The following is a 57,671-nucleotide window of genomic DNA, read 5'->3' on the forward strand; positions in this document are numbered from 1 at the left end:
ATCCGGTAAAATAGGTCCTGCTAATACTGGTTTAATACTGTGTTGGGAAGGTAAATCTGGTAAAATGGGTCCTGCAATTACAGGCTTTACACTATGTTGCGAAGGTAGATCTGGTAAGATGGGTCCCGCAATTTCTAGTTTTATACTATGCTGGGAAGGTAAATCTGGTAAAATGGGTCCTGCCAATAACGATCCCACTGAACTTGTCACTCCAACCAAACCAAGTGTGAGGGCAGAAATTATTAATAGTTTTTTCATAAAATAATTCTCCTCTTACAAAATATTTTATCCAAATTATATCACTTAATTGCTAAATTTTCCATTACGCTTTCTACATGTTTACTAAAACTATCATTTTCTTGCAATTTAAAGATGTTGAGAGCATTATTAAGATGGTTTATTCCCTCAGTTCTATTGTCAATCGCGATATAATTTAACGCTGTTTGGTATAAAAACTCTCCTAGTAGATACAAAACTTCATCATTAATACACTGCTTAATTCCTTTTTCACTATAAATCAGTGATTCTTCAAACTTATTCAATCTAGATAGGGATTGTGATAATCCAAACAGTGCCCTTAAACGGATTTGAGGTTCAGCTAAAGCCGGTAGTATATCTATGTCCTCCAATATTTCCTTTAAAATAGAAATAGCTTTTTCAAAATTCATATGATCTTTTTCAATTATTGCAATTGACATTTTAATTTCAATTTCTCGTTCAGAGAGACCTTTACGTGTAGGGTTTGTCATATCCAGAGCTTCATTCAACATACTAATAGAAGTTTCATTATCTCTTGAATCTTTTTCAGCTAAATAATACAGGCAAATTGCTTCATTCCAAAGTAAAAATTGTTGACTAGATGGGAAGTTAAAAAGAGGGTTATTTTTTTCTCTTTGTACGATTTCGTTGATGGCTTTATAATTACGCTCTCTCTTATATTTATTAATCAACCCGCTTACTGCCGAAACATAACTGGCAGAGTCCGCTGATGTAAAATCAAAGAAGTCACTCAACTTAACATTCAGTTTATTGGCCAATCTAAAAAGTTGATCGATTGTGGGAACTTGTTTGTTTTTTTCCATTAAATCGAGTTCCTCAACTGAACAAATATCTTCCGCCAATTCTTCAATGGCCAATCCTTTATTGATTCTTAACGATTGTAGGATTTCACCAATATTTACGAAATTCTCGCTCATATACTTTACTCCTTTGTCAAAATAGCTTTAACATTGAGTTCTCATCAACATTATAGCAGTGTTTTCAATACTTTCCTACTATATATAGTGCATCTTTCATTTCTCATGTAATATTTTTTTGCTATTCTTTCAAGGTTATGAAGGAAACCTTCGCTTTTTAACAAATATATTTCATTTGTAAAAAATTCAAGTCATGATACTTCATTTTAATATACCTAGGTCTTTATAACCAATTCTCAGCTTATTTAAACAAAAATTTTTTTCGGGAAATTTCTCTTCAATAAAAAAAGATGAATACACACATTACATTGTATTCATCCATTATCATCATTATTTACTTACCGTAATTCTACCATTATGAGTAACAAGTTTAATCAAGTTTTCGCCTTTTCCAAATACAACATTTCGATTGGTTTGACCAAAGACATCTACTTTTCCATTGTGAACAGTCACATCTATGGTTGCGTTTGTTGGCTCATTGTCTGTTTTAACTTTGATTTCTCCGTTATCCGATTGAATGTCTATGGAGCGATCTAAATGATTAGTAATAAGCGAAACCATTCCATTGTTAACCTTCGCAGTGATTTTCCCATCGACATCATCAAGTAGAACTTTCCCGTTGTCAGCTTTAAGATTAACAGTTGTGGCAGCGATCTTTTTCAAATCAATCATTCCATTATTAGCTCTCATTGTGACCGTTGAACTCTCAATGTTAGTTAATAGGATGCGACCATTATCCGTCCCAATTGATAAATCGCCGGCATTTAATTTTTCTGCCTTTATATACCCGTTATTGCTTATTGCTTGTATGGTGTCATATTGTTTTTCAGGGACATAAACTTTTAACGTTAAGGATGTTGCAAAAAAGTCAAAATTAAAGAGCTTTCTTAACTTTTCCTTTAATTCTATGTTCAAAGTATCTCCTTTTACATCAGTTGAAAATGTATATTTTAGATTTTTAGCTGCCTTTCCTGAAAGTTCCACCGTGGCTGTAGAATCATCTGTAGGTAAAATTTCTACTTTTGAATTGTTAGAAGCTATAGAGATATTCGAAAAATCCTTTTCTATCAGTCTTTCATCTGAAATTTGCTCTGACTCCGATAATGATTTAAATGTTAATATACTTCCAACAAGCCCAACCAACAAAAGAAAAAGTGCAGCAGTCGATATTATTTTTATATTATTCATTTTTCAATCCACCTTTAACGAGTCTTGCATTAAATTTTAAATAACGAATGAAGACATTTGTAATTGACCGAGTGGCAAAGAACATTCCAATCGCGATAAATAATCCAATTCCACAAAGAGCCATTGAAATAAACAAGTCAAAGTATTCAAATGTCCCTGGGAAGATAGCGACATTTACTAAAACCAACAATGGAGAGACAATAAAAGATACCCCTGTCACCCAACCTGCGATAATAATTGCAGCTATGGCAATAAAAGGACCGAGTACAATCACTAAATTAAAGAAGCCTAATCCAATGACTGCCCATACTGCACGAAATACGTTACCAGTAGACGCTTTTGTTTGCACTTTTTCAAGATGATGCGTCGCCAAAATTTCTTTAGCAATTTGATGTGGAGATCCAAGCGATTCTACAATTTGTTCTTCTGTTTTTCCTTCTTCCAACCCAATCGTAAAATGCTCTTCAAAATCTTGTAAAATCTCTAATCGTTCATTTTCTCGAAGCTTTTGTAATGACGAATCCAATACTCTCATAAATTGATATTTATTCATGATTTACCCCTTCTTTAATGAGTTGATTGACTCCGGAAGTGAATTCTTGCCATTCCTGAATCAATGCGTATAAATACTTTCTCCCTTTTTCAGTTAGTTTGTAATATTTGCGTGATGGTCCCTCTGTTGATTCTTGTAAATACGTTGTAAAATACTCCTCTTTTGTTAACCTTCTCAAAAGCGGATATACAGTACCTTCTGAAATCGCAATCTGATCCGAAATTTTTTGGACCAATTCATATCCATATCGATCTTGCTTATCAAGCAAAGCGAGAACACAAAGCTCTAAGACGCCTTTTTTAAATTGAACGTTCAATGATGAACTGCACCTCATTTCTGCTTTCACTACTATATAATATTCAATACTATACATAAAAAAATACCTTGCAAAAACAATATATCACATAGTACTGTACATCGCAATGTACTGAACAAAATAATTTAGTGCTTTTCTCATAAAAAAACCCGTTATTTAGACAATATAACGGGTTTTTAATGATATTAGGAAGTTGCCTGATTTTCTGTATCTTCAGCTTTAACAATATCCAATATTTTATAATTAATTTCTTCTTTTATTTTTAAATACTCTCCCCATTCAGTTGCATTCGTAAAGAAATAAAGGAAAATTTCATATCCATCCACCATATACTTGTCAAATGTGACGTGAATAGTATCCGGATGAATACCGGGATAGCCTTTTAATAGCTTTTCTATCTGTTGTACCGTTCTTTCTAAATTTTCTTTTGAAGTATCAAGGGCAAGCTTTAACGAAAATGATATTTGTCTTTTCCCCATTTTGCTCCAGTTCGTAATCGGCTGATCGGCAAGTGTAGCGTTTGGTACGGTAACGAGCGCCTGAGTAAAAGTACGTACCTTCGTACTGCGAAAACTTATATCCTCCACTACCCCCTCAACACTTGGAGTCGATATCCAATCACCGATTCTAAAAGGTTTTTCGGAAATAATAATAATGCCGCCAAATAAATTAGCAAGGGCATCTTTTGCAGCGAGCGCAAAGGCAAGGCCGCCCAATCCCAATCCTGCTACAAATCCACTCACGCTGTAATTAAATTCTTCCGCAATCATACTTATTGCTAAAGCTACAATAATAATTCTAATGGTTCTGGATAGAAATGGTATTAATATATTATCGATTTCGATATTATATCTTTTATTAATTCTTGTAAAAAGTAGGGAGGAAGAATCCGATAGATTAAACAGTCCCCAAGCTGCAAGCAAGATGATTGCAGATTTAATCAAACTAATAAAAAGCCGATCGTTTTGTCCAAAGTAAGGAAAGTAATAGGCTGCTATATAAATTCCTAATATGATAAAAAACCACTGCATCGGTTTTTCAAAGGCTTTCCAAATGTTAGTGAATAACTGACTTGGAACTTTACTAGTCAATTTTAAAAATAGAGTAAACACATATTTTGCAAAAATCTTCCTTAAAAATAGGAAGAAAAATAAAATACCAATTGAAATCAAGGTGTTTTTAAAGTTTTCATATGTATTTATATATTCCCAAAACATTGCCCATACCTCCTAGAAAACTTAATTGAAAAAATTTTACCACAAAAAAGCCACCCTATGAATATAGAGCAGCCGCGTCATCAAATAAAAACCTAATCAAACTCCCTCTGTTTGAGGCTGAACCTTCATGTTAAAAATCGGCATAATGACTAAAATTCCGAGCACGAAAAGAATGGCCGAAATTTCAAATATGAGGACAATAGACGATACTTCTTTAAGAACACCGGAAAGGCTCATTGTTAAAACCATGGATCCCGTAAATAACGGACTTAATGTTCCATTCACCCTGCCAATAAACTCTGCTTGTGTACTTTGTAGAATCATCGTATTAATACCGATTTGAATACAAGGGAAAAATAACCCTGTAAAGAATTCTGCTCCCATTGTAAGCGGGAGTGAAGTTGAAAAGCCGACTACACTCATGCCAATGGCATTGGCAAGCATCCCAATAACAAGTAATCTTTGAGGAGCAACTTTCCTCGTGAACATAACTGATAAAGCCCCTCCAAGAATCATACCGATCCCATTTGCCATTAATAGCCATTGTAAATTTTCTTTTGCCAATTCTAATCTTTCTGTTACAAGAAAAATAGTGAGTGGTTGAATCAGACCGATTGCAAGCCCAGCAGCCATAAAACTAAGCCCAAGAAGTTTCAATTCTTTTTTTGCTAGAACATACTTAACTCCGGCTTTCATTTCCTCAAGAACACTTGTCGTCCTTTTTTCTTTTTCCATACTATGGTCAGCTGGAATGAATAATAGCATGACAGCTGAGAGCAAGAATGCCACTCCAGTTATAGCTATTGACACATCAATGCCATACTGTTGGAATACAAATGTACCAACGACCGGACCTAACACCATGAAAATAGCAAAAATGGTTTGGTAAATTGACATTGCTGACTGAATCAGTTCGGGTTTCAAATGCATTTTAAATAACTTCATTCCGGATGGCTGGGAAAATTGTGATAAAATCGCCGAAACTAACGTAGCGAAAAAAATAATTTGCCATGACCCAATTACTAATGTAATTAACACGACGAACACGGAGATGGCACTTAAAATATCACACCAAATCATAGTGAGTTTCGGCTTCCAACGATCCGCGAAAGTTCCTCCGATAAACGAAAAAATAAAGATTGGGGCAAATTCAGCTACAGAAATCATCGAGACTGCAAACGCATTTCCGTTTGTTTTTTCCATTACGAATAAAAGCACCGCAAAATTCCGCACCCAAATACCGACTTGAAGAAATAAAGCTGATAGAAAGATTGCCTTAACAAAACGATTTTTCAATAACTCTGACATATATAACCTCTTTCCAATTTCTACTCGAAACTTAAATTTATCTATTATTTGACGGTCTTTCCATGAAAAATGTTACAGATCTTGTTATAAAAAAACAAGATGTTTTTTTTCGCAGGAGGATTGTAAATCTTATCGAATATAATCTATAGATTACTTTTCCAAAAAGGAATGAATGTATTGGATAGTATAACGAAAACAAAACTGTCGAATGATGAAATACGCAATGTAACAATGTCCGCTTTCGAACAGAGCACGAGATTTATTGAAGAGCTTAAAGGCGGCTTCTTTAATGCAGCTTACTTAATCACGCTTGAGAACAACGATGCAAAAGCTGTTTTAAAGGTCGCACATTCAAGTGATATCAAAGTATTGCGAACAGAAAAAAACATCATAAAGTCAGAAGTACAGGTCCTTAATCACGTTCGAAATAATACTAATATCCCCACTCCTTCTGTGCTCCATACTAATTTTAACAAAGATGTAATCGACCATAATTATTTTTTTATGAATTATATTCCCGGCAAGCCCTTAGATCAACAATATGGCCAACTTTCTAAGGAAGAGTTTTATAAAATAAGCCATCAAGTTGGGGCATACACTAAACAATTTCACAAAATGAAAGGAAAGGCGTTTGGTTACACTTTTTCTGGTCATAAGGGATATAAAAAATGGTCTGATGCGATGATTTCATTTATTGATGACTTAATTCTTGATGCAATCGATGGAGCTATTAAGCTCCCCTTAAGTTTTGAAGAGCTGAGACAAGTGTTCTTAGATAAGTGTTTTATCTTAGATACCGTTGAAACACCTAGCTTTGTGCATCGTGATTTATGGTGGGGTAATATTTTTATTGATCCTACTACTCTACAAATCACTGGAATTACTGATTATGAAAGATCACTATATGGGGACCCTCTTCTAGATTTTGTTTTCGGGTTTGCCGAAGAAAACGAAGGATTTAAGAATGGATACGGAAGAGAAAGTTCTTTTTCCAAGCGCGAGCAATGTTTATTAAGTCTGTACCAAATATACAACCTCCTTTTGATTATTATCGAAGCGCATTATCGAAAATACCCAAACAACGAAGAAAATGAGCAGAAAGCTAGAATTGTGTTAATGGAAGAGATTGAGAAAGCAAAGACATGGCAATTGTAAAAAACAATTTGGAGATGATGACATGGTATCTGCATTGTATTTTGTAGCTGGTCATTCTATTTTTCAAGCTACAAAAGATGATTCTGTTTGGAGTCTCAATGAAATGAAGGCACCGCATGATTTCTATTGTTTGGCAGTAGATCCCATTCGACCTGAAAGGATGTATGGAGGAACTTTTAATCACGGTCTTTGGATAAGCGATAATAATGGCATGAAGTGGGAGCCAGCAGGCAAAGGGATTTATCACAATCGTGTTTTAAGCGTTGCGGTTAGCCCAACTGAAGTAATGAATGATTATAGCGTCGTTTGGGCAGGAACAGAGCCGAGTGAACTATTTCGTTCGGAAGATGGCGGGAAAACATGGACTCATTTTCCAAAGCTCCTTGATTTACCGTCAAAGCCTACCTGGCGCTTCCCTCCTCGCCCACACACCCATCATGTCCGCTGGATTCAACCAGATCTTCATGACGAGAAAAGGATTTACGTTGGAATTGAACTTGGTGGCGTGATGAAAAGTGTTGATAAAGGGGTTCATTGGGAGGACCGTAAACCTGAGTCTCAATATGATTGCCATACTTTAACGATGAATTCACTTGCTAAAAATCGTATTTATGAAGCAGCAGGTGGTGGATTTGCAGAATCACTGGATGGCGGCGCAACCTGGACAACGTTTAATGAAGGACTTGATTCAGATACGTACCTTGTTGATATAGCTGTCGACCCTGCTAATCCCGATATTATGATTGCTTCCGCAGCAAAAGGTGCACATTCTGCCTATGATCCTGAAAGGGCAAATACCGTAATTGTGCGGCGGGAAGGCGGGAAAACATGGGAAGTTATTAATAATGGATTGCCGAAAAGAGATGGCTCTTCTATCTTTTCGCTTATTTCTCACGAATCGGAGCCTGGGGTATTTTATGCTGTAAATAATATCGGAATTTTTCAATCGACCGATACAGGGAAGAGCTGGATACCGTTGCCCTTAGACTGGCCCAAAGCATTAGTAAAAGAGCGAGTTCGTTGGTTTGTTGCAGTTTAAGTTTACTTAATAGGAGATTGTTATGTATCGATATGAAGATAGAACAAAATTATTAAATGAGATTACTAGATACTCAAAAACAATTTGTGGTATTCAAAGTCTATTATTAGTAGGTTCGGGCTCTAGCGGTTTTAGAGATGAACTTTCTGATCTTGACCTGCTAATTGTTGTGAAAAATAGCGAGGATGCCGGCCTCATTCACGATCGTCTTAAGGAATATATACATCAACATTTTCATGTACTTAAAAAAAAGGTTTATCGTCATGAAGAGGATATTTTCGTGACTTGTTTCTTTTTTGATGATTTCTTGGAACTGGATTTAGGCGTATGGTCGAAGTCTAAGCTTAGAGCTACAAAGCCACATTGGAAGGTTCTTTTTGACCGTGAGAACGACGAGATTGACAGGCTGCTTGAAGAATCATTATCATCGCTAAATGCTTCAGAAATAAATGCTGCTGTAAAAGATTCCTTAAGTTTTATTTGGCAATTTTTCCGAAGTGCAGCTGTGGCGTTGAAACGACAGCAATATATTAAAGCATTAAAAGACATTGATTTTATCCGCGACCAAATTATCCGTCTCCTCTGTATTCAAAATGGCATCAACTACGATTTTGATAAATCGATAGATCATCTGGATAGTCCATTTACACCCAAACTAAAAAGAACCTATGAAGTAAAAATGAATGATAAAAGTATCAAAACGGTTCTTTTTGAGATAATGGATCTATATTTTGATGTTGTTGGTGATATGGGTAATGAAGATAAAAAGATCATTCAACCATTTTTATATGAAATGCTAACTAGATAAAAGCTTTTCCCGAGCATAATCTCTTAAGGTGAGCAGTTTGAGTGCGTCCCACTCGTTGCCGCCTGTTTTTCTTTTTTCTTTACTTACTAATTTCGGAGAGCGGTAAACATCAAGAGCACGTTGAATAAGTTGGTGGAATGTTTCAGGCAAATGTAACAGCCCCCACTCACCGCCTTCATCTTTACTATGCACCTTTTGGATATTTTCGTGAACCAGTTGAAATACGCGGCAAATATTTAAAATACTATAATAAGGAGATTCTAAAATATTTTCATTTTCAAGAATCCACTCTAAATCGGAAATGACGGCTTCCATAAATAAATGCCATGGATATTGACCAAAAATATCTTGAATCGGCTGCCCATACAAACAAATCCCTCTTTGGAAAACATACGTCAGATGTGAAGGAAGATCAGAGTCGGTAACCTCTTTACTATAATCCACCTCATTATTTAGTATCATATCAGCCCATTCAGAGCTATAATGCAGTTCAAATGGAGTTGGCACTGGTACTTGTTTTGCGACATCTTTAGTTATGATGCTTAATTCGTTATCACCTAATGTAGGCCTTTTTATAGATTCTAATGCGATAGCACGACCAACGCCACGAGCCATTTTATTTTCTAGCTTATGATCAACGACAATAATTAAGTCAATATCACTTTTAGGGCGGTAATAGCTGCCCATCGCTAACGAACCATGAAGGTAAATACCTACCAAATTACTGTCCAGCTCATCTTTCATTTTTTCTATTAGCTTTATAACAAACGATTTAATATCTTCGTCACAGTTAGACCAAGATTGTGGACGGTTCATTTGTGCTTCTCCTTTTTAATAAAGCTTATAGTAGAATAATCAAATGTTTGATTAATAAAAAGCGCCCGCTATATCGGCTATCTACGTCTTCATTCGTTTAATCAAACGTTTGATTGGATGTTTATTCGGTTAATAATCACTTACTTTTATAATATTTTGGTTAAATATAATGCTACATCATCATCAACAGTCATTTGATCACCATAAGTCAAGAATTTCCCATTTTGAGAAATCCCTAATCCGTCTGGTATATAACCCCTTTTCACATATAATCTTTGGGCGGCTCCGTAATCACTCATAAGTCCGAAACCAATCCCTATACAATTGTATTTTTCGCTAACGATTGTTTCTGCTTCATCCATAAGAGCAGTAGCAATTCCATTTTTTCTATATTTCATTAATACGTTCAAATCTACTATTTCTGGAATACGTGCAGAAAAAAACGGCTCATAGTCAGATTTCCATCTAATGGTTAAATAGCCGGCAAAAAGATTGTTGTACTCGGCAATAAGAACTTTTCTAGTCCCTTCTGTTTGTTCTAAAAAGTAGCTCTCATATTGAGATGCCGGTTTGTTCCAGCCTTGCTCCTTAAATGCTGTTGAAATTGTCTTACAATCTTCTTTCATTAAATCCCTAATTTCTAACATTTACGCATACCCCATTTCGCTATCATTGATAAGCCTTTATATTTAACAACGTTTCCAAGTCCACGACTTCAAAATTCATTTCTTCCAATGCTTCAATTAGCAATGGCAGTGCCTTCTTTGTTTCGATTTTATCGTAGTCTGAGTGCATTAAAATAATATCGCCATTGCGAACATTTTCCACTACATTATGAACAATGTTATTTGCCTCTCTTTGTGACCAGTCTAACGTGTCTATAGACCAAAGAACGATGGAATACCCGTTTTCTTCAGAAATAGAGACTACTTGATCACTTGTATCCCCATAAGGTGTTCGCAAGATAGCTGGCTTCTTTCCAATGATAGATTGGATAGCCTTACCAGCATCCACTATTTCTTTTTCAACTTCTAATTTTCCTAACTTTGTTAGCTCTACATGGTTGTAACTATGGCTTAAAACTAAATGACCGCCATCATACGCTTTCTTTACCACCTCTGGATATCGCTTTACATTACTTCCTAAGAAGAAAAAACTCCCTTTTACATTATAATCATTCAATATATCAATAATTGCAGGAGTAATCGCATCGTCAGGTCCATCATCGAAAGTTAAAGCGACACTTTTTCTATTTGGCCCATTTAAAAATACACTTTGATACTCTGTTGAAAAGCTTTTAATTTGGGCTCGCCAATCTTGCATACTTTTCCAAGCATTGTCCGTTAATTGATTCGAATTGCCCTTTATATCGAGAACGTATTTTTCAACCTCAGCAAGCCTAGGATTATAAATCGAAATATGATCGACATTTTTAGTTTTATTAGGAAAAATGAATTTTAGCTCAATCTGCTCCTTCAATTCATAAACGTAAATACTTTCTTGATCATTGAATCTAATATCTTTCGGTTGTCCCAGTTCAGATTCAACTATTTCTATCGTTAATTCATGTAAATCAGGACCATAGCTACGTACATCATAAATTTCACCATCCTGATTAAATCCAAAAACGGTCTGTTTTTCACTATAAGTCGCGTATGAACCAACGGCGACACGGTCAAGATGAGTAGGTTCTCCCCACTTAGACTTCACTTGCTGAATCGTACTATCAAACACATTAAATGGCGAACCTGCCACCATTCCTTTTTCAGCCCTTTTCATGACTTGATCTAACCCCATGAAAGAAGAGGAATCTTCCTTTGGATGTAAATCAATGCTGCTCTGTGGCAAATCCTTCGTTGGCACTGTTTTATTTGCATCACAGCCTGATAAGATTGTGAAAAAAGATAAAATTAAAATCAGTATTGTTCTAAGCATGGTCTGCTCCTCACTGAAAAATGTTCATATCTAATTATAACAATTAAAATCCTGATAAAAAATACACTAATGACTCTCCAATAACATTCAGGTAAAATAATGATAAATCATATAATAAGGAGTTGACCCATCATGATAATCGTCACAACAGAAAGTATTTCTCATTATAAAATCAAAGAAGTTAAAGGTCCTGTGTTTGGCTTAACTGTTAGAGCACGCGGTCTGGGCAAAGATATCGTTGCTGCTTTAAAAGGGTTAGTCGGCGGAGAGATTAATCAATACACGGAAATGTTGGAAGATGCACGGAAGCAAGCAATGGATCGGATGGTTGAAAATGCGAAAGTAATGGGTGCAAATGCGATTATTATGATGCGCTTTGATTCAGGAGAGATCGGCCAAAACATGAGTGAAATCGTTGCGTACGGAACCGCTGTCGTAGCTGAAGAGGAATAGAGATAATGAAATGGTTCCTTGGATTTTATGGTTTGCAAATCGTCATAGCGATTATCTTAATTTTCGGTTCTTGGTTTATTTGGGACCGTCGTTTTAAAACAAAACACGGTCAAAAAGTTCCTGACGGTTTTGTCCGCACTAAGGAAGTGTCAATTGATCCAACAACGCAAAAAAGACTGGTCGTCTATTTTAATCCTGATACAGGAGAGAGATTTTATAAGGAAGAATAATTTCATTCATTGCAAAGCACATTTTAAACGCACCTTAAAAAATGTGCTTTTTAATATTAATTCTGACTTGCTGACTCCAAAAATTCATCAATACTTCCGGGCAATGCTGGGCCTTCTACTATATCGAAATATTTCCCGTTTATTTCTAATGGATTATTAAAAGTAATACTTGTCAGCCTGTTGCTTCCACTATAAAAGTCAACTATATGAATCCATCCCTTAGCATCTACATTCTGTTTTTCTTTCTTAATTATGTAACGATCCAAAAGCTTTTCGAATTCATTTATGTTTTGTTTATCTTTAACAGTGTAAGATGGGTTTTTCCCTCTACCATCATAAAATACTATTTTTGTAACCTCACTATACTTCAGATTCGCAGCCTCGCTTATTTTCTTTTCTTTATATTGCAACACTATATATCCATTTAAAAAAGCTCCAAAAAAGCTAATTGTAATTGCGATAAATGTAATTTTTTTTGCCACTCTAACATCCTCCCCCAATAATAAAGACGAAAATATTGGAGGCTTTGTTACATTTAAATTCATTCGTATATAAATAACCTTGCCACTAAGACAAGGTGATTATTTGACTCCAAAGAGATCTTAATGAACCTTCTGCATCCACTGGTCCATATAGATGACTTTACTTTGCCTATGGAAAAGAACTTTTTGCGCCTGTAACTGTCCTAATTCAATGACCTTTGATAAAGATTTTGTTTCAAAGCGGCCAATGTCTTGTAAATCGATGTCAATTAATATGTCGGCATGTTCTTCAAGACAGCGATCCGTATTTAGGTCACTTGCAATATCTATATATCTATTCAACACTGAAAATAGATTTGTCGGCTGATGAACATGTGAGCTTTGAACCCTTACGGATGTAACCTTTTCAGCCCCCATTCTTCTGACAATATCAGCAGGATTGTTATTCAAAATATATCCGTCCACTAAGATTTTATTCCCTACCTCAACGGGCGAAAATACTCCTGGAATGGCAATGCTGGCACGGATAGCGATCGCCACTTCTCCAGAATCAATGACCATCATTTCTCCTGATACTAAGTCCACACAAATGACGGCAAAGGGAATATTTAAATCTGAAAAATGTTTTCCTTCTGTCAGTTTTAATAAAGTTTGGTAAATTCGATCCCCTTTAATCCAGCCTTTACGATTAAAACCAATGTCAATATGGCGGCGTATTGACAAATCATGGAGGACACTCATCATCTCACCAGGGTGCATTCCACTCGCAAATAAACCTCCAACTACTGCACCAGCACTAGTTCCTGCAATATGAGTGACTTCTATCCCTTGTTCCATCAATTCCTTCAAAACTCCAATATGGGCAACACCCCTAAGAGAACCACCCCCTAGTGAAAGTCCTGTTCTTTTCAATTGCCCCTACCTCCCTCTCTTAATTCTGTTAAATCCCTTTTTCTCTGTTTTATTTTATATAGTGTAAAGAACGTTATTATGGCAATAATGGCAATTCCATAACCATATATTCCAAATGAACTGGTATAACTTTTAAATGCATCATAATTTCCTTTTAAATAATCTCCAAGAAGAATCATGACATATGACCAAGGATAAATACCGACAAACGTTAAAGTTAAATATTTTAATATGTTTACTTTACTCATTCCCGCAACATATGAGATATAATTTCCAATTCCAAATGGACGCGATAGCGCGATGCTCCAGATTCCGTATCGTTTAAAGAAGGCAGTTCCTTTCTTTAGCCCTTTTTTAAATCGCATCGGAAAATGCTTTTCAAGCTTCTGCCCTATAAAATACGGAATAAGGCTAGAAATACTATACGAGATGGCCATTCCACCCGCTAAAAATATCGTCTGTATATATCCGGGCGACAACACATAGCCGTACGAAAGAACAACAATTAAACCCGGAAAAGGCAAAGAAGAACCTTCTAGAAACATGACGATAAATAAACCAGGAATTCCTATTGTATTCAGCCACTCCAAAAATTGTTGAATCATTGGACAGCAATCCTTCTTTCTTCATTGGCTCCCATAAAAGAATGAATCATATTGGAAATATCATCAGGATTCCCCGTTTTCAATTCCATTAAATAAGATTTTAAAGAATGTTGGAATTCATCAAATGAATGGCTGAAAAAGCCTGTGATTTGTTCAGACAATGATTGGTTTTGTTCTAACTCATGCACGAGATTTAGCTCTTTTAATTTCGTTAAATTGATTTCCTCTTGTCCCGGTAGTGCTGAATGAATAAAGATTGGCAGCCTCTTTTTCAGTGCCTCACTAATTGTTACGCCGCCTGGCTTCGTCACGATGGCATCTACATCGTCGTATAAATGATTCATTTCCTCTCGCGAACTGATATATGGAAGTGGATGGATATTAGCACGATTTAGCTTCTCTAATTTCCGAAATAAATGTTCATTTTTCCCACATAAAACTAAATATTCAATTTTCGAATCATTCTTTTGCTGCTTCATGAGGTCCGTAATATTTCCTAAACCTACACTGCCGCCTGAAACAAGGATTCGATAATTTTCATTCATTTTCTTTGTTCTTATACTCTCTTCTATTTGTTCAGCTATAGGAATTCCAGTTATAAATATTTGTTCCTCAGAAATGTTATTCTGTTGTATTAAATCCTTCCTTACCTTTTGATTTGGAACAAAGTGATAATCGATCCCTTTTTTCCCCCATACATCATTAATGAAAAAATCAGTATAAACATTAATGACTGGTGCGATATTTTCACTCTTCATTTTAAGTTTACTAAGAATATAGGATGGAAAGCCGTGTGTACAGATGATAAGATCTGGTTTTTCTTCTCTTAATATTTGCTTCATCTTTTTCATAAATAGAATTTCATAATATTTATAGGAACGCTGGGATTTAGTAGAATGCGCCATGTGACGATAAGCTTTAGCATATGATTTGGGAAAATGATGAATCCATTCAAGATACGTTCGCGTTACAACACTTTCCACAATTGGGTTCCAAGTACTCAGTAAATCTATTTTTTTACAAGTAATGGTGGGGTTTCGCTTTTGTATATAGTTTGCAATGGTATCAGCCACTTGATGATGTCCCGACGGCATCCTTAACAGTGGGAAAAATAATATTTTTTTCATACCGTTCAATCCTTTCATTGATTCACTATTAGCATACGAAATATTGAAGACGGATGAACCCCGCCACAGACTAATCATTTACTCAGACCTAAGACTGATTTTTTGTTCTTTCTTTATATTCCCTAAGCTTATGTACATGACACTTCTATAGACGAAAGCTAAAAGTAAAACCCTACACAAAGAAAAGCGCAAGGCGCCCGTTCAGCGACGTACAAACTTTTTAAGCTTCTGACGAGATAAAGGAAACACGGCGAGGAACGAGCCGATGTTGACTTATCGTAGGAAGAAGCTGAAAGTTTGCTAGTCGCTGGGCGCCTGAAGCTAGACAATGAAAGACTTGTTTTAAATAAGGATCGTATAAAATTTTATACTTTCTTTACTTTGTAAAAAAACACATACGAAAAATGAGTCTTTTCGTATGTGTTAGTATAGGAAAATAGTTATGATATTATGATGTCCTGTTCCTGTACATCAAGCCTTTTTAATTCATGGTCTACTTCGTCTTTTTTTCTTGCCAAACCATCAAGCACACGTCTTACATCTTGAAGGACTTGATTAAGTTTACTTTTTGCATCTGTTATTCGCGAATGCACCATCCAATCGGAAAAAATATTATCAAAAAAGAGATCAGTAAACGTAAAAATATCCTTTTTATTTATAGTGAACGATTCTGCTGCAATATTTTGAACATCCATCAACTCTGTTTCAAAATGCCTCAAGGCACGCTGAGCACGATGGATCAAATCTTCCGAACTATTAATTTCCGAATATTTAATCGCAGAGACGATTAATCCCCCACCTAGAAAAGTATCCCACATGGACATACCTTCAGCAGAGCCTAATTTATTGAGAGCAGCATCCAATGCACGGATAGCTTTACGGCCCGCTTCCTCTGCTTCGCCAAGTTCACGCATCATTGACCGCAAGGATACTCGCACATCTGCAATCTTTTGCAGAGTGCTATTTGCAACGGAATCATTTTGTCTAATCCATATTTCTTTTTCCTTTAAAAAATCGGTCCAGTCCTCATCAATATAAGTAAAATCAGGATTTTGCATTTCTTTTCGTAATTTTTCCGTTTCCATTTTAAGGTCCATCACCGTTTTTTCAGCTTCATTATATTTTAGCTCCGCCTCAGCAGCCTCGGCCAATTCCTTCTCCATCTGTTCATCCCATTTTCCCGTCCAAGCTTTAAGTTTATTAGTAAACGAAAACTTGCCCAGTTTTGCTATATCTTGTTGTTCCTTCGTTAATCTTCTATATAATCTGTCGCGCGAATCGATTGCTTCATCTAATCTTTTTTCCGCCCCGTTTAAACGACGCTTTATACGATCCCGCTCAGTTCGTTTCATTGTCAGTTCCATTTGCCGATCATATATATCCTGCCTCATAGAGACACCCCCTTATATAGATTACGGTTAAATACGGGAGGAAGTTTCGTGAGTTTTCATAAACCTTTCATTGACTTTTTATAAAAGTCAACTATTTCGGGATACGATTGCATTTCTATTTTCCCTTTTTCATTAATAATGTAAGTTCCTCTTTTTATCCTTTCAAACCATCCATAATAGTTTTTATGAAGGATAGAGAGGGTTTTATCTCCTGTTCCGAATTCACGCAAAAGCTTTGGAGAAAGTGGTCCAAACCGTTCAAGGCAGCAAGCGATATGAATGCAGTTTTCTTTATAAGCAGTCATGATTTTTGTCTGATTACTGCCACCTATATTATAATCGCCATGCCTGCCTTCTATTTCTTTCATGATATTGTCCCTTTTTTTCCTGCTTACCTGCATGCTTTTATTTCGGTCAAAAAGACTTGGATGGATTTTAACCTCCACATACGCACCTGATTTTTGAAAAGACACAATCATGAGCCCTAATTCCAATCTTCTCATTAAATAGCAAATATCTTTCCATTTTTTCGTTCTTAGGCTGAATTTTGGTTTTGGTATTGCAATATAAACCATGTCTGTAAGACGCTGTCTTTTCGTAGCTTGAATTAAGAGATCGATATTTAAGGATAACTTTAATTCCACGATAACTAGATGTTCCTCCTTCAACGCCGCTACATCACAATGGTGTACCTCCCCATGAACCTTATATCCTAATCTCTTAAAATATTGTTGAACTGGCTCATATAAATCAACTTCATATATTTTCATCATCTCGCCCACTTATTGAATATTTTCTTAATTAAATAATTATGAACAATCAAGCAGAATTATTGCAATATAATTTCAAACGAGTTATTATATCAAAAGTGCCTAATCCAATTATAAATGACTAACATTTATATGTGGAAAAATCTTATGAATAGAACGGAGAAGACAACATGAAAAAACTATTATTTTTAATAATGGGTACTTTATTATTAACTGCAGCATGCGGAAATGGTGAAAAGCCAGCAGAAAAAGAAGATGCCGTTGTAGAAAATAACGCATCCGAAACGAGTGAAGTAGCAAAATTCCCTGAATACTCCATCGTTAAAGAATACATTCCAAATGCTACATATAAAGAAAGTCTTGAAGAAGACAATGATGATCAACGTGTAATTTTATACGAAAATGAAGATGGAACAAGCTTCAAAAGTTTCTATTTAAAAACAAGGAATATTTTACAAATCAGAGATCTTAAAGAAGATCGTTTGACTTATAATAAAATGTTCAATCCAGATAAACAATAAATGTAAAAGCTCCAATCTTTTATTAGATTGGAGCTTTTCTATTTCCAGGAAGGAAAAAGAGATGTTTTAATTGAATCTATTTGTATCAACCATAAAGGGGTTTTTATAGATGGAGCAGCGACATATCATTTTATTTAAGCAAATGGAAACGTATCGAAGTTATGTTTTAAGTGTACTGGAAGATGTCTCCATAGAAAAAGCAGAAATAATCCCTGAAGGATTCAGTAATAATATACGCTGGAATTTAGGACATCTTTATCTTGATCAATATTTATGGATTCAGGCTGTAACAAAAGAAGATACTGCGGTTCCAGAAGAATTTAATAAATGGTTTGGATTTGGAACATCGCCAAAGAATTTCACAAGCGAAACTCCTACATACGAAGAACTTAAAGTTCTACTAACGAAGCAGCCTAATGAAATAAAAAGAGAATATGGCAATAGATTGGAAGAAAAATTTTCTCCAACTGAGATGGGGATGCATACGATTGAACAAGTATTGGTTCGCACAATTTTTCACGAAGGAATGCATTTGCAAACAATTTTAGATATAAAGAAATTAATATAAGTTTGGTTGGCGGAGAAGGTGGGATTCGAACCCACGCGGCAGTTGCCCGCCCTAACGCATTTCGAGTGCGTCCCCTTCAGCCGGACTTGGGTACTTCTCCAAATATGAGGAATGCTTGTAATAGGTATTGAACCAATGTCATAGTCTTTGCGAGTGACCGCACAAAAAATTATATAACAGTTTCCTTTAAGAGTCTAATGATAAAATAAGCTATATTTATCAAGGGTATAATAAGAAATAGAAATTGGAGTTTGATTGGAGGAGGACTTTTGAAGATTGTCGGTATTTCTGGTGCACTTTCAGGTCAAAAAACATCACAAATGGTTAACGATTGTTTATTTGCAGTGAAGAAAGCCAATTCAGATATAGAACTTGAGTTAATTGATCTAAAGGATTTTGATATAGAGTTTATGAAAGGCTTGCCGTTATCTTTTTATAATGATGACACCCAAGCAGTCGTGAAAAAGATTTTAAAAGCAGATTGTATAGTGATTGGTACGCCGATTTATCAAGCGTCGATATCTGGAAGCTTAAAAAACTTGTTGGATTTAATGCCGGAGCGAGCTTTTAAAGGTAAAGTTGTCGGTTATATTTCCAATGCCGGCTCGGATAAACATTTCATGGTAGCCCAATTCCATCTGGAGCCAATCATTCGTTTTCTCGGAGGGATAATTCCTCCAAAGAATATATTTGTTAACTTTGACCACTTTGATCCTGAAGATAATATCATCATCGATAAACGAGTGAAAGAAAGAATCACGGATTTTGGAACGATTCTTGTTAAGATGACAGAACAGTTAGGCAGTGATTATTAAGGATTTTGACTCTCTTCTAGTGTGAAGAGAGTTTTTTTATGAATATTTTTGGCTTTTTTGTTTTAAATGTGTTCTTACATGCAATCTATGAATGCAAGACATGACTTTTTTCGCTTAATACAGTTCATTCGTCCAAACCATACCGTAAATGGATTTATGGATACATACATTTGGGAAGATGATGTAGATATAATGTATGAAGATCTTAAGACAAAAGGCGCCATTTTGGAGGCGAAACTTATAAATCTGCTATATGGTATGAGAGGAGTTCTTGTCTATGATGTAGATGGGTATCGTTTTTGTATTGGGGGACCTTCGAAATAATACCTAATTTCGCCATTTAAGAACATTGGCATAACAGCTTTAGCAATACATCCAGAAACAAGTACATTCGTTTTTTACTCCTAAACCCTGATGATAGAAAATATCGATATAGGTGACGTGTACTGCTGGCTGTGCTCCACAAGCGTGGAACTTTACTGAAAAAACTATACTCTTTTAGATTCGTTTATTAATAATTTTACGTATAAATAATTTGTTAATAATGCATAGAATTTGTTGTATTAACACAGTCATTCTATCGGCATTTTCCCTAAAATCACCGTTTTTCACCCATTTCCAGCGCTACTGGTTTCATCTTCTTCCTGTGGACATAAACTGGATAGAGAACATGAACAAACGAGGTGATTAAATGGAAAGACAGTTTTATGGAAATCCCGGAATGCCTATGAATTATCCTATGGGTTACCAAGGCTACCCAATGCATCATTCTGGTTATCATCATGGTCACCACCATGGCCATCATCACGGGCATCACGGACATCATGGACACCATCACCATGGGCATCATCACTATGGACTTGACCAAACCCAAATCCAGCTACAAAACCAAGCATACTCACCACATCATATGATGCACTATGGCCACCATCAACAACACCACAAGCCTCATCATAAGAAGAAATACTATAAGTAAAAGCCGAAGAAGATACGGGATATGCCGTATCTTCTTTTATGCGGAATAGTATTAAATTCGATGCTAATTACTAGTTACGTTTTAAGAAGCACTATTATCGACATTTTTTCCTTTGAAGATCAAGTTCGACAATTTGAACATTGCTGACCTTAACAGTCTCTTTCCAACAAGTATGGGCACCAATAACAAAATTGATTACCTTCACCATCTCTTTTTCCAACACTAAGGGAACCAATAACACGATTGATTACCTTTACCATTTCTTTTTCAACGACTAAGGGAACCAATCATGCGATTGATTACCTTTGCCATCACTTTTTCAACGACTAAGGGAACCAATCATGCGATTGATTACCTTTGCCATCACTTTTTCAACGACTAAGGGAACCAATCATGCGGTTGATTACCTTTACCATTTCTTTTTCAATGACTAAGGGAACCAATACGCTAGAAAAGCACAAGCATAAAAATTCTGTTTGTATTTCCCATCAAATAGATGCCATTCTATTGCCTGCTTTCAAGTTTTGCTGATCTATCAGCTTTTTTATTTTCTCAACCGCTTCATCCACATTCCTAGCATTTAAGATCACTTTCTGACTCTCTGGATACTGGTCTGCCGTAAATTTGTATCGTGGATCGTAGTAGTATTCCAATAATAATCTTACAGCAATAGAAAATTCCTCAATTTGTAAGCTTCTCTCTATCTCTGCGGCTATCGGAGTATGGATGCGCGGCTTTATTTTTTGAAATGCTTCCATACATTCAGCTTTATATTCCCAAGGTCGGTAATCGTCTAAAATATGCTGGACTCTTTCCTCAATTGGCACCTCGATAAAAATTTGGATGCCTTTTTCTTTGAGGTTATTCAATGAATTTGGCAGTACCGCTCTACCAATTCGTTTGCTCTCTCCTTCAAATATAACGTAAGGGGCACTGTGTAATTCAACTAAACGGTCGATTAAGAGGGAGTCGAACGTTTTCTGGTTATGAGGCTGCAATCCGATTTGTCCGAATATAGATCCTCGATGATTCGCCATGTGTTCTAAATCTATTACAGGGTACCCTTCATCTTGTAGTTTTCTTAAAATAAGAGTCTTGCCTGTACCGGTATTCCCATTAAGAATGAATGCTTTCTGAGTACATTGCATCTTTTCTAATTGATCGACAACCCATTTTCGATATGCCCGAACGCCTCCTTGAAGACGATTCGCTTTCACGTTCATTAAATCTAAAACCGTTGCGGATGTTTTGCTTCGCATCCCACCGCGCCAACAGAAAACGGTTATCTCCCCACCTATTTGTTTAAAAGCTTTAATAAAATCGGGGAGCTTGGCTGAAACAATTTCAAGACCACGATCTTGCGCTGCTTCCGGATTGACCTGTTTGTATAATGTCCCAATTTCCGCCCTTTCCTTATCATTAAACAGCGGAATATTTATGCTGCCTGGAATAGTCGAATGGTAAAATTCAGATGGAGACCTTACATCAATAAGTGAAATTTCCCCTTTTTCCCTCAATGCCATCACTTGTTCAATAGCTATGTCGCGGAACATGGTATCTCTCCTCTTAACCTTTTAAATTACAACAATTTTACCTGAATGGTCGTCCATTACCTCACCAATAATAGCAGCTTCGACTCCAGCCTCAAGGAGTTCGGCTAAAAGTCCATCAGCTTCATCACCCGCAATGGAAATTAATAGTCCTCCTGATGTAACGGCATCACATAAAATCCATTGGTCAATTGTATCCATATTTTCTGGAAAAGATACTGAATCCTGTATATGAGAGTGGTTATTTTTTGTTCCACCAGGAATAATACCTTGCTCCGCCAATTCCCTTACTCTATCTAAAACAGGAACCTGATCCTTTATAATTCGAATCCCCACTCCGCTTCCTTTCGCCATTTCTAACGAGTGGCCAAGCAGCCCGAATCCAGTAACATCTGTACAAGCATGAACATTAAAAGATTCCATCGTTTCGGCTGCTTTCTTATTTAAAGTTGCCATGACCCCTGTTACACGATTAATTTCCGATTCGTTCAATAATCCTTTTTTAAGAGAAGAGGTTAAAATTCCTACACCAATCGGCTTTGTTAAAATTAATTTATCACCTGGTTCGGAACCTGCATTCGTTCTCACCTTTTCTGGATGAACCAAACCAGTTACAGCTAAGCCGAATTTCGGCTCCTTGTCATCTATGGAATGACCGCCGACAAGCGCTGCTCCCGCTTCCTGCAACTTATCTGCAGCCCCTCGTAAAATTTCTGCTAATATGCTTTTATCTAATGTTGCAATTGGAAATGCCACAATATTGAGTGCAGTCAATGGCTTTCCTCCCATTGCGTATATATCACTAATAGCATTTGCAGCCGCAACTTGTCCAAATGAATAAGGATCATCTACAATTGGCGTGAAAAAATCAAGGGTTTGTACAATGGCTAAATCATCGGCTAGTCGATAAACCCCTGCATCATCGCTAGTATCAAGACCAACTAAAAGATTTGGGTTTGGACTGGCAGGTGGAAGCATTCGAATCACTTCAGATAAATCTGCGGGGCCAATCTTGCATCCACAACCACCTTTTGAGGATAAAGAAGTAAGTTTAATTGCATCCATTTGGGGCATACTTAATCAACCTTTCTGTTTGGTTTCAATATTATGTTTATTATAGATGATATTCAGGCAACTTTTCTAATTAGAAACACTCCTTATATAATGGTTTTCCATTAATATTCATATCGCATTAGTGATACAATAACAGGGGCACATTTGCATAAGAGGAGTTTACATATATGAAGATCGAAAAAAAGCAGCTTTTTCAAGTGCTGAAAATATCATTTCCGCTCCTATTGTTAATATTAGCGGTCATGGAAATACAAAAATCTGTTAAAGGGGTCGATTTGAATCTACTCCAACAAGAAGTAAGCCAATTACAAATATGGGAATTGGCCTTATTTTTCATTATTGCGCTTTGTGCCGTCTCACCGATGTTTTTATACGATGTGATGATTGTAAGATTGCTAGGAATTAAAATATCTCGCAGAAGGTTAGTGAAACAGTCTTTTATCGTAAATACCTTTTCTAATATTATCGGCTTCGGTGGTCTCGTCGGCTTACTGTTAAGAAGTTATTTTTATACGAAATACGATATAGAAAAACAAGGGTTACTAAAAACAATTGCTTCTGTCACACTATTTTATCTTACTGGAATATCATTAATAGCCTGGATCATTCCGATTGGATATCGCAATTTCCCTTTATTTCAGGAAACTAAGTGGCTTATGCTTGCAGTATTGGCGGTCATTTTATATTTACCATTATTTATTGGTGTTTATATTTTTCAAAATAAACGAAAAAGTGGTTCACCTTTAAAACTTCAAGTAGCTGGCAAGCTCGTAATTGCTTCAGCGCTTGAATGGGCGGCCGTCTTCTTTGTTATTTGGTACTTAACTCATTTATTACATATTCCCGTTCCTTTATCTAGCTTAATCCCTATTTTCGTCATTGCCTCTTGCGCAGGGATTGTCAGTATGATTCCTGGAGGAATTGGATCATTTGACCTCGTTTTCCTTTGGGGAATGCAAATCTTTGGAATTCTTGATGAGAAGGTACTTTTTCTGCTCATATTGTATCGGCTTGGCTATTTTATTTTACCTTTCCTATTCGCTGTCATCCTATTCATTAAGGAATATTGGGATAAATGGAATCGTTCATGGAATGACTTGCCAAATATTTTCTTTCAACGGGTTAGTCACATTTCTTTAACCGTTCTTATTTTTATTTCAGGACTAATTCTTTTGCTTTCAGCTGCTGTACCAGGCGTGTTGTACAGGCTGAAAATCGCGGAAGGATTTTTATCACAGCCCATTATGCAAATTTCACATCAAATGACGGTTGCAGCTGGTTTTATTTTATTGGGTCTGTGTAGAGGAATTGAGTATAAAGTAAAAAGAGCATATTATTTGTCCATATTAGTACTTTCTTTTGCAGCTATCTTTTCTGTGTTAAAAGGGATCGATTATGAAGAAACAATCTTTTTATTAATCGTGGCTGCCCTTTTATTTATGTCAAAAAAACGATTTTACCGAGAAAGTTATGTGATAACTTGGGGGAAGGGCCTTTTCGACATTACTGTTGTCTTGATCATCACGGCCATGTATATATTTATTGGATATATGAATTTACCAACATCAAAGTTCAATATTCCTGCTAGACTTCGTCCTCTTGTCATTACTGATTATTACGATTTATTTTACAGCGGGATCATTGGTATTGTCATTGCAGCTTTCATTTTAGTTTTAGGTTATTTTATTCGGAAACCGAAGCTTATTGTGAATGAGCCCTCTACTCATCAGGAAGAAAAAATAATGGAACATATTAAAAAGCATACAGGGACTGTGCTTTCCCATCTTATCTTTTTACATGATAAATTTGTTTTTTGGAATAAAAAAGAAACCGTTCTATTCAGCTATCAAACATATGCAGATAAAATTATAATTCTAGGTGACCCCGTAGGAATTAGAGAAGATTTTCCTTCTGCCATTGAAGAATTTCTAGAATCGGCAGACCGTTTTGGGTATCGGCTCGTTTTCTATGAGGCAAGCAATAAAGTCATTCCTCATTTACATGAGTATGGGTTTGATTTTTTCAAATTAGGTGAGGAGGCATTTGTCGATTTAGACGAATTTGCACTTACCGGGAAGAAAATGAAAGGGAAAAGAGCGATAAAAAATAAATTTGAAAAGGGAGGCTATTGGACAGAGCTGATTGATCCACCTTTTCAAACAGAGCTTTTACAACAATTAAAAGAGGTTTCAGATAAATGGCTTCATGGTAGAAGTGAGAAGGGCTTCTCACTCGGTTATTACGATGAACATTACTTAAGTATGTCAAAGGTCATTGTAGTAAGAGGAGAAGAAGGAATCATTGGTTTCGCCAGTATCATGCCTATGTATGATGATGAAAAGACAATCTCTATCGATCTGATGCGCTTTATTCCAGATGCTCCATCTGGAACAATGGATTATATTTTTATTTGTCTTTTTGAATGGGCAAAGGAATCCGGCTATCGTACATTTAATTTAGGGATGGCTCCCCTTTCCAATGTCGGACAATCGAAGTTTTCGTTTTTAAGCGAAAGAATGGCTGCTCAATTATTTTTACATGGTCACTTTCTTTACCACTTCAAAGGATTGAGAAATTTCAAGGAAAAATATGCAGATAAATGGGAGCCTAAATATTTGGCTTACCGAAAAAAATCGTCCCTAACTTTTACGATGGCCCAAGTTACATTATTAATTAGTAAAAAAAGGGATTAGAAAATTAAAGTCCGATTACCATCGCGGTAATCGGACTTGATTCAATTTTGCAAAGTTCTTAATCGATACGCATTCATGGCCGTTTCGCCTAAATGATCAAGGAGATTGTAATTAGCATACGCTCCTACAACTGCACCTAACCCAGGTATTAATTGCAGCATTTTAACGAAATCAATATAATCACGGTATTCCTGTTGGAATTTTTGCCAATCCATATCCACTAAAAACTGCTTTTCTCCCTCCCAGTTTTCAATAATATGAAAGGTTTCTCTTCGTTTTTCATCGCTTGAAAAAGCAAGCTGGAAAACGTGAAGTATGAACAAGCGCTCTTCATACTCATTTGTATCAAAACCATAAATAGACGCCGCTTCAAATAAAAATTTAATTTCAATGGACAACAGCAACGGAAAATCAGCTAAACCGAGTAAAATGCCTCCAGCACCTGTACCAGCACCCTCAATCACTGCTGTTTTTCGATAATTAGAGAGCTTTTCTTTAAGCATTTCGTCCTTCTCATAAAGATTCATACCAATGGTTTGATGCTTCTTCGTCGTTACATTTGATCCTACTAATGTTGCTTTTACCATGTTTTTAATGCTTTCCGTCATAACAGTATGCACTTTTTCAGGAATCAACTTGTTGACTTTCGTTTGCGCTTTTTTCGATATTCGATTAATGAGGCTTGACTGCTTAAGCATCTTTTCCTTCCAAATCCGCAGCTCATCCTGTACCTTTATACTATACTCAGTCATGTTCGATCATCCTCTTAAAGTTTGCTAGTACAAAAGTATACGTAAAACGCGCTGAAAAGATTCATTCCACTTGGTGTCTTCGATCATACCGCATCAGCAAAACATCAATTTTCGTTTCGATTCTTTGCATAGTTAACAGAAAGTCCTCTAATGTTTTTTCATTATAATGAACAGCTTGTTCTGATGATTCCTCATTTCTCACTAGTGTTTCTTGATAACGCCGCACTGATTTTAAATCCATTTCGTTCCTCCTGATTCATTATTTCGTTCTTAATAAAGAATATACTTTAATGATATAACGAATCAGGATAGATTACAACACTATCAATGAAAAAGCCCGGATTCTTTTGATTTTTTTAATATCGCTTGCGTCTTTTTGCTAAGAGGTTCTTTTAAGAATGTACCCAGTAATAATGCGATTAATCCAAATATGGAAAGAAATAATACATCATGCAGCACCCTTTCCAAAACAATTCCCCCTACTGCTTCTCTCATTAAATCAACAGCATAAGTGAATGGTAAAAAGGGACTGATGATTCGAAAGAATTTCGGAAGGAGCACGACGGGATAAGTCCCTCCTGAACCTGCTATTTGTAAAACAAGCATAATGATCGCCATCGCCTTCCCGACATTTCCGAAAACGGAAACGAGAGAATAGACAATTAACATGAACACGATACAAATGAAAAGCCCAAATATGACAAACCAAAAGGGAGCGCTGACTGATACATGGAGGATAAATAAATCTCCTAAGGTAACGATGAGTGTTTGTAGAAATCCAATCGTTAAAAAGGTCAGAAATCGTCCAAAGTATATTTGTTTTCCTGTATAGAGATCATGTTGATGTACATCAACAGCTAGAAGAGAAATGAGCAAAAGCGCACCTACCCAAATAGAAAGCACAGTATAGAATGGCGTCATGCCTGTACCATAATTTTTAATCGGGAAAAGTTTATGCTCGTCTAGCTTCACAGGCTCTTCAAAGAAATTACGTTCTGCATTCGGATCGTGTCGGAGTAAATTTATGATTTCATTAATATCTGCTTCACTTTTTACTTTTCGAATTTTGTCCGCAAGTGCTTTTACCTTTGAATTCACATACGGAAACTGACCATGTGCATAATCTAACGCTTTTTTTCCGTCCTTTAAATTCCCTTGTGTACTTTTTAAAATTCTTTCAACTTCTGGCAAGGTGGATTGAGCCTCTGTTAACATCGCTTTCGCATTTGACAAAGTTTTTTTCGCATTCGCTACTTCAACTAAAATCGTAGGCTCAATCGAATCATTGTATTCTTTAATAAAAGCATCCAATTTTGCAGGAACGGTAGATGCCTTGTCTTTAATTGATTCGAGTGTATCTTTAAACTCCTGCTTTTTCTGGCTCAAAAATTGATTAATATCCGTTATTTGGCTTCCGCCAGTTTGTAAAGCTGCTTTTAACTCACCCGTTTTTGCTATTGCCTCATCCAGTTGTTCACTGCCAGAACCTCCTCCCTGTTCGGTATTAATCTGTTTAAGCTTTATTAAAGATGATTCAATCGTATCAATCGTTTGCAACGCATTATTAAATTGATCTTGCAGGTTTTTTTGCAACTGATCTCCCTTGCTTAAATCTATATTTACGTTTTGGGCATCGTTTAAAAAGTTATTAATATCAGTAGAGACCTTCTGAACCTTCTCCACATCAGCTTTAATTGTTGGAGCGATCGCATTCAGTCGGTCTTCTGCTGTCGTAATAAAATCTGTTGTTTTATTAATGGTATCAAGTCCATTACTTGTAAGCTTTCTTACCTCTGGAATTTTCCCTTCCGCTTTGTTCAAAATATTCTCTGCTGAAGTTGCATCAGCCAGTGATTCATCTAAAACGCGATTGATTTCCGGCAAATTGTTTTCAAGCGTGAATATATATTGTTCGAATCTTTCAATATCAGGAAGATCGTGTTCCAATTCAATGCCAATCTCATTAAACAAATCAAAAATAACTCCATTTACTGTGGAAATGAACCTGCTGCTCACTTGCTCAACAATGAGAGAAGCTCCTTTTTGAGTAATTTTGGGTGAAACGGAATTGATTTTTTCATTGACATAATACTCCATTTTAGCCTTTTCTGGTTTAGCAGAAATGACGGTTGCCAATTTCTCTGAAAAGTCTTTAGGAATAATAATCACAGCAAAGTAATTTCCATAATCGACTTCATCCATCGCTTTCTTACGATTCGTAAAATGCCAATCCATGCTTTTATTTGTTTTTAACGTCTTCACTAGCTCTTTTCCTACATCGATATCTTTATTACGAATTTTAGCTCCTTGATCTTCATTTACAATGGCAACAGGAAGATTGCCTGTCTCTGAATACGGATCCCACATAGCCGCGATATTTAGCCATGCATATAAAGAAGGAAGTACAATAAGGCCGCCGATCATAATAGCGGCAGCCCAGTTTGTAATGATGTTTTTTATGTCATTTGTATATATCTTTCGAATGTTGTTCATGATTTTTTGCCCTTTTTAATGAGATATATGTTTTAATTTACCCATTAAAAAGCTATATAACCAAACCATTTAGAAAATCCGAAAGTCTTTCCACTCGTCAGGCATCATTTTTTTATATTTAGGCTGAAGATAGCGATCATCGAAAAGCATAATAATACCTGTATCCGTTTCTGTTCTAATAAGACGTCCTCCAGCTTGAAGGATTTTATTCATCCCGGGAAACACATACGCGATATCATAGCCATTTTGTCCATTTCTAGAAAAATAGTCTTTAATCAATTCTCTTTCAATACCTATTTGCGGAAGCCCAACTCCAACTAAAAAGACACCATTTAACCGATCACCTTTTAAATCGACTCCTTCTGAAAAAATTCCTCCAAGCACTGCAAAAGCTAAAAGAGATTCCTTTTGATCAGACTGAAATTTTATTAAAAAATTTTCCCGCTCATATTCCGTCATTCCAGGACCTTGAATAATCGTCGGAATTCCCGTGTTGCATGATGTCCATTCTTCAAAAACGCGATTCATATATTGATAAGAAGGGAAGAAAATAATATAGTTCCCTGGACTGTTTTTGATGACAGCTTCCAGTGATTGAACAATTGGCAATACGGATCCTTCCCTATCACGAAATCTTGTTGATAATGGATGAACCCTTACGTCCGTCTGTTCTTTCGAGAACGGCGATGGGATTGATACAGTGTAATCATCTTCTTTTCCTCCGAGCATTAGCAAGAAGTACTGTAATGGGGATAAAGTAGCTGAAAAATAGACACGCGATTTAAATGACTTCCCTGCTTGATAAACTACAGTAGAAGGATCTAAACAAAACATTTTTATCATCACTTCATTGCGATTTACTTCAACATATGCGACATATTGTTCATCATATAGCTTAACGATGCGCGACCAGCTCAAAGCTGCAAAAAATGCATCGAGCAAAGCTTGGCCACCCTCTCTTTCATTTCCGTTAAATAATTCTTGCTCCGCATCTTCAATGAATTTTTCAATAAGCTCATTAAACTCTTCATCTACTTCTTGTAAAACTTGATATTGTTCACCTTCCGTCTGTTTCCTAAGACGAATGAAAAAGTCATTTATTAGCTTAGCAGATTCAAAAACCTGACTATGTTTGTACAAACGCTTTAATTCTAAGAACATCCTTTTATCCAAGCTCGCAGAGTACATATCCCTTGCTCGATCAACTAAGTTATGGGCTTCATCAACAAGAAGGACTGTCTGTTTTTTTGTCTCATCAAAAATACGTTTCAATGATACACGCGGATCAAAAATATAATTATAATCGCAAATAACAGCATCCGACGCGTATGCTAACTCCAATGAATATTCAAATGGGCACACCATATGCTTTCTTGCGTATCTCTCAATAACTTCTCTAGACATCTCTTTCTCATTTGAAAGAATATCAAGCACAGCTTCATTTATCCGGTCGTAAAAGCCATCCGCAAACGGACAGTGTTCTTTTGTACATAATTTTTCTTCGGTAAAACAGATTTTATCCTTCGCCGTAATGGTGACTGATTTCACGTTTAATCCTTTATTCTCCATTAAACGAAATGCTTCCTCTGCTGTTTGACGAGTTGTCGTTCTCGCTGTTAAGTAGAATATTTTCTTGAGGTCCCCTTCCCCGATCGCCTTTACAGCAGGAAATAAGGTAGAAATTGTTTTTCCAATCCCTGTAGGAGCCGTTGCAAATAATGTTTTTTTCTCTACAATTGTTTTATAAACTGCCCCCGCTAATTGTCGTTGGCCTTTTCGATATGATTCATACGGGAATTGAAGATCACGGGCGCTATTTTTCAACTCTCGTTCATGTTCCTTTAGCCACTTTGCATAAGGGGCATAGCTTTCTAAAAGTGTAAAAATAAAATCTTCTAATTCTTGAAAGCTATAACTTTTTATAAATTTCTTCGTTTCTTCCGATTCTTTTTGAAAATAAGTGAGCTGGACATTCATTTCTTTTAGGGTCTGCTGTCTTGTGTACATATAGGCATAACATTTCGCCTGAGCCCAGTGAACCGGATATGTATCTTCTGTAATGTTCTGAAGACTTCCAGATGTCGATTTGATTTCATCAATAGTAAAGCCTTCTTTTGTACGAAGTAATCCATCACATCTTCCCTCAATAACAAAAAGGAGATGATCATAAACCATCTCAGTTTGAAGAAATACTTCACTTTCATCGTCTTCATCATAATCCTTTTGAAGTTTGCGATGTGCTTTCGTTCCCTCAGTTAATGTAGTAACACTTCTAAAGCCTGATTCAATGCTTCCGCTTCGGTAAACATATTCTACAAGGGGACGCACGGCTACTTTTATTTGATCATCCATTTTCTCACCTATTTTAAAGGGTTATACAAATATTGTAGCACAGGCGTTCGCAATGACCAAAGAGAATTAATTTAGATTCTCGATTTACCTTAAGAATCAAAATTACTCTTATCCAATTTCTTGATATTCATGCCATCCTCAGTTAAGCGATACAATCCGAAAACAGTGGGATTAGCTTGCACCAACCCTGCACTTACTAAGCCTATAAGCGTCTCGTTTACGTCCGATAGATTCCCTTCCGCTTGAGGAAGACGTTCTGCAATCTGTATTGGCGTTTTCCAGTCAACGGTCAATTCGCCTAAAACGGATTGTTGTTTTGAGGTCAAATCCATATCTTCTATCCTCCGCTAAAGTGCTAAATTTATAATTCCAAAGTTATTTATAAAAGTCTATTTTCCGTTTAAGAGTAAAGAATACATACAAATATAGAATAAAAACGATTCCGACCAGGCTGGCGGCGATTATTTGAAAGACATACCCTTTCCAAGTTGCGATTAAACCAGCTTGACAGGCTATCAAAGCAACAAACATTGTTAAGTAAAATTGAATCATACGCTGAAATGTTTCTTTCACTGATTCACGGTCGGAATAAATTTTTTGAATATTTTTCTGATTAGCAGGCATTCGGAAATAATGAAACTTTTCAATAAATGACGCCACCTGTTCCCATCCGGCGTCTTTATATAATTGAAAATAATCGGCATCCGCGTCACGAAAATCAATTTGATAGACGTATGATTGGTTAGGATCTTCTTCAAAGTAATACATACCTAGACGATATTTGATAAAATGAAGTCCTTTTCGTGACATTTCGGTTAGCCACCGTTCTTCTTTCTGTACATCCGAGGGTGTAAATAATTTAAATTTCTTGACCGTCATCTTGATCACCTTCCATTTCTTTTATGATGCTGCTCGCATTTTTCACTAGAGATTCAAGACGCTTATATTCCAATTGAACAATTTCTTTTCCAAAAGTAGTTAGTCGATAATACTTACGTCTGTCCTCTTCATCTACATCCGCTTTCGCAATAATCTTTTGTTTTTCAAGCTTTCCAAGCGCCCCGTACAACGTCCCTGGTCCCATCGTAACTTCACCATGGCTGATTTCCTCAACATCCTGCATAATCGCATATCCATGGCGAACTTCTCTTAATGACAATAAAATATAATACGTCGCTTGTGATAACGGTAAATAATCTTCTATTCGTTTCATCCATATTCACCTACTTTTATATATCGTCTATCGTTGTATCGCATACTGATATATCGTTTAACGATATAGTAACAAATTTACTTTATTATATCAATAGGTTTTTTAAAAATAGGCATAAAAAAAGACTGAAGCGAATCATTCAGTCTTCTTTTATTTCATTTATAGCTTTAACATATCTCGGAAACCATTTCTCCCATTCAGCTTTACGGTTTTCTATTATTTTTCCATCCAATAATGCACTAATCACATCAAGACACACATGCCACCCTGCCAGATCTCTCGGTGTGTGGTCAGTCATCTTATTAATCTATTCTATTAAAGTTAACTGACATCCTTCTGAATTAGGATAAAGCTCAAATCGAACAACATCGTCTGCCCATGTAAATTGTAGTACAGAGTGCGTTTTCACCTCGGTGATTTTCATTTCTTCAAAGCTTCCATCACCCATGTCAAAAGTTAAATTCCCCCTTCATGAAGATCCTTCACTCGAAGTTCAGAAAACCATTGCGATAATTTATCGTTATCTGTCAGCATGGACCATACATTTTCAACTCGGTGATTTAAGAAGTGATCGAACTGAGCCAGATAACCGTGTTCTGTTTTTTGTAGTTTAGCAAGCATTGTCTTTCCTCCATTCTTTATAATGAACTTTATTCCCTTCTACCACAATCCCGGGCATGACTTAATCTTTAATATCATGCATTTGTCCTTCACGCTCACATTGTTGGAAAGTATGGTTCTATTTTAAGGCACTTGTCCATCATACGCATTTTGATGGACAAAATCATTCTACTCTCCAAGTATTTGTCCATCAAAGAATTACTGCATAATTAAACATTTAGCATCGCTTAAAAAATACGATTAAGCGCATAAATAAAACGGCGAGACAATCCCCCACCGCTCCACAAGAATATTATTTTAACAACCTCAAACTATTCAATATAACCAAGATGGTACTGCCTTCGTGACCAATGACTCCGTATGGCAAATCCAACACTTGCAAGAAGTTGGATAAAATCAATAAAATAATTACACCAATGGAAAAGACGATATTTTGTTTAATGATTCGATTCATTCTTTTCGATAGATTGACAGCATCCGAGATACGAGAAAGATCGTTTTTCATTAAAATCATATCTGCCGTTTCGAGTGCGACATCGGTTCCGTCTCCAACGGAAATCCCAACGTTCGCTGTTGCTAGTGCAGGTGCGTCGTTGATTCCATCGCCGACCATTGCAACATTTCCGTATTTCTCCTTTAACTGCTTAATATGATTAACTTTATTTTCAGGCAAACACTCCGCGATATACTCTTGGACATGACTCTCGGAAGCGATGGCTTGCGCCGTTTGAGAATTGTCGCCTGTCAGCATAATTGTGTACAGACCTTGATTTTTTAATTGGTCGATTGCCTTCATTGATTCTGCTCGAACAAGGTCTTTTAAGGCAATCATGCCAACAAGTTCTTCTCCCTTTTGAATAAATACGACTGTTTTTCCCTCTTTCGCCAATTCTTTAGCCTTCCATTGTCCTGCCGCTTCTCCGCCAACAAAACCACTTTTCCCAATTTTCCATTCTGTTTGATTAATGCTTGCTTTTACTCCCCAGCCCGGAACATCTTCAATGCTATCTAGTTCAATGAACTTTCCCGACATTGTTTCTTGCGCGTATTTCACGATTGCGTTTGCCAACGGGTGGTTTGAATGCCGTTCTATAGACGCGGCAATAAGTAAGATCTCCTCAGATGAAAATCCGTCTTGGGCGATGACATCTGTTATTTCAGGTTTTCCAGTTGTCAACGTACCTGTTTTATCAAAAGCAATTGCTTGTAGATCACTTAATTGTTCCAGGTGAACGCCACCTTTAAAAAGAATGCCGTGCCGCGCCCCATTTGAAATGGCGGACAAGGTTGCGGGCATAATAGATGCAACGAGAGCACACGGTGATGCAACTACTAATAAAATCATCGCCCTATAAAAAGTTTCCGTCCAACTCCATCCAAGTAAAAAGTGAGGCAAGAACATCATTAACGCAACTACAGCAAGCACGATCTTTACATATTTACCTTCAAACCGCTCAATAAACAATTGAGAAGGCGACTTTTCACTTTGTGCTGACTGAACCAATTCGATGATTTTCTGGAATAGCGTTTCATGACTTGGTTTTGTAATTCGAACTGTTATCGAACCGTTTAAATTCACAGTACCCGCAAAAACTTCGTCCTTAAGTCCTTTTGATACAGGAATTGACTCACCCGTAATCGCCGCTTCATCCAATGTGGAAATTCCCTTTACAATTTCGCCATCTGAAGGAACCCTTTCCCCAGGTTTAATTAAAATGAAATCTCCAATAGCGAGTTTCGATACGTGAACACGTTCTTCTCGTTCTCCAATTATGCGCAACGCTTCTTCAGGCTGCAACTCCATTAATGAAGATATTTCCTTCTGGCTTTTATTCATTGTATACGTTTCAAGCGCACCACTTACTGCGAAAATAAAAATTAAGATCGCACCTTCTGTCCAATATCCAATAATGGCAGACCCGATAGCAGCTATTATCATCAGCATCTCAACGTTGAGTTCCTTATTTTCAATCGTATCCACAATACCTTCTTTTGCCTTCGCATAGCCACCAATGGCAAAAGCTAATAAATATAAAATGATGGATAATTTATCAGATGCATTCTTATCCATTAACCAGCCTAGAAAAATGAGGACACCACATGCAATTGCCGCAATCAGTTCACCATTCATTTTTATCTTTTTTAGAAAATTGCTTTCTGTTACTGCATTTTTGTTCTCTAAAAATTGTGCAAGAGCACTCATTTCAACACCTCCTAGTTTAAACTTCGAACTTTAAGAATGCTAATTTATAATAATTATTATATGAATATTATAGTAAAAGGAAACAAGTAAGTCAAATTTAATTGAGAATTCTTCAATATAATTGAGAATGATTATTAATGTTATTTATCAACATCTAACTTGATAATAAAGCTAAATCCACTTAAATGCTAATGATAATCATTATCAAATAATTTAAAATTATTATTAAGACATACTTACTAAAAATAAGGTGTACACTTACTTATTTTAAGATTTATCCTTTTACTAATGAATGGTATAGTGGTGGAAGAGATAATTTTACAGCAAAGGGGTAAAAATGATATGAAAGAAGCGAAAATGGATGTAAGCGCTTATTTAAAGAGAATCGGATACACAGGTCTACTAGATGGCAGTGCCATTGCACTTGCCAAAATACAAGAATGTCATCTTCATTCAGTTCCATATGAAAACTTTGATATTTTGAACCGCATCCCGCTATCATTAGAAGTTCCGGATTTATACGATAAGATTATCATTCGTCGACGTGGTGGATACTGCTTTGAGCTAAATGCCATTTTCAGTTGGCTGTTAAAAGAATTAGGATATAAAGTAACAAGCTTATTCGCTCGTTTCTGGCGTGATGAGCCTAATGCCCCTCCGAAAAGGCGGCATCATGTATTAAAAGTAGAAGCAGAAGGAAAGTTTTTCTTATGTGACGTAGGCGTGGGAGGAATTGTCCCTCGCCAGCCAATTGAAATGGCGGAAGGTCTCGTTCACGAACAAGGAGATGAATTTTATAAATTAGAAGTCGATCCATACTTTGGATGGATGTTAATGGAGAAAAAGCACGGAGATTGGAGACAAATTTATTCCTTTACAGAGGAACCTCAACTTCCTAAAGATTTCATTATGGCTTCTTTTTGGTGTGAGAATTCCCCAGACTCCATCTTCATCGAAAATGCGATGGTTGCGATTCGTACTGACGAGGGAAGGAATTCAGTGGACGGGAAAGAATTTAGGATTTTCAAGAATGACTCAGTGCAAACTTTTATACCTGCAACAGAAAAGGAATATAAGGAAGCCCTTAAAACATATTTTGGTATTGTTCTAGATAATTAGCATGCTACCATCCTGAATAATGGGTATTATCCTTTTTCAGTTTTTTTAGGGGGCAACTATGAAAAAAGCATGGATTGTTTCATTTATTAGGTTTCCGATGCTGATGATTGTGCTGCTTATTTTTTCAGTTTTATTTATGGTAATGGGATGGGACTTTCAATTCCCTTTCCTAAGTGACATTTCACCAATTTATTTTACAATTGTGAATGCTTTGTGTTTCATCCTGCTACGCCACTTATTAATAAAAGAGGGGCGATCACTCAAAGAATTAACAGGATTCCAACGAGACCTTTTTTGGAAAGATGTTCTTTTTGGCTTCTTATGGCTGCTAGTATTATATATACCTTTTCTAATAGCGATTATCATAACCATGTTAATCATGTTTGGTCCGGATTTTTACCTGCATTTTCAAACAACATTCGCGGGGGATATTACTTTTTCACGTCCCCAGTGGTTATTATGGTTATCAGCATTTGTGTCTCTTATTTTCCCTTTTTTAAATGCACCAATTGAGGAATTGATGTATCGCGGATATGCCCAACCGATTTTCCTTAAAGTTTTTCAAAAAGCAGCACCTGCGATTATAATTCCATCTTTAGGTTTTGCTTTGCAGCATATTATGCTAGCACCTAGCTGGCAAGGAGGCGTTGTCTATTTCGCCGCATTTTTTCTTTGGGGAATCGGCAGCGGCATCATTTATTACAAGCAGAAAAGATTATTCCCATTGATTGTATGTCATTTTATTGTGAACATCGCCTTTTCAATTGCTCCGATAATCTTTCTTATAAAAGGGTGAACAATATATATAACTTTAGATTCGATACAAGTAATATTGAAGAATCAGGGGAAAAGTACGAAGCTAGACAAAAACTAATTAAAGATACTTGGAATAACAACTGTTTCAAACAAGCATGCATGAGGAATCCGTATTCACTACTCCTTTTTTCCATTTTGACATTACCAGCGAGGAGGGTATCTCCATTTTCACATCGCAAGATCACGGAGATAACACTTTAATGTCTATAACTGAAAAAGATTTTGGATTTGTAGACAAAACCGTTTTTATTGGTCTTCGGGAAATATAGAAAGATCGTAAGGAATCCCTTACGATCTTTCTATTAAAAGTATCGCTCTATATCAAAGTCTTTCAAAGACGAATACACAACATCCGCATTCGTTAAGTCCTTTTTCTGACCAACACCTATCGCGAGCATCCCTGCAACTTTGGCAGCTTCCAATCCAGCTTGAGAGTCTTCAAACACGACGCACCCTTCATAAGGAATGCCCAGTGTTTCAGCTCCAAGAGTAAATACTTCAGGATCAGGCTTTGCTTTGGAGACAGAATTCCCATCTACGATCACATCAAAATACTCTTCAATCCCAACGTTTTTCAAAATGATTTGCGCATTTTTACTCGCTGAGCCAAGGGCGATCTTGATTCCCTGCTGTCTTAACTCCTGCAATAGCTGGAGGACGCCGTCCAATATTTCTGATTCATCAATATTGGATATATATTCGACATAGCGATTGTTTTTCTCGGTCGCCATTTTCACTTTCTCTTCTTCTGAAAAAGCGTCTTTCATCTTTCCTACCTCTAGCAAAATATCTAATGAAGTCATTCTCGAGACCCCTTTAAGCATTTCATTATGCTCAAGGGTAAATTCGAAGCCCAACTTTTCAGCAAGTTCTTTCCAGGCAAGATAATGATATCTCGCTGTATCAACAAGTACACCATCTAAGTCAAATATCGCACATTTATAGGACATGACTCTTCTCCTCCAACGGAATAACGAGACTATCCTTCAATTCATACGTTTTTCCATACACACGAATTGCCTTCTCCGTTCCTTTTTGTAGAGAGAATGTGCAATTGTCGCCGTCGATTCTTACCAAGATCACACTATCTTCAAAACGAACTTTAAAGTTATAGCCTGTCCACTTTTCAGGTAAGGCAGGTGCAAAATGCAAGCCGTCTTCCTTAATGCGCAATCCTCCGAAGCCATAGACAATTGCCATATAGTTTCCACCCATATTAGCAGTATGGATACCATCCTTCGTATTTTTATGAGTATTAAATAAATCAAGTTTTGCAGATTCACCAAAATACTCATACGCCTTGTCATATTGCTTTAACTTCGACGCAACAATACTATAAATACAAGTGGATAGCGATGAATCATGAGTCGTGATTTTTTCATAATAAGCAAAAGAATTTTCAATCGTACTTAAACTTTGGGCATCTTCTAAAATAAAGTGAGCCAACACTGTATCCGCCTGCTTAAGCACTTGATGGCGATATAAATGGAGCGGATGGTAATGTAAAAGCAATGGGTATTTGTCTTCTGGTGTATTTTCGAAATCCCATACTTTCTTAGATAAGAATGAATCATCTTGAGGATTGATATCCAATTCTTCATTATATGGCAAATACATTTGCTCAGCTGCCTGTTTAAACGATTCAATTTCGCTGCGTTCCAACCTTATTTTTTCAATCGCAGACGTAAGATTTTTCGATTCTAAAAGCTCGTAAAATTTCACCGCCCACTTTAAGTTGTGTTGGGCGAGTGTATTTGTATAGTAGTTATTGTTCACGACACACGTATACTCATCCGGCCCTGTAACATTATGAATTAAGAATTTCCCATCGTGGAAATGACCTACATCAAGCCAAAGCCTTGCTGTTTCAAATAAGATTTCCGCACCTTTATCGGCAATAAAACTAAGATCCTTTGTCACTAAATAATAATTAATGACGGAATAAGCGATGTCACCATTAATATGATATTGTGCCGATCCAGAAGGATAGTAGCCAGAGCATTCTTTTCCCATGATGGTTCTCCACGGAAATAAAGCTCCTTTTGTGTGACCCATGATTTTTGCATGTTCTCTTGCAGAATCCAAAATATTATATCGGTATGCAATCAAATTTTTCACAATATCAGGCTGCGTCAATAAGAAGAACGGCTGAATGTACATTTCCGTATCCCAGAAATAGTGACCTTCATATCCTTCGCCACTAAGACCTTTTGCCGCTACATTACTGAAGCGATCTTTCCCAACAGATTGCAGCAATTGGTAAAGATTATAGTAAATGGCCATGCTTAACTCATCGTCGCCATCAACATCCACACTTGCGTTTTCCCAATAGTCCGCCAAAAATTCTTCCTGTTCTTTATACATTCCAGCTAACGTTTTAGCTGTAGCTTCATGCATAAATCGCAGAGCCTTTTCAGATCCATTTGTGTAGCGAATAGAATCACATAATACTGTATACTTAGTAAGCGAAATTGTTTCATCTTGGTCAATTGACGTTGTTATTTCACAATCTACCGACAGAGAATGTACTTGTTGCTGCACATTCCCCTCTTTAGATAATTCATTTTTTACAGCTGACCAAACAGACAAGTTAGATTTAGACGTTTTTGATGAAATGATAGAAATACCATCTTGAACGTCTGCATTTTCCACTAGAATATGTTGAAAACTTTCTGCAGCAACACGTGGATCATTAGGATTAAAGTAATTTTGCACATTACCGATATGGGTAGATGTAAATTTTACTTCACCCGAAAAATTCTTAGCAGTCACTTGATAATCAATAGTAAATAACGGCAGCATCGTAAAGGATGCCATTCTAGTAATGACAATTTCTACTTCACGATGATTAGGTGAGCGCCAAAGAATTGTTCTTTTTGTAATTCCTTTTTTCATATCTAATATTCTTGAGCTTTTCAACACAGTTCCTTGGAACAAGCTAAATTCTTCACCATCGACCATTAGCTTGATTCCTTGTGTATCAACGATATTCACCATCGTTTGCTTTTCTTCCACAAAACCATATAGATTTTCAGCTTGTTTCATTTCTGCAAAGTCATAGAATCCGTTTATATACATACCTCGAATTGAGTTATATTGCTCCGGGTAACCTTCTTCATAATTTGAACGTACACCCAGGTACCCATTTGCATTATGAAACAATGTTTCATGAAGCATTAAGTCGTCATTATCGGTACTAAGATCATTTATTTCAAACAAATACTTATTCATGATGACAAACCCTTTCGGCTATATTATTTGACACTTCCGGATGCAACGCCCTTAATAATATGCTTTTGAGCTAATGCATAGAAAATGACAACCGGAATGATTGTTAATGTAAGTCCAGCCATCGCTAAATTCCACTGAATCGTAAACTGCCCGAAGAATGAAGCAGTTGATAGTGGGATTGTTCTCAATGCACGATCAGAAAGAACGAGGGACGGCAGCAAGTAATCGTTCCAAATCCATATTACGTCTAAAATAATGACGGTAACAGTAATCGGCTTTAACAACGGGAAGACAATTCTCCAGAAAATCCCAAACTTAGAGGCGCCGTCTAAAAGTGCTGCTTCTTCCAATGATACTGGGATCGACTTGATGAATCCATGATATAAGAAAACAGCCATACTCGTACCGAAGCCAATATACATGAAAATAAGACCACCATGAGTGTTTAACATTGGAATGCCTAATACATCACGGAACTTCGACATAAATTGCATTAACGGCATCATTAGTGTTTGGAAAGGAATAAGCATTGTAGCAACAAAAGTCATAAAAATAAATTTACTGAGTTTATCATCAGTTCTTACTAGCATCCACGCTGTCATCGAGGAGAATAATACAATGAGCAAACAGGATACAACAGTGATTAACAAGGAATTAAAAAATGACTGAAGGAAGTCCATTTTTTCCATTGCATCAACATAATATTTAAAATCAAATGACGTAGGAAAAGCTAATGTATTTTGATATAATTCGGCACGGTTTTTGAAAGAGTTGACCAACATAATATAAATAGGCGACAAGTAGACAAGTCCGAGGGCAATGACGAAGAATCCTAATATAAACCTCCCTATTTTTTTCATTACATTTCAACCTCTTTCTTTTTCGTAATCGCCACTTGCGTCAATGTAATTGCTGCAACTAGTATAAAGAAAATAATCGCTTTTGACTGTCCATAACCAAAGTTGTTATATCCAAATATTTCATTATAAATATTCATAGCTAATAATTCTGTAGAATTATTAGGTCCACCGCCCGTTAGAGAGAGGTTAACGTCAAATATTTTAAATGAATTAGACACAGTCAAAAATAAGCAAATCGTAAACGATGGCATTAACAATGGGAATGTAACTTTCGTAAGTTTCTGCCAAAAGTTAGCTCCATCCACTTTCGCGGCTTCCATTACATCTTCTGGAATAGAACCGATTCCTGCGATATAAATAATCATCACATACCCAGCCATTTGCCAAGTAAAAACAATGACCATAGCATATAAAGAATATTTCGGATCAATCATCCAGTTGAAGAAAATGGACTTGAATCCTGTTACTTCGCCAATCACTAGGAATGCATCAGAAAATATAAATTTCCAAATATAACCTAAAATTAAACCTCCGATGAGATTCGGCATAAAAAACATTGAACGTGCTACATTTCGCACCCGTAATTTTGTAGTAACGAGTAAAGCAAAACCGAGACCAATAACATTGATCGATATAAGCGCTATGACCGTAAACTTCGTTGTTACCCAAGCAGAAGTTAGAAAACGCTGTTCCCCAAACAACTTCGCGTAATTTTCAAATCCAACAAAGATTTTCGGGTTTGCCGGAATACCATCCCAACTAAAAAAGGAATAGTATATTCCAATAAAAAACGGAATAATAACAACTGTCACAAAAGCAATCAGCGTCGGGACCGTAAATAAAGCAAACCACGCTTTATCTTTTCTTCGTTTCATAAATAACCCTTCTTTCAGTTTTACATAGAAATGAGCCACATTCATGCAAGCTCTTTTCTGAAAAATTGTTTGTTACATGTTACATTTAAATGAAAAAAGATTTTTCGCTTATATAACGCATCTAAAATAATGAAAAAAGAGCTGCAAACTTCATAAGAACTGCTAAACTTTCTAAGTAGAGAAGATAACATTCATATAAAAAGCCTAACATCTATTTTTACTATACTCGATGTTAGGCTTTTTATTTTTCTCTAGCTTATGCCCTTTTAAACAGCACGGAGATAAAGCTCTCCAATCATTTATTATTTCGTAGCATTAGCCCAAGCTTTATCAAGAGACTCTATAAATTGTTGTCCAGTCATATCTTTATTAATAAAGAATTCTTGTGTTGCTGGAGCTAGGTCAGCATCTACAATACCTGCTGGCCATAAGTTAAATGTCCACGGAATAGATTTTCCTGAGTTAGATGCTTCTAATAAATCTGAAGATAGTGGATCTAGATCTTTAGCATCAATATTTGTCATTGCTGGAATGAAACCAAATTCTTCAACAATATATTTTTGTCCTGTTTCACTAGTAGTCATCCAGTTCAAGAAATCCAATGCTGCATCAATTTCTTTTTGATCTGCATCAGCATTTACTGCCCAGTAACTTGGTACACCAACAGCAATTTTATCATTGCCCATTAGCGGAAGTGGAAGCATACCCATATCAAAACCTAGGTCGCCGTAGTCTTTAAACATTCCGTATGCCCAGTTTCCTTGGTGAATCATCGCTGTTTTTCCTGTTGCAAAATCCCCAATTTGCTTATCGTAGTTATACTCAAGTGGATTGTATGATTCTGCTCTGATAGTTTCCATGAATTTGGCAAACTCTTGGAATTCTTTCGTTTCAGCCATTTTCACTTCGCCTTTATTAAGTTTTTCAATAAAAGCTGTTGGGTCATCCAAAAGTGCGAAAGGTGTATTTAAAATATGTGCAATTAAGAAATAGGCTTCTTGTGATAATCCAAGGCCATTAATACCATCTGCTTTAAGTGCTGTTAATGTTTTATTGAATGAATCATAATCTTTTACATCTTCAGGTTTTACTAAATTTTTGTTATAGACAAGTCCGTAGCCTTCAATGCCGTATGGAAGCCCGACTTTTTTACCATCAATTACTAATTCTTTTTCAGGAGCTACATTCTTCATAAAGTCTTGACTGCTTAAATCATATTCATATGACTTAAGTTGCTCTCCCTCAGTTGCTCCTCCCAATGTAAAAATGGATGGGCCTTGCTTACTAGAAAGCTTTGTTTTCAACTGTTGGAAATAATCGTCACCAGTTGTTTCCCAAATTTCAACCTTAATTCCTTTTTCTTTTTCATATTCCTTAGCAAGTGCTTTCATTTGGTCCGTAATTTCAACCTTTGATTGGAAAATAACGATCTTTTCTCCAGCTTTAGAACTACTTCCACCACAACCTGCCAATACGACCATTGACATAAGTAGAATGATAGATATTAAACTAAACGCCTTTTTCATCAATGCGTCCTCCTTTTTAATAAAACGTTATACCTATATTTTAAGTCTTGTCCTGAAAAAGTCAACAAATTTTATATTTCCAATATTTTTTACTTAAATTTATATAGAAATTTAATGAATTTTACATCTTATACTGAATATATAGGTAAATTTTTTATCAAAAATAGGTTTGGTTCTAACTTATTTTACTGAACTTCTCCACTTCATCTTAGCGGAAATTTTAAAAATATCCTTATTGGCTGTCCCTCGAATCATTTCCACTAATTCTTTTGCAGCTAAATAACCACTCTCGTACCGTGGAATCGATACAGTTGTCAGCCCGTATGTTTCAGCAATACTGGCATCATCGAATCCTGTAACGGAAATATCCTTGGGCACTGAATAGTTACTTTCTTTCAAGGCTTTTATAGCACCAATCGCCATATTGTCGTTGGCGCAAACTAAAACTTCTGGAAGGTTATTGCTTAAAGTTAAAATATTGGCAGCACGGTATCCACTTTCTTCGGTAAAATCTCCGAAATAATAGTTAGTCCTTTGAAAGCTAATATTATTTTTCTCGAGCGTATCTTTAAATGCTTGAAATCGCTCTTGATGATCAAGCGAGCTTTCAATTCCGCCAATGTATCCGAAATCACGAAACCCTTTGCCAATAAGGGATTGGACAAGATCACACATAACTGTATAGTTTTCAACAATTACACTTTTAATGTAATCATTATTTACAATCCTATCCATAACAACAATTGGAAACTGTTCATCAGCAACAGAAGCAAGAAAATCATTATCCATTTTTTTATCCAACACAATCGCTCCACCAGCAAAATTATTACGCATGAAATTTTTACTGGAACTTGTCGTACACACAATTAAATCAAAGCCATTTTCCGAAAGGTAATCGTTTATCCCTTTAATAATCTTTAAATAAAAAGATCTTTCAAAATCGCTAAAATTGAAGACAATGGTATTCGTTTTTCCCGACTTTAAACTTCTTCCCATTAAATTAGGCTGATAACCCATTTCTTCGCATATTTGTAATACTCGTTCTCTCGTTTCTTTCCCGACGTTTTTCCGTCCATTGATTACATTTGAAACTGTAGAAACTGAAACACCCGCCATTTTAGCAATTTCCTTAATACCAACCAATTCCATGCCCCTCGCTTCGAGTTATTTTCTGTATTTAGTAAAACATAAAACGTCATTTTTGTAAAATTTACTTTTAATTTTAGTAAAATGGACTCACCCTTAAACGGCGAGTCCATTCTTCTACTCATTTTCTTAGTTCAAATTCTTCAAATATTTCCGTATCGCTGTTCGATCCGATGAAAACCTTAAATTTTCCATTTTCACTTTCAAATTTCATACTTGCTGTGTAAAATCTTAACATTTCTTCTGTTATCACAAATTCAATAGTGTTCGATTCACCTGGTTGAAGATCTATTTTTTGGAGTGCTTTTAACTCTTTAACTGGTCTAACAACACTACCAGCCAAATCTTGAATATATAATTGTACTGTTTCTTTCCCTGCATATTTACCGATATTTTTTACCATAATGGATGCAGTTAATTTTCCGTTATATGATAACACTTTCTCATCAAGTGTAAGATTGGAATATTCAAATTCCGTGTACGATAAACCATAGCCGAAAGGATATAATGGCTCATTTGGAATATCTGTGTATCTCGATTGAAATCTATGACCCGCTTCTCCTTTTTTCAAAGGTCTGCCGGTGTTAAAGGCATTATAGTAAACAGGTATTTGACCGACACTATACGGGAAGCTCATCGATAATTTTCCTGAAGGATTTACATCATTAAAGAGAACATCTGCAACTCCGTTACCGCCTTCTGTTCCTGGGAACCAAGCTTCTACAATCGCATTCGCCTTCTCATTTAATTCTTTTAAATCAAGCGGTCTTCCGTTAAATAGTACAACGACTATATTTTGGTTAACTGCGTGAACTTTCCGGAATAATTCAAGTTGAATTTCAGGCAATGTAATCGCAGCCCGACTTCCCCCTTCGCCACTTTGGATAAAATGCTCACCCAATGCCATGACGACAACATCAGATTGTTTAGCAATCTCTATCGCTTCTTGTAAATCCGCCTTGGCCACGTCCGGATTGAATTCCTGTTCTTCCACCTCATGAGCAAATCCACTAATTCTCGTATCAGGATCTAAAATCTCGCTTCCTTTGGCAAAGCTTACATTAGCACCATCGACTTTTTCTAACACAGCCTGTTTTAGTGTCACTACTTGATCCGAATCTCCATGTATAGACCATAAACCACTTAACGCTTTACTATCTATATATGGGCCAATAAAAGCAATGCTTTGGCTAGATTTACTTAGAGGGAGAGCACCTTCATTTTTTAAAAGAACAAGTGATTCACTCACTATTTTCCTTGCTAAATTGCGGTGTTCATCACAGAGAATGATTTCCTTTTCTTTCTCCTCATCCGCGAAGCGATACGGATTTTCAAAGAGTCCTAATTGATTTTTTAATTGAAGGACACGCATGGCAGATTCATCAATCAATTGCTCCGGTATTTTTCCTTCATCGACTAGCTTTTTCAAATGATGAACATACACGGGTGTAACCATATCAATGTCAACACCTGCTTCAATCGCAAGTTTTGCCGCCTCTTCTCCGTCTTCCGCAACACCATGAGCCATCAGCTCGGCAATTGCTGCATAATCTGAAATGAGTACTCCTTCAAAGCCCCACTCATCTCTTAAAAGGTCTTTCATTAGCCATTTATTTCCTGTAGCAGGAATCCCGTCAACTGTATTAAAAGCTGTCATCACCATGGCACATCCCGCATCAAGCGCTGCTTTATATGCCGGTAAATATTGCTCCCTTAATGTTCTTTCAGACATATCAACCGTGTTATAATCCCGTCCGCCTTCCGGTGCCCCATATGCCGCCAAATGTTTTACACAAGCCGCAAGTGTTCCTTCATCTGATAAAGATTCCCCTTGATAGCCTTTCACCATTGCCGCTCCAAAAAGACCATTCAAATATGCATCTTCTCCCGTTGATTCCATTACCCTTCCCCAACGCGGATCTCTCACTAAATCAACCATCGGAGAAAACGTAATATGTAATCCTGCTGCTGCAGATTCCTTTGCCGCAACCGAAGCGCTTTCTTTTACTAGATCTGGATTGAATGTACTACCAAGTCCGAGCGGAATCGGAAAAATAGTTTTATAGCCATTTATGATATCTGCCATAAACAGCAATGGAATTTTGTGACGATTCTTTTCCAAGTATTCCGTTTGAATTTGTTTTAGTTTTTTTGCACCTAATACATTTAAAATAGATCCTGTATTATTTACAGTGTCATCCTCAAATTTCATGTAACTAGATGGACCTGTACTAATATCAGATCCCTTATAGTAATCACCCGTCAACTGCAGCAACTGGTCAATTTTTTCTTCCAATGTCATGTTAGCTAAAAGTTCATCTAATGCAGATTGTTTCATTTTTAATTCTCCTTATCTTTAAATGATCATTTTCTATTATCAAAATACTTTTGATTCTACTTTTGATTTTAAATCATGCGTCCTTCAAGCAGGAAGCTTGTCTGGTTTTCTCCTATCACATTTTACTCTTTTCTAGCCATTTTCAGTATAAGGACGGAGACAAGAAAGGATGCAGCTCCTGCGACTAATACCCCGCTAATGTTTGCTATATATGCACTTGCATGATGCGGACTCAACGCTATGATTGATAGAAAACTACCAGGTGAAACAGGGCTCAATAATCCGCCATCCAAAAAAGTAAATGTTGCAATTCCACATATCCCGCCAATCATAACAGCCAGCATTAGCAGTGGACGCATTAAGATATACGGAAGATATATTTCATGAATCCCACCAAAAAATTGAACGAGAGCCGCTCCAGGAGCAGTACGTTTGGCGGTGTCTTTTCCAAATAAACTATAGGCCAGCAAAACGCCAACACCCGGACCTGGATTGGCCTCAACAAGAAAAAGGACGGATTTTCCAGTTTCAACAACTTGCTCAATCCCAATTGGCAATAGAATTCCATGATTAAGTGCATTATTTAAGAATAATAGTTTAGCAGGCTCTATTAGAATACTAGTAAAAGGAAGTAATCCATTTTCGGTCATCCAATAAACTCCATTAGTAAGCGCTTTTGTGAAAAAGGAAAAAATAGGACCAATTGTATAAAATGCCGCGATCATAAACAATCCACCTATAATAGCAGCTGTGAAATTATGAACAAGCATTTCGAAACCTGGTTTAATCTTTTTTTCAATAAAACGATCAATCTTTTTTACAAAAAAAGCACAAATAGGACCTATGACCATAGCACCGAGAATCATCGGAATCTCCGAACTCACAATAACACCGACTGTCGCAATCGCACCAACTACAGCACCACGTTGATCGTATACTAATTTACCACCCGTATATCCGATTAAAAATGGCAGTAAATAAGTAATCATGATATCCGCTAGATTACCAAGAAGTACATTTGGTAAAAACCCAGCTGGTACAAACAACGCAGTGAATAAGCCCCACGTAATAAAAGCTGATATATTCGGCATAATCATCGAGCTTAGAAAGTTTCCCAGCTTTTGGATCCTAATTTTTATTTGTTGGCTCATTTACTACTTTCCTCCATCATCCTTTACACCTACAATGTTAAATCAGAAACCGTTATCAAGCAATCATGTTTTTTATCTTAAGCCGATTATATAAGAGTTATATACATATAGGGAGCATTGCTTTAATATTTTCTATCTAAATCAATACTTATGTAGATTATTAAAATACATAGTCGGGTATGCATTACAAACACCTCATGGAAAGCCCTGATAATATTCCTATAGAGATCGTCTTGCTATCATGCTATTCTAAAGTGTACGGTTATTTTTTCACCGTTCGGGAGGAAAGAGTTATGAAATCAAACCATTTACGAATTTTATCCATCATTCTATTGTCATTATTAATAAGCCTTCAGGGCGGGTGCAGCTTGATAAGTAGAGGAAATCAAGATCGTTCCAATCTTGCTACCAATGACGGCGGCATTCATAACCCTCCAGAAACGTTACATGACCAAGAAAAATCCATAATGGAATATCCAAATCAAGAAGAAAAACAGGAAGAGAAAGCGAAAGATTCTAAATCTGTAAAACAGATAGAACAAGATAGAGAGAATGAAAAACAAACTAAAAAAATCGTAGCTGAATCAAAGAATAACCCAGAAGATTTTAATGAATCCACGACAGAAAAATTAAAGGGATTTAACAAAACGAATGAAGATGCCGTTCAAGTTGTAAGTCAGCCTGAGGTTATTTCCGTGCTAGTCAATAAACAAAATAAGCTTCCAGATCATTACAGCCCGAAAGATTTAGTCTATCCTAATGTCCGATTTATTTTTAGCGGCAATCCTGAAAAAAAGAAAATGCGTAAAGAGGCTGCTATGGCATTGGAGAAAATGTTCGCAGGGGCTGAAAAACATGGGATCCTTTTAGCTGGAGCATCTGGGTATCGTTCCCAAGCTACGCAGGAAATACTTTACGGAAGCTATGTGAGAAGAGACGGAAAAACCGCTGCGGATCGATATAGCGCACGTCCTAGTCATAGTGAACACCAGACTGGTTTGGCGATGGATGTATCAGGCATTACTGGTAAATGTGCTGCTATGGATTGTTTTGGAGGCTCTCCTGAGGCTGACTGGTTGGCAGAGCATGCCTATGAGTATGGATTTATAGTCAGGTATCCTAAAGGAAAAGAACATATAACAGGATATCAATATGAACCATGGCATATGCGTTATGTCGGCATAGAGATTGCAACGGAAATATATGAAAAAGACATCACACTTGAAGAATATTATGACAAATCTATTCCTGTGAGCGGAAAATGAATAATAGATAAGAGCAGATCTTAGGTAAGTTCCCTAGATCTGCTTTTACTTATTTATCTTCGATTAAGCCTATTCCTAGTCCTGTAGGATCTACGATATATGCAAGATAAAAATCATCAAATTCCATTTTTTCTCGAACAATCATAGCCCCATGTTCCACAGCCTTTGAAATAGCTTCATCAATCGATTCTACTTCAATTTGTATTCTAATTCCATGGGGAAAATCATTAGGCCCTTTGGCGATTCCGCCACCAATCCCTTTCATATCATTTCCCGTCGTTACTTCTCGATAATCCCAGTGGGGCTCAGCCACTTTCCAACCAAAAACGTTCGAATAAAAATCTACTGCTTTTTCAGGTTCTTGACTATTAAGTTCAAATCCGATTACTTTTCCCGTCATTCCTTACAACCTTTCAAAAAATGTAATAAGATTATGATCAAGATCTAATACATCAAACTCGCGGACTCCCCAAGGCCTGTCGCCCAACGACGTGTTGGGATGAAAAATATTAAAATGTTTAATAGACTCATGCAATTCATCTACATCTATCACTTCAATCCGGCAGCTGGCTGTTCCAGCAATAAATGTTTCTGCGCCCGAAATGATTGGATCTGAAGAACTGCGATTACGCCAGCTATTATCGCTTGCCGCCCATAGATTAATTAGAACATCATTACATTTAAGCACCGCAAAATCCTTATCTTGGTGAATAGCTTTAAATCCCAGCTTTTCCTCATAAAAATTCACACTCTGCTTCATATCTTTCACTGGCATTGCTGGAATGGCGTGCAACATTTTCATGAACGAGCCTCCCTTTTACCCAACTATATTAAGATTACTTCTATATACAATAACAAATATCCTTCACAATTCATTAAATACTACTTTTACAAAGTTAAGGAAACCCTTCCACAATTTGTAATTATATAGATTGGCTGAGTACAATAAGAATAGATGGCATATTTATTACAAGAGGAAGTTTTAGAAAGTGAAAGAAGCTTAGGAATTGCAGATGATTATAATGATCAAAATACAATAATACCAGCATATCTCACATAGTTTACTCTATTTAATTGTCATTTTTCCAATCCCCCACTACTTAATATAAAAGGGACAATCACGGAAAAAAAGGAGCTTGTAAAAAAAGCAAGTAACAAAGCAGAATAAATATTGGGCCAACTAAAAGTGGATTTTGAAGAATGGCAATGAATAAGTTGCGTTTTTTCATATATGTAAAAACCTCGAATAGAATCATCAAACATATAAATACAACAATTGTAAACATAATCATGATGATACGATCCCAGTCCATAAGTTTTAGCATAACACCAAGCATAGCTCCCATCATGCCTGCCATAACCCCGGATAACAACCCTTCAAAGACAGCTAGAAGTGAAAAAAACATTCCCATTAAAATCCCAATGATCGATCCGACTCCCATTCCGATTACCGTTGCCAACAACATATTGTCTTGAAATAATATCCCCATTAACGTTCCGGCAAATAGTCCGATTCCCATCGCAATAGACATCGTAAACAACATTCCGTGCATGTTGCTCACCTTTTTTCTTACCATAAAAACCGATATTCCAGCTCCAAGCAAAAAGACTAACAATAGGAATGACAACAGTATTAAGGAATTAGACATCTGAATCATCTCCGGCGTTTTTGTACAAGTATATGATTCAGCTTAAGATTTTTACACATATTTTTATAAAAGTAATGCACAACAAATCAGGAGACACTGGGTTCAAGCTTGATTACAACAATCGCTGGTTATGTACTTTTGATAAAAATAAAATACACAGTCGCGAATAAATAGTTATTATCGCTACTGTGCTATTAAAAAGATTGACGCTATTCAAATTTATAAGGTATGTATTTTGTTTAAAGACTCCAAAGCGTTTTTTAAACTTTTTTCAACTAAAATTCCCTCAAAGCTAATACCTAAGTGAACGATAGATTGAGCTATTTCTGGCCGCAGCCCTGTTAAAACGGTTTCGACTCCAATTAATTTCAAGGAGTTAATGACTTGAAATAGTTCATTGGCCACCATTGTATCCATCATGGGGACACCGGATAAATCAATTATTAAAAACTGATTTTCCAATTTTGCACAACTATTCAATGTGTTTTCTTTTAATATTTTTGCACGGTAAGTATCAAGGTCACCAATTAATGGAAGGATCGCAATATCATCAGTAAGCGACACGACAGGCACAGAATATTCTTGTATCGCTTTTTGAGCTAGGTCTAATGTTTTCCTATGATTTTCTACAAACGAAACACTAAAAATATATCCCGCATGATCGATAAGAGGATCGATAATACGGTTCACAACAACTACTTCTTCGCCTTTTACATTATTCTCTTTTATAATGTCTATCATCATATCCCACAGTACAGTTCTCCATGATGTTAGTGTTTTTAAGGCTTCATCTAAAGAAAGTTGAAAGCTTACTGCCACCGTACCTGTCACTTCTGCCCATTGTGTGACATTGTCCCACATAGATTCTTTATTATTTTGCTTAACGGCTTCGCCTAAAAACATAAGAAATTCTGCCCGCCACTTATTAAGTTCTTCCATTTGATCTGATGTCATAAAGGAATCGACAAAATTCTTATCAAATATTTCATTTAAACGTACAGCAGCTTGGTAGCTGTTTTCAATAATAAATTCGCCCAATAATATATTAAAGCTCTTTTTCTCCTCCAAATTCCAGACCTCCTATCCTAGTAAAACTACTGTATCATAATACTTGTTAATAATAGTGGAATTTTTATAGCTTTTATCCGTTTTGTTTACTAGACTTTTATTGCCGTTTACTGGCCTACATCTTCCTTTGAACGTTTTTACTTTTACAAAAAAACAGCCCTGTCACAAATAACAGGACTGCCTATTTTCATTTTTTTATTATATCTTCACTGAACCCGGATGATCATCTTTCACAATATCAAGTGATGCTGCTTTTGCATTTATTTCGACTTGCTCAGGGCTCTTACAGCCAGGAATGACAGTAGTAACGGCTGGATGTTGTAAACACCACGCCAGAGCCCATTCTGCCATATTCACACCTTCTGGCACTTCGTTTTGTTTAATTTCCTCTACTAGACGAAGCTTTTCATCAACTTCATCACGATCGCGCCCTTTTCTTACGTTGTCACTAAAAACAGCCCCCGGTCTATATTTACCACTTAGGAATCCACTTGCCAAAGGAACACGAGCCAGTACACCTAGGTCTTGTTCAATACACGAAGGGAAAACTTCCTTTTCTGGAACTTGGTCAATTCGGTTATACACAACTTGGATCGCTTTAGCATTTACCTCAGTTGCTTTTGATGTTTGATAGATATTCGCATTACTGCCAATGGAAATTCCTAGATTTCTAATTTTTCCTGCCTGTACTTGCTTGTCCAGCATCGTCCATAATTCATCGTTATCAAAATCTTCATCGGAACCAGAATGAAATTGATAAAGATCAATATAATCTGTCTGTAAAGATTTGAGTGATTCCTCTAGTTGTATGCGGACTGCATCCACACTCCATGCATGTTCCCAATGGTCATGCCATTTGTGGCCAAACTTGGAAGCAACTACCCAATCTTCACGTCGGTCACGTTTAAGGAAATCACCGATAAAACGTTCGGACATATGATGAGGACCGTAACATTCTGCTGTATCAATCAGGTTAATGCCTAATTCTTTGGCACGTGTCAGAATGGCATCCGCTTCCTCTTGATTAAAATCTTTTCCCCAGTCACCACCAAATTGCCAAGTACCTACACCAACAACTGAAACATTTAAATCCGTTTTCCCTAAGCGTCTATACTTCATAAAAAACACCTCTATACTTATAATTTGGTAATGCTTTCATACTTCATTTATACCATATTGACAGGACTTTCTACTAGTTTTTGATATTGAAAGTTAATTTTCCACTTGATCAAAACTCGCTTCATAAAGCTTTTTCGTCACAATAAAACGCTCTAATGAGTCTTCCGTTCCCATGACTACAGAAATAAGTCGAATATCATCTCTTTCTACTGTACCTGCAAAACAATAACCCGCTTCATCTGTAAAGCCTGTCTTGAGACCATCTACACCCTTGAAGCCAACTTGTTCATTTTTTCCCGGCAGCATCCAATTTGTATTGTTGTATACATGACCACCAAAAGTAAAACTTGATGTTGAGGCAATTTCATGGATTTCAGGAAATTGAGTGATCAATGCTTTTGTTAAAATGGTTAAATCCTTTGCTGACATTTCATTGGCGTCTTGTGGAGAACCAGTGGAGTAGTATTTTCCAAGATCTTCATTATTTAGTCCCGTGCTGTTTACAAACGTTGAATTTTTCAAACCCAATTGAGCGGCGTTTTCATTCATTTCCTCCACAAACTCTTTTTCGGTTCCTGAAACCGTCTCAGCCAATGCAATCGTTGCACCGTTTGCTGATTGAATCGCCATCGCATAAAACAAATCACGAATCGTATACGGTTGATCTTTTTTTAAATGAACAGAAGCAAAACCAGGTGTATTGGAAATGGTATAAGCGTAATCGCTGACGATTATCGATTGATCCCAAGTAAGTTTACCTTTTTTAATCGCCTCTAACACTAAATACTCCGTCATCATTTTCGACATACTTGCGGTCGGAAATGATTCATCGCTATTTTTCTCATAAAGAATGCTACCATCCCTAGCATCGATTAACATAACAGATTTGGCATTTATATTTAATTCCGTTAAAGGATGAATGACTTTAATTGTAAATTCCTTTGGTTTTACCTCAAGTTGTTGAAGCGGCAAGTACCTAACCGACAACGGACTATTCGGTTGATTTTTAGTGTTTATTAGTACGGGGCTTCCAATTATGATTAATAGTAAGATTGGTATAATAACTTTTTTTAATAGCTTCATAATTCCTCCAGGATACAGAATGTCATATATAATATAGCAAAGATTTCATGTTTAAAATGAATCTTTTAAAAAACCATTCCGTATTAATAAAAAAAAGGTATTGTGATGGTGTTAAATATGAGTACAGGTACAATCATTTTTATTATCGCTATGGGTTGGGCATTAATCATTTACGGCGGCTTGACATATTTAATCGTAAAGAAAAAGGAATACAGCCTCATTTCAGGATTTTTACATCGGTCGAAGGAAGAACAGGAATATTTAATTCAAAATGGGTACATTGAGGCATTAGGGAAAATTTTAAAAATTACGTTTTATTTATTTGCAGCAACGTTCTTGTTAGGCCTGCTCCCTATTCCATATGGTTTTGAAACTGGGATTTCCCTATTTTTAGTTGTTTTGCTTGGCGGACTCATTTGGATGCAAAAATTTGAAATCCCTCATAAACGTAAGAAAATGTACTGGATAACAGGTGGGATTATGGCTGTTACTATTGGATTAGTTGGGGGGCTCATAATTGCGGGCTCGGTAGACAACGAGGTTACTGTTAATAACGAAATCTTTGAAGTTTCTGGAATGTACGGAATCGAATGGTCCATCGAGGAGATAAAGTCTGTTGAGCTGTTAGATGAACTTCCAGAAGTGATCATGAAGTCAAATGGCTTTGCAACTTCCGGGCAATTGAAAGGGCGTTTTCAATTAGAAAAACCATACGGTAGTGGTTTATTATTTGTAAGCGGGAAAAACAAACCTTATTTGTATGTAACTACAAAGAAGGATTACTTAATTTTAAATCGAAAAAATAGTGAAGATACACAAAATATTTACGAGGCTTTACTTAAGGTTTGGGAAAATAATAAGTAATTTAGAAAGGAAGGCTCCTAAAACATTGAGCCTTCCTTTTATTTCTTATTTATCTTACTGTTTTTAACGCGCCGCTCCAAGAGACAACTTCTTCAAGCATTGTATTGATGTTTTGTAAATGTAACTCAGCTGGTTTGAATTGACTGAAGTTTTCAAAGTCTGTAAATAATGATAGTGTTGGATGTGTACGAACATCAGCTATTTTCAATTCTCCACAAATTCCACGCAAATGTTCAGCTGCACGGGCTCCACCTGTAGAACCATAACTTACGATTCCAGCAGCTTTGTTATACCATACATCACGAGCTGAATCTAATGCATTTTTCAATGCACCTGTAATGCTGTGATTGTATTCTTGAACAATAAATACAAATCCATCTAAACTAGCAAGCTTTTCATTCCAAGCTTGTAATCCAGGTTCGTCGCCAGTACCTTCACCTAAAAGCGGCAATTTGTACTCTGAAATATCTACGATCTCGTAATTGGCATCTTCACGCAAATCAGCGACCCCTTTTACCCATTCTCCAACTTGTGGGCTAACGCGTCCCTGACGTGTACTTCCTAAAATAATCCCAATGTTTAATTTTTCTTGTGCCATGTATTTTTCCTCCTTGATGACTTATCTATTGTATAATTATAAAGTCCTAAAAAATGGTATAAAACTATTAGTTAGTTACTTTATGTAAGTAATTATATTTATATAATTACAGAGTGTCAAGTTAATAGAATGGAAAATTTAATTACCATTTATTATCTTATTTAATTAAGACTGTGCATTAGTCGTTTAGCCAGAAAAATTTTCACGGCTTTCTATGGATATGGTCATTTTGAATTTTTAATCGTGCAATTTTACGACTTCCCATCGATATGGGCACTTTGAATGCTTCAATCGGATAGATTTCATGTCTTACCTATCGACACAGGTGCTTCGAATAATCCAATCGGTCAGATTTCACGATTGATTTATCGACATGAGCCCAATGATTCATTCATTTGTTATCATTATTCGCAACTCAAATGATTAGTTGTTCAAAAACACTTTTCCGCTCTTTTTTTCATGGGATTGAGTTGCATGTATGGCTTCTTTTACATCCATAAAGTCATATTGAGTATGTGGTGTCATGAGTTTTAGTTTTTTCTCGTTAGAAAAGGAAATCAACCTTTCAAATGTTTCTTGCCATGTTTTTACAGATACTTGTTGGTTCCAATGCCGCAAATGAAATATCTTTACAGTCGCTTTATTCGCTATTATTTTCCAATCGATAGGTTTACCCGATAAAAGACCGATTGATAAAAAAGTTCCGTTAGATTTCAGGCAGTTTGCCATTTCGGTACCGTGTGCACCGCCTATAGAGTCGATTACTGCAGTAATACCCTGCCCATTCGTTAATTCTCGAACTTCAGAAGCTAGTGATGATTTCGATGTATTAATAACATAAGAGGCACCCAATTCTAGTAATTCTTTCGTATGGATATCATTTCTTACGGCAGCTACTAGCTTAAAACCAAAAATTTTAGAAAGCTGGGCAAAAATACGCCCAATCGCGGAGCCGCAGGCATTAACGAGTATTGTGTCGCTAGGTTGCAATTGCAATATCTCCTTGCACACAGCCCAGGCAGTTACTGGATTTATGTATAACTGAGCCGCTGTAAAATCGTCTATTGTATTCGGTATTGGGATTGCCCATTCCGCGGATGAACATACATAGTCTTGCCACGTGCCTTCTCCGCGAAGTGGCAAAACCCGTTTGCCAAGAAGCTCGCGAGAGAGTGAAGGACCGATTTCTTCGACGATCCCAACCCCTTCGTAGCCAGGAATCATCGGAAGTGAAATACGATGCGAATAAGATCCATAAATGGGAATAATATCAGAAGGATTGATCGGACGAGTAATCATTCGAACAAGAATTTCTCCAGCCCGTGGAGATTGAATATGTTTTTTTTCGATTTTCAAAACATTTTCCGGTCTTCCATATTTGTAATATTTCACACATTTTGCTTCCATCCAAAGGCTCCCTTTGCTCAATCTCCCATTGACAGGAAATATCATCGCTTTTATACTTATATCGTAACTCAAATACTAAAAATGTACTTGTGGACTTTTCTAGAGATTCTCTATTTTCGCCACACAGCTGTCTATAAATCAGCCGTGTGGCTTTTCTATGTATAGGAAAGGATGAATTACCATGAAAACTTGGCAATATGCTTTTATTGTGTTTTTAGGCGGAT

The 57,671-nt window shown here is 36.4% G+C and carries 60 protein-coding genes, 1 tRNA gene and 1 pseudogene (2 of these 62 running past the window's edge); 15 read left to right on the plus strand and 47 right to left on the minus strand.

Annotation, left to right across the window (positions count from 1 at the left end):
* From KHA96_RS16150 to KHA96_RS16180, 7 genes are all read right to left on the minus strand, one after another.
* Positions 1–258: the 5' portion of a hypothetical protein gene (locus KHA96_RS16150; RefSeq protein ID WP_213130339.1), read on the minus strand. The gene continues 96 nt to the left of window position 1, outside the view; only the first 258 of its 354 coding nucleotides appear in the window; its start codon is at positions 256–258; the stop codon falls past the left edge of the window.
* A 41-nt stretch (positions 259–299) separates the two neighbouring features.
* Positions 300–1,196 carry a helix-turn-helix domain-containing protein gene (locus KHA96_RS16155; RefSeq protein ID WP_213130340.1) on the minus strand — a complete coding sequence of 299 codons (897 nt, stop codon included), beginning with the start codon at positions 1,194–1,196 and terminating at the stop codon, positions 300–302.
* Between the two features lie 330 nt (positions 1,197–1,526).
* Positions 1,527–2,384 (minus strand): DUF4097 family beta strand repeat-containing protein, encoded by an 858-nt coding sequence (locus KHA96_RS16160; RefSeq protein WP_213130341.1) that lies wholly within the window; start codon positions 2,382–2,384, stop codon positions 1,527–1,529.
* Positions 2,377–2,937: an HAAS signaling domain-containing protein gene (locus KHA96_RS16165; RefSeq protein WP_213130342.1), complete on the minus strand. Its 561-nt coding sequence runs from the start codon at positions 2,935–2,937 to the stop codon at positions 2,377–2,379. Before KHA96_RS16165 ends, KHA96_RS16160 begins: the two co-directional genes overlap by 8 nt.
* Complete coding sequence (locus KHA96_RS16170) at positions 2,930–3,253, minus strand: PadR family transcriptional regulator (protein ID WP_213130343.1); 324 nt, start codon at positions 3,251–3,253, stop codon at positions 2,930–2,932. Before KHA96_RS16170 ends, KHA96_RS16165 begins: the two co-directional genes overlap by 8 nt.
* A 185-nt stretch (positions 3,254–3,438) precedes the next feature.
* Positions 3,439–4,470 (minus strand): mechanosensitive ion channel family protein, encoded by a 1,032-nt coding sequence (locus tag KHA96_RS16175; RefSeq protein WP_213130344.1) that lies wholly within the window; start codon positions 4,468–4,470, stop codon positions 3,439–3,441.
* Between the two features lie 96 nt (positions 4,471–4,566).
* A complete protein-coding gene (locus KHA96_RS16180; protein ID WP_213130345.1) occupies positions 4,567–5,778 on the minus strand; it encodes an MFS transporter in 1,212 nt (403 codons plus the stop codon).
* 177 nt (positions 5,779–5,955) lie between these two features.
* Here KHA96_RS16180 and KHA96_RS16185 point away from each other — a divergent pair, with 177 nt between their 5' ends.
* From KHA96_RS16185 to KHA96_RS16195, 3 genes are read left to right on the plus strand one after another with little or no spacing between them, the layout of a single operon-like run.
* Entirely contained in the window at positions 5,956–6,933 is a 978-nt protein-coding gene (locus tag KHA96_RS16185; protein ID WP_213130346.1) for a phosphotransferase family protein, read from the plus strand.
* Complete coding sequence (locus KHA96_RS16190) at positions 6,905–7,972, plus strand: WD40/YVTN/BNR-like repeat-containing protein (protein WP_249315653.1); 1,068 nt, start codon at positions 6,905–6,907, stop codon at positions 7,970–7,972. The genes KHA96_RS16185 and KHA96_RS16190 overlap by 29 nt, the downstream gene beginning before the upstream one ends.
* 22 nt (positions 7,973–7,994) lie before the next feature.
* Positions 7,995–8,780 (plus strand): hypothetical protein, encoded by a 786-nt coding sequence (locus KHA96_RS16195; RefSeq protein WP_213130347.1) that lies wholly within the window; start codon positions 7,995–7,997, stop codon positions 8,778–8,780.
* Here KHA96_RS16195 and KHA96_RS16200 read toward each other — a convergent pair.
* The 3 genes from KHA96_RS16200 to KHA96_RS16210 all read right to left on the minus strand — a co-directional run bounded on the left by KHA96_RS16200 (position 8,769) and on the right by KHA96_RS16210 (position 11,531).
* Complete coding sequence (locus tag KHA96_RS16200) at positions 8,769–9,596, minus strand: nucleotidyltransferase domain-containing protein (protein ID WP_213130348.1); 828 nt, start codon at positions 9,594–9,596, stop codon at positions 8,769–8,771. The genes KHA96_RS16195 and KHA96_RS16200 overlap by 12 nt on opposite strands.
* Positions 9,597–9,742: 146 nt before the next feature.
* Positions 9,743–10,243, minus strand: a complete 501-nt coding sequence (locus KHA96_RS16205; RefSeq protein WP_213130349.1) for a GNAT family N-acetyltransferase — start codon at positions 10,241–10,243, stop codon at positions 9,743–9,745.
* Positions 10,244–10,265: 22 nt separating this feature from the next.
* Positions 10,266–11,531 (minus strand): polysaccharide deacetylase family protein, encoded by a 1,266-nt coding sequence (locus tag KHA96_RS16210; protein WP_213130350.1) that lies wholly within the window; start codon positions 11,529–11,531, stop codon positions 10,266–10,268.
* A 132-nt stretch (positions 11,532–11,663) separates the two neighbouring features.
* On the opposite strand from KHA96_RS16210, the gene KHA96_RS16215 reads away from it, so the two are divergent.
* Together KHA96_RS16215 and KHA96_RS16220 are read left to right on the plus strand one after the other, a co-directional pair.
* Positions 11,664–11,984, plus strand: a complete 321-nt coding sequence (locus tag KHA96_RS16215; protein WP_213130351.1) for a YbjQ family protein — start codon at positions 11,664–11,666, stop codon at positions 11,982–11,984.
* Positions 11,985–11,989: 5 nt separating this feature from the next.
* Positions 11,990–12,214 (plus strand): hypothetical protein, encoded by a 225-nt coding sequence (locus KHA96_RS16220; RefSeq protein ID WP_213130352.1) that lies wholly within the window; start codon positions 11,990–11,992, stop codon positions 12,212–12,214.
* Between the two features lie 56 nt (positions 12,215–12,270).
* Here KHA96_RS16220 and KHA96_RS16225 read toward each other — a convergent pair whose 3' ends face one another.
* The 6 genes from KHA96_RS16225 to KHA96_RS16250 all read right to left on the minus strand — a co-directional run bounded on the left by KHA96_RS16225 (position 12,271) and on the right by KHA96_RS16250 (position 17,501).
* On the minus strand, positions 12,271–12,696 hold the full coding sequence (locus KHA96_RS16225) for a hypothetical protein (protein WP_213130353.1): 426 nt from the start codon (positions 12,694–12,696) through the stop codon (positions 12,271–12,273).
* Positions 12,697–12,816: 120 nt separating this feature from the next.
* The gene (locus tag KHA96_RS16230; RefSeq protein ID WP_213130354.1) at positions 12,817–13,608 is read right to left on the minus strand and encodes a patatin-like phospholipase family protein; all 792 of its coding nucleotides are present in this window, start codon (positions 13,606–13,608) and stop codon (positions 12,817–12,819) included.
* Positions 13,605–14,213: a DedA family protein gene (locus KHA96_RS16235; RefSeq protein WP_213130355.1), complete on the minus strand. Its 609-nt coding sequence runs from the start codon at positions 14,211–14,213 to the stop codon at positions 13,605–13,607. Before KHA96_RS16235 ends, KHA96_RS16230 begins: the two co-directional genes overlap by 4 nt.
* Positions 14,210–15,340 carry an MGDG synthase family glycosyltransferase gene (locus KHA96_RS16240; RefSeq protein WP_213130356.1) on the minus strand — a complete coding sequence of 377 codons (1,131 nt, stop codon included), beginning with the start codon at positions 15,338–15,340 and terminating at the stop codon, positions 14,210–14,212. Before KHA96_RS16240 ends, KHA96_RS16235 begins: the two co-directional genes overlap by 4 nt.
* 440 nt (positions 15,341–15,780) lie before the next feature.
* Positions 15,781–16,731 (minus strand): hypothetical protein, encoded by a 951-nt coding sequence (locus tag KHA96_RS16245; RefSeq protein WP_213130357.1) that lies wholly within the window; start codon positions 16,729–16,731, stop codon positions 15,781–15,783.
* Positions 16,732–16,787: 56 nt separating this feature from the next.
* A complete protein-coding gene (locus KHA96_RS16250; RefSeq protein WP_249315654.1) occupies positions 16,788–17,501 on the minus strand; it encodes a DUF2161 domain-containing phosphodiesterase in 714 nt (237 codons plus the stop codon).
* A 170-nt stretch (positions 17,502–17,671) separates the two neighbouring features.
* Here KHA96_RS16250 and KHA96_RS16255 point away from each other — a divergent pair, with 170 nt between their 5' ends.
* Together KHA96_RS16255 and KHA96_RS16260 are read left to right on the plus strand one after the other, a co-directional pair.
* Positions 17,672–18,022: a hypothetical protein gene (locus KHA96_RS16255; RefSeq protein ID WP_213130359.1), complete on the plus strand. Its 351-nt coding sequence runs from the start codon at positions 17,672–17,674 to the stop codon at positions 18,020–18,022.
* Between the two features lie 109 nt (positions 18,023–18,131).
* Positions 18,132–18,590, plus strand: coding sequence for a DinB family protein (locus tag KHA96_RS16260; RefSeq protein ID WP_213130360.1), 459 nt, complete (start codon positions 18,132–18,134; stop codon positions 18,588–18,590).
* Between the two features lie 7 nt (positions 18,591–18,597).
* On the opposite strand, the gene KHA96_RS16265 is transcribed toward KHA96_RS16260, so the two are convergent.
* A tRNA-Ser gene (locus KHA96_RS16265) sits at positions 18,598–18,690 on the minus strand.
* 169 nt (positions 18,691–18,859) lie between these two features.
* Here KHA96_RS16265 and KHA96_RS16270 point away from each other — a divergent pair.
* Together KHA96_RS16270 and KHA96_RS16275 are read left to right on the plus strand one after the other, a co-directional pair.
* Positions 18,860–19,405, plus strand: a complete 546-nt coding sequence (locus tag KHA96_RS16270; protein WP_213130361.1) for an NADPH-dependent FMN reductase — start codon at positions 18,860–18,862, stop codon at positions 19,403–19,405.
* A 66-nt stretch (positions 19,406–19,471) separates the two neighbouring features.
* Positions 19,472–19,729: a VOC family protein gene (locus tag KHA96_RS16275; RefSeq protein WP_213130362.1), complete on the plus strand. Its 258-nt coding sequence runs from the start codon at positions 19,472–19,474 to the stop codon at positions 19,727–19,729.
* Positions 19,730–20,142: 413 nt separating this feature from the next.
* Here KHA96_RS16275 and KHA96_RS23270 read toward each other — a convergent pair whose 3' ends face one another.
* The 3 genes from KHA96_RS23270 to selD all read right to left on the minus strand — a co-directional run bounded on the left by KHA96_RS23270 (position 20,143) and on the right by selD (position 22,996).
* Positions 20,143–20,307, minus strand: a complete 165-nt coding sequence (locus KHA96_RS23270) for a hypothetical protein (protein ID WP_213130363.1) — start codon at positions 20,305–20,307, stop codon at positions 20,143–20,145.
* Positions 20,308–20,869: 562 nt separating this feature from the next.
* The gene (mnmH, locus tag KHA96_RS16285) at positions 20,870–21,934 is read right to left on the minus strand and encodes a tRNA 2-selenouridine(34) synthase MnmH (protein WP_213130364.1); all 1,065 of its coding nucleotides are present in this window, start codon (positions 21,932–21,934) and stop codon (positions 20,870–20,872) included.
* A gap of 21 nt (positions 21,935–21,955) precedes the next feature.
* Entirely contained in the window at positions 21,956–22,996 is a 1,041-nt protein-coding gene (gene selD / locus KHA96_RS16290) for a selenide, water dikinase SelD (protein ID WP_481748252.1), read from the minus strand.
* Between the two features lie 176 nt (positions 22,997–23,172).
* Here selD and mprF point away from each other — a divergent pair, with 176 nt between their 5' ends.
* Complete coding sequence (gene mprF / locus KHA96_RS16295) at positions 23,173–25,698, plus strand: bifunctional lysylphosphatidylglycerol flippase/synthetase MprF (protein ID WP_213130366.1); 2,526 nt, start codon at positions 23,173–23,175, stop codon at positions 25,696–25,698.
* A gap of 41 nt (positions 25,699–25,739) precedes the next feature.
* On the opposite strand, the gene KHA96_RS16300 is transcribed toward mprF, so the two are convergent.
* The 11 genes from KHA96_RS16300 to KHA96_RS16340 all read right to left on the minus strand — a co-directional run bounded on the left by KHA96_RS16300 (position 25,740) and on the right by KHA96_RS16340 (position 35,332).
* Complete coding sequence (locus tag KHA96_RS16300; protein WP_213130367.1) at positions 25,740–26,450, minus strand: EcsC family protein; 711 nt, start codon at positions 26,448–26,450, stop codon at positions 25,740–25,742.
* Between the two features lie 61 nt (positions 26,451–26,511).
* Entirely contained in the window at positions 26,512–26,691 is a 180-nt protein-coding gene (locus tag KHA96_RS16305; RefSeq protein ID WP_213130368.1) for a hypothetical protein, read from the minus strand.
* Positions 26,692–26,774: 83 nt separating this feature from the next.
* The gene (locus KHA96_RS16310; protein ID WP_213130369.1) at positions 26,775–28,943 is read right to left on the minus strand and encodes a YhgE/Pip domain-containing protein; all 2,169 of its coding nucleotides are present in this window, start codon (positions 28,941–28,943) and stop codon (positions 26,775–26,777) included.
* 69 nt (positions 28,944–29,012) lie between these two features.
* Positions 29,013–31,295, minus strand: a complete 2,283-nt coding sequence (locus tag KHA96_RS16315; protein ID WP_213130370.1) for an ATP-dependent DNA helicase — start codon at positions 31,293–31,295, stop codon at positions 29,013–29,015.
* 89 nt (positions 31,296–31,384) lie between these two features.
* A complete protein-coding gene (locus tag KHA96_RS16320; RefSeq protein WP_213130371.1) occupies positions 31,385–31,627 on the minus strand; it encodes a hypothetical protein in 243 nt (80 codons plus the stop codon).
* Positions 31,628–31,670: 43 nt separating this feature from the next.
* Positions 31,671–32,174: a DUF2812 domain-containing protein gene (locus KHA96_RS16325; protein ID WP_213130372.1), complete on the minus strand. Its 504-nt coding sequence runs from the start codon at positions 32,172–32,174 to the stop codon at positions 31,671–31,673.
* Complete coding sequence (locus tag KHA96_RS16330) at positions 32,155–32,508, minus strand: PadR family transcriptional regulator (protein ID WP_213130373.1); 354 nt, start codon at positions 32,506–32,508, stop codon at positions 32,155–32,157. Before KHA96_RS16330 ends, KHA96_RS16325 begins: the two co-directional genes overlap by 20 nt.
* 139 nt (positions 32,509–32,647) lie before the next feature.
* Positions 32,648–32,806 (minus strand): SRPBCC family protein, encoded by a 159-nt coding sequence (locus KHA96_RS23385; RefSeq protein ID WP_349305777.1) that lies wholly within the window; start codon positions 32,804–32,806, stop codon positions 32,648–32,650.
* 9 nt (positions 32,807–32,815) lie between these two features.
* Positions 32,816–32,956, minus strand: a complete 141-nt coding sequence (locus tag KHA96_RS23390; protein ID WP_349305778.1) for an SRPBCC family protein — start codon at positions 32,954–32,956, stop codon at positions 32,816–32,818.
* Positions 32,957–32,964: 8 nt separating this feature from the next.
* Positions 32,965–33,129, minus strand: coding sequence for an SRPBCC family protein (locus KHA96_RS23395; RefSeq protein WP_349305779.1), 165 nt, complete (start codon positions 33,127–33,129; stop codon positions 32,965–32,967).
* Between the two features lie 292 nt (positions 33,130–33,421).
* A complete protein-coding gene (locus KHA96_RS16340; RefSeq protein ID WP_213130374.1) occupies positions 33,422–35,332 on the minus strand; it encodes a heavy metal translocating P-type ATPase in 1,911 nt (636 codons plus the stop codon).
* 342 nt (positions 35,333–35,674) lie between these two features.
* Here KHA96_RS16340 and KHA96_RS16345 point away from each other — a divergent pair, with 342 nt between their 5' ends.
* Positions 35,675–36,451, plus strand: a complete 777-nt coding sequence (locus tag KHA96_RS16345) for an arylamine N-acetyltransferase family protein (RefSeq protein WP_213130375.1) — start codon at positions 35,675–35,677, stop codon at positions 36,449–36,451.
* Between the two features lie 58 nt (positions 36,452–36,509).
* Positions 36,510–37,247: a CPBP family intramembrane glutamic endopeptidase gene (locus KHA96_RS16350; RefSeq protein ID WP_213130376.1), complete on the plus strand. Its 738-nt coding sequence runs from the start codon at positions 36,510–36,512 to the stop codon at positions 37,245–37,247.
* A gap of 322 nt (positions 37,248–37,569) precedes the next feature.
* On the opposite strand, the gene pgmB is transcribed toward KHA96_RS16350, so the two are convergent.
* The 8 genes and pseudogenes from pgmB to KHA96_RS16390 form a co-directional block, all read right to left on the minus strand.
* Positions 37,570–38,217: a beta-phosphoglucomutase gene (gene pgmB / locus KHA96_RS16355; RefSeq protein WP_213130377.1), complete on the minus strand. Its 648-nt coding sequence runs from the start codon at positions 38,215–38,217 to the stop codon at positions 37,570–37,572.
* Positions 38,207–40,498: a glycoside hydrolase family 65 protein gene (locus tag KHA96_RS16360; RefSeq protein ID WP_213130378.1), complete on the minus strand. Its 2,292-nt coding sequence runs from the start codon at positions 40,496–40,498 to the stop codon at positions 38,207–38,209. Before KHA96_RS16360 ends, pgmB begins: the two co-directional genes overlap by 11 nt.
* Positions 40,499–40,521: 23 nt before the next feature.
* Positions 40,522–41,358: a carbohydrate ABC transporter permease gene (locus KHA96_RS16365; protein WP_213130379.1), complete on the minus strand. Its 837-nt coding sequence runs from the start codon at positions 41,356–41,358 to the stop codon at positions 40,522–40,524.
* The gene (locus tag KHA96_RS16370) at positions 41,358–42,233 is read right to left on the minus strand and encodes a carbohydrate ABC transporter permease (RefSeq protein WP_213130380.1); all 876 of its coding nucleotides are present in this window, start codon (positions 42,231–42,233) and stop codon (positions 41,358–41,360) included. Before KHA96_RS16370 ends, KHA96_RS16365 begins: the two co-directional genes overlap by 1 nt.
* Before the next feature lie 302 nt (positions 42,234–42,535).
* The gene (locus KHA96_RS16375) at positions 42,536–43,759 is read right to left on the minus strand and encodes a sugar ABC transporter substrate-binding protein (protein WP_213130381.1); all 1,224 of its coding nucleotides are present in this window, start codon (positions 43,757–43,759) and stop codon (positions 42,536–42,538) included.
* A gap of 180 nt (positions 43,760–43,939) precedes the next feature.
* Complete coding sequence (locus KHA96_RS16380) at positions 43,940–44,902, minus strand: LacI family DNA-binding transcriptional regulator (RefSeq protein WP_213130382.1); 963 nt, start codon at positions 44,900–44,902, stop codon at positions 43,940–43,942.
* A 124-nt stretch (positions 44,903–45,026) separates the two neighbouring features.
* On the minus strand, positions 45,027–47,243 hold the full coding sequence (gene bglX, locus KHA96_RS16385) for a beta-glucosidase BglX (RefSeq protein ID WP_213130383.1): 2,217 nt from the start codon (positions 47,241–47,243) through the stop codon (positions 45,027–45,029).
* 128 nt (positions 47,244–47,371) lie between these two features.
* Positions 47,372–48,394: pseudogene (locus KHA96_RS16390) on the minus strand (PTS transporter subunit EIIC); the annotation flags it as partial.
* Positions 48,395–48,687: 293 nt separating this feature from the next.
* On the opposite strand from KHA96_RS16390, the gene KHA96_RS16395 reads away from it, so the two are divergent.
* A complete protein-coding gene (locus KHA96_RS16395; RefSeq protein WP_249315655.1) occupies positions 48,688–49,659 on the plus strand; it encodes a M15 family metallopeptidase in 972 nt (323 codons plus the stop codon).
* Positions 49,660–49,708: 49 nt separating this feature from the next.
* Here the strand turns inward: KHA96_RS16395 and KHA96_RS16400 are convergent, their stop codons facing one another.
* From KHA96_RS16400 to KHA96_RS16425, 6 genes are all read right to left on the minus strand, one after another.
* Positions 49,709–50,059: a VOC family protein gene (locus KHA96_RS16400; protein ID WP_213130385.1), complete on the minus strand. Its 351-nt coding sequence runs from the start codon at positions 50,057–50,059 to the stop codon at positions 49,709–49,711.
* 3 nt (positions 50,060–50,062) lie between these two features.
* Entirely contained in the window at positions 50,063–50,461 is a 399-nt protein-coding gene (locus KHA96_RS16405) for a VOC family protein (protein WP_213130386.1), read from the minus strand.
* Positions 50,462–50,777: 316 nt separating this feature from the next.
* The gene (locus KHA96_RS16410) at positions 50,778–51,308 is read right to left on the minus strand and encodes a hypothetical protein (protein WP_213130387.1); all 531 of its coding nucleotides are present in this window, start codon (positions 51,306–51,308) and stop codon (positions 50,778–50,780) included.
* Between the two features lie 219 nt (positions 51,309–51,527).
* Positions 51,528–52,376 (minus strand): STAS domain-containing protein, encoded by an 849-nt coding sequence (locus tag KHA96_RS16415; RefSeq protein ID WP_213130388.1) that lies wholly within the window; start codon positions 52,374–52,376, stop codon positions 51,528–51,530.
* A gap of 198 nt (positions 52,377–52,574) precedes the next feature.
* Positions 52,575–53,495 carry an aldo/keto reductase gene (locus KHA96_RS16420; RefSeq protein ID WP_213130389.1) on the minus strand — a complete coding sequence of 307 codons (921 nt, stop codon included), beginning with the start codon at positions 53,493–53,495 and terminating at the stop codon, positions 52,575–52,577.
* 93 nt (positions 53,496–53,588) lie between these two features.
* On the minus strand, positions 53,589–54,578 hold the full coding sequence (locus KHA96_RS16425) for a D-alanyl-D-alanine carboxypeptidase family protein (protein ID WP_213130390.1): 990 nt from the start codon (positions 54,576–54,578) through the stop codon (positions 53,589–53,591).
* Between the two features lie 117 nt (positions 54,579–54,695).
* Between KHA96_RS16425 and KHA96_RS16430 the strand changes: the two genes are divergently transcribed.
* Entirely contained in the window at positions 54,696–55,442 is a 747-nt protein-coding gene (locus KHA96_RS16430) for a DUF3784 domain-containing protein (RefSeq protein WP_213130391.1), read from the plus strand.
* A gap of 49 nt (positions 55,443–55,491) precedes the next feature.
* Here KHA96_RS16430 and KHA96_RS16435 read toward each other — a convergent pair whose 3' ends face one another.
* Both KHA96_RS16435 and KHA96_RS16440 read right to left on the minus strand, forming a co-directional pair.
* The gene (locus tag KHA96_RS16435) at positions 55,492–56,040 is read right to left on the minus strand and encodes an NADPH-dependent FMN reductase (protein WP_213130392.1); all 549 of its coding nucleotides are present in this window, start codon (positions 56,038–56,040) and stop codon (positions 55,492–55,494) included.
* 423 nt (positions 56,041–56,463) lie between these two features.
* Entirely contained in the window at positions 56,464–57,447 is a 984-nt protein-coding gene (locus KHA96_RS16440; protein ID WP_213130393.1) for a zinc-dependent alcohol dehydrogenase family protein, read from the minus strand.
* Between the two features lie 181 nt (positions 57,448–57,628).
* Between KHA96_RS16440 and KHA96_RS16445 the strand changes: the two genes are divergently transcribed.
* Positions 57,629–57,671: the beginning of an EamA family transporter gene (locus tag KHA96_RS16445; RefSeq protein ID WP_213130394.1), read on the plus strand. 848 nt of this gene lie beyond the right edge of the window; the window shows 43 of its 891 coding nt (coding positions 1–43); its start codon is at positions 57,629–57,631; its stop codon lies off the right edge, out of view.

Origin of the sequence: Bacillus sp. FJAT-49711 (assembly GCF_018343715.1) — a bacterium.
GTDB lineage: Bacteria > Bacillota > Bacilli > Bacillales > Bacillaceae_C > Lederbergia.

Coding starts and splice junctions, on each gene's coding strand:
- KHA96_RS16155 (WP_213130340.1), bottom strand. CDS start 1,196: ATGAGCGAGAATTTCGTAAATATTGGTGAAATCCTACAATCGTTAAGA.
- KHA96_RS16160 (WP_213130341.1), bottom strand. CDS start 2,384: ATGAATAATATAAAAATAATATCGACTGCTGCACTTTTTCTTTTGTTG.
- KHA96_RS16165 (WP_213130342.1), bottom strand. CDS start 2,937: ATGAATAAATATCAATTTATGAGAGTATTGGATTCGTCATTACAAAAG.
- KHA96_RS16175 (WP_213130344.1), bottom strand. CDS start 4,470: ATGTTTTGGGAATATATAAATACATATGAAAACTTTAAAAACACCTTG.
- KHA96_RS16180 (WP_213130345.1), bottom strand. CDS start 5,778: ATGTCAGAGTTATTGAAAAATCGTTTTGTTAAGGCAATCTTTCTATCA.
- KHA96_RS16195 (WP_213130347.1), top strand. CDS start 7,995: ATGTATCGATATGAAGATAGAACAAAATTATTAAATGAGATTACTAGA.
- KHA96_RS16200 (WP_213130348.1), bottom strand. CDS start 9,596: ATGAACCGTCCACAATCTTGGTCTAACTGTGACGAAGATATTAAATCG.
- KHA96_RS16205 (WP_213130349.1), bottom strand. CDS start 10,243: ATGTTAGAAATTAGGGATTTAATGAAAGAAGATTGTAAGACAATTTCA.
- KHA96_RS16210 (WP_213130350.1), bottom strand. CDS start 11,531: ATGCTTAGAACAATACTGATTTTAATTTTATCTTTTTTCACAATCTTA.
- KHA96_RS16215 (WP_213130351.1), top strand. CDS start 11,664: ATGATAATCGTCACAACAGAAAGTATTTCTCATTATAAAATCAAAGAA.
- KHA96_RS16220 (WP_213130352.1), top strand. CDS start 11,990: ATGAAATGGTTCCTTGGATTTTATGGTTTGCAAATCGTCATAGCGATT.
- KHA96_RS16235 (WP_213130355.1), bottom strand. CDS start 14,213: ATGATTCAACAATTTTTGGAGTGGCTGAATACAATAGGAATTCCTGGT.
- KHA96_RS16240 (WP_213130356.1), bottom strand. CDS start 15,340: ATGAAAAAAATATTATTTTTCCCACTGTTAAGGATGCCGTCGGGACAT.
- KHA96_RS16245 (WP_213130357.1), bottom strand. CDS start 16,731: ATGAGGCAGGATATATATGATCGGCAAATGGAACTGACAATGAAACGA.
- KHA96_RS16250 (WP_249315654.1), bottom strand. CDS start 17,501: ATGAAAATATATGAAGTTGATTTATATGAGCCAGTTCAACAATATTTT.
- KHA96_RS16255 (WP_213130359.1), top strand. CDS start 17,672: ATGAAAAAACTATTATTTTTAATAATGGGTACTTTATTATTAACTGCA.
- KHA96_RS16260 (WP_213130360.1), top strand. CDS start 18,132: ATGGAGCAGCGACATATCATTTTATTTAAGCAAATGGAAACGTATCGA.
- KHA96_RS16275 (WP_213130362.1), top strand. CDS start 19,472: ATGTGTTCTTACATGCAATCTATGAATGCAAGACATGACTTTTTTCGC.
- mnmH (WP_213130364.1), bottom strand. CDS start 21,934: ATGTTCCGCGACATAGCTATTGAACAAGTGATGGCATTGAGGGAAAAA.
- selD (WP_481748252.1), bottom strand. CDS start 22,996: ATGGATGCAATTAAACTTACTTCTTTATCCTCAAAAGGTGGTTGTGGA.
- mprF (WP_213130366.1), top strand. CDS start 23,173: ATGAAGATCGAAAAAAAGCAGCTTTTTCAAGTGCTGAAAATATCATTT.
- KHA96_RS16300 (WP_213130367.1), bottom strand. CDS start 26,450: ATGACTGAGTATAGTATAAAGGTACAGGATGAGCTGCGGATTTGGAAG.
- KHA96_RS16305 (WP_213130368.1), bottom strand. CDS start 26,691: ATGGATTTAAAATCAGTGCGGCGTTATCAAGAAACACTAGTGAGAAAT.
- KHA96_RS16310 (WP_213130369.1), bottom strand. CDS start 28,943: ATGAACAACATTCGAAAGATATATACAAATGACATAAAAAACATCATT.
- KHA96_RS16315 (WP_213130370.1), bottom strand. CDS start 31,295: ATGGATGATCAAATAAAAGTAGCCGTGCGTCCCCTTGTAGAATATGTT.
- KHA96_RS16320 (WP_213130371.1), bottom strand. CDS start 31,627: ATGGATTTGACCTCAAAACAACAATCCGTTTTAGGCGAATTGACCGTT.
- KHA96_RS16325 (WP_213130372.1), bottom strand. CDS start 32,174: ATGACGGTCAAGAAATTTAAATTATTTACACCCTCGGATGTACAGAAA.
- KHA96_RS16330 (WP_213130373.1), bottom strand. CDS start 32,508: ATGAAACGAATAGAAGATTATTTACCGTTATCACAAGCGACGTATTAT.
- KHA96_RS23385 (WP_349305777.1), bottom strand. CDS start 32,806: ATGACTGACCACACACCGAGAGATCTGGCAGGGTGGCATGTGTGTCTT.
- KHA96_RS23390 (WP_349305778.1), bottom strand. CDS start 32,956: ATGGGTGATGGAAGCTTTGAAGAAATGAAAATCACCGAGGTGAAAACG.
- KHA96_RS23395 (WP_349305779.1), bottom strand. CDS start 33,129: ATGCTTGCTAAACTACAAAAAACAGAACACGGTTATCTGGCTCAGTTC.
- KHA96_RS16340 (WP_213130374.1), bottom strand. CDS start 35,332: ATGAGTGCTCTTGCACAATTTTTAGAGAACAAAAATGCAGTAACAGAA.
- KHA96_RS16345 (WP_213130375.1), top strand. CDS start 35,675: ATGAAAGAAGCGAAAATGGATGTAAGCGCTTATTTAAAGAGAATCGGA.
- KHA96_RS16350 (WP_213130376.1), top strand. CDS start 36,510: ATGAAAAAAGCATGGATTGTTTCATTTATTAGGTTTCCGATGCTGATG.
- pgmB (WP_213130377.1), bottom strand. CDS start 38,217: ATGTCCTATAAATGTGCGATATTTGACTTAGATGGTGTACTTGTTGAT.
- KHA96_RS16360 (WP_213130378.1), bottom strand. CDS start 40,498: ATGAATAAGTATTTGTTTGAAATAAATGATCTTAGTACCGATAATGAC.
- KHA96_RS16365 (WP_213130379.1), bottom strand. CDS start 41,358: ATGAAAAAAATAGGGAGGTTTATATTAGGATTCTTCGTCATTGCCCTC.
- KHA96_RS16370 (WP_213130380.1), bottom strand. CDS start 42,233: ATGAAACGAAGAAAAGATAAAGCGTGGTTTGCTTTATTTACGGTCCCG.
- KHA96_RS16375 (WP_213130381.1), bottom strand. CDS start 43,759: ATGAAAAAGGCGTTTAGTTTAATATCTATCATTCTACTTATGTCAATG.
- bglX (WP_213130383.1), bottom strand. CDS start 47,243: ATGAAACAATCTGCATTAGATGAACTTTTAGCTAACATGACATTGGAA.
- KHA96_RS16395 (WP_249315655.1), top strand. CDS start 48,688: ATGAAATCAAACCATTTACGAATTTTATCCATCATTCTATTGTCATTA.
- KHA96_RS16400 (WP_213130385.1), bottom strand. CDS start 50,059: ATGACGGGAAAAGTAATCGGATTTGAACTTAATAGTCAAGAACCTGAA.
- KHA96_RS16405 (WP_213130386.1), bottom strand. CDS start 50,461: ATGAAAATGTTGCACGCCATTCCAGCAATGCCAGTGAAAGATATGAAG.
- KHA96_RS16410 (WP_213130387.1), bottom strand. CDS start 51,308: ATGTCTAATTCCTTAATACTGTTGTCATTCCTATTGTTAGTCTTTTTG.
- KHA96_RS16420 (WP_213130389.1), bottom strand. CDS start 53,495: ATGAAGTATAGACGCTTAGGGAAAACGGATTTAAATGTTTCAGTTGTT.
- KHA96_RS16425 (WP_213130390.1), bottom strand. CDS start 54,578: ATGAAGCTATTAAAAAAAGTTATTATACCAATCTTACTATTAATCATA.
- KHA96_RS16430 (WP_213130391.1), top strand. CDS start 54,696: ATGAGTACAGGTACAATCATTTTTATTATCGCTATGGGTTGGGCATTA.
- KHA96_RS16435 (WP_213130392.1), bottom strand. CDS start 56,040: ATGGCACAAGAAAAATTAAACATTGGGATTATTTTAGGAAGTACACGT.
- KHA96_RS16440 (WP_213130393.1), bottom strand. CDS start 57,447: ATGGAAGCAAAATGTGTGAAATATTACAAATATGGAAGACCGGAAAAT.